The 52,987-nt window shown below is 72.7% G+C and carries 45 protein-coding genes, 1 tRNA gene and 1 pseudogene (1 of these 47 cut by a window edge); 22 read left to right on the plus strand and 25 right to left on the minus strand.

The window, feature by feature from the left end:
* Positions 1-315 carry the beginning of a lytic transglycosylase domain-containing protein gene (locus tag IH00_RS0112480; RefSeq protein WP_031072728.1) on the minus strand. 1,374 nt of this gene lie to the left of the window's left edge, so 315 of the gene's 1,689 nt are visible here — the first part of the coding sequence; it begins with the start codon at positions 313-315; its stop codon lies off the left edge, out of view.
* A gap of 175 nt (positions 316-490) precedes the next feature.
* On the opposite strand from IH00_RS0112480, the gene IH00_RS0112485 reads away from it, so the two are divergent.
* Positions 491-1,336 (plus strand): DUF4184 family protein, encoded by an 846-nt coding sequence (locus IH00_RS0112485; protein ID WP_420710870.1) that lies wholly within the window; start codon positions 491-493, stop codon positions 1,334-1,336.
* Between the two features lie 80 nt (positions 1,337-1,416).
* On the opposite strand, the gene polA is transcribed toward IH00_RS0112485, so the two are convergent.
* On the minus strand, positions 1,417-4,128 hold the full coding sequence (gene polA / locus IH00_RS0112490; RefSeq protein ID WP_031072732.1) for a DNA polymerase I: 2,712 nt from the start codon (positions 4,126-4,128) through the stop codon (positions 1,417-1,419).
* A 124-nt stretch (positions 4,129-4,252) separates the two neighbouring features.
* Between polA and IH00_RS0112495 the strand changes: the two genes are divergently transcribed.
* The gene (locus tag IH00_RS0112495; RefSeq protein ID WP_031072734.1) at positions 4,253-6,532 is read left to right on the plus strand and encodes an FdhF/YdeP family oxidoreductase; all 2,280 of its coding nucleotides are present in this window, start codon (positions 4,253-4,255) and stop codon (positions 6,530-6,532) included.
* A gap of 81 nt (positions 6,533-6,613) precedes the next feature.
* Entirely contained in the window at positions 6,614-7,102 is a 489-nt protein-coding gene (locus IH00_RS0112500) for a PaaI family thioesterase (protein ID WP_031072736.1), read from the plus strand.
* Between the two features lie 69 nt (positions 7,103-7,171).
* On the opposite strand, the gene IH00_RS0112505 is transcribed toward IH00_RS0112500, so the two are convergent.
* Positions 7,172-7,378, minus strand: a complete 207-nt coding sequence (locus IH00_RS0112505; RefSeq protein ID WP_107064451.1) for a hypothetical protein — start codon at positions 7,376-7,378, stop codon at positions 7,172-7,174.
* A 299-nt stretch (positions 7,379-7,677) separates the two neighbouring features.
* On the opposite strand from IH00_RS0112505, the gene IH00_RS0112510 reads away from it, so the two are divergent.
* Both IH00_RS0112510 and IH00_RS0112515 read left to right on the plus strand, forming a co-directional pair.
* Positions 7,678-8,130 (plus strand): S26 family signal peptidase, encoded by a 453-nt coding sequence (locus IH00_RS0112510; RefSeq protein WP_052411345.1) that lies wholly within the window; start codon positions 7,678-7,680, stop codon positions 8,128-8,130.
* A gap of 29 nt (positions 8,131-8,159) precedes the next feature.
* Positions 8,160-10,034: an AfsR/SARP family transcriptional regulator gene (locus IH00_RS0112515; protein WP_052411346.1), complete on the plus strand. Its 1,875-nt coding sequence runs from the start codon at positions 8,160-8,162 to the stop codon at positions 10,032-10,034.
* On the opposite strand, the gene IH00_RS0112520 is transcribed toward IH00_RS0112515, so the two are convergent.
* The 5 genes from IH00_RS0112520 to IH00_RS0112540 form a co-directional block, all read right to left on the minus strand.
* Entirely contained in the window at positions 10,015-11,973 is a 1,959-nt protein-coding gene (locus IH00_RS0112520) for an ABC transporter ATP-binding protein (RefSeq protein WP_078887706.1), read from the minus strand. The genes IH00_RS0112515 and IH00_RS0112520 overlap by 20 nt on opposite strands.
* Positions 11,970-12,473, minus strand: coding sequence for a thioredoxin domain-containing protein (locus tag IH00_RS38900; protein ID WP_052411347.1), 504 nt, complete (start codon positions 12,471-12,473; stop codon positions 11,970-11,972). The genes IH00_RS0112520 and IH00_RS38900 overlap by 4 nt, the downstream gene beginning before the upstream one ends.
* A 10-nt stretch (positions 12,474-12,483) precedes the next feature.
* Entirely contained in the window at positions 12,484-13,056 is a 573-nt protein-coding gene (locus tag IH00_RS0112530; protein ID WP_052411348.1) for a MauE/DoxX family redox-associated membrane protein, read from the minus strand.
* A gap of 79 nt (positions 13,057-13,135) precedes the next feature.
* Complete coding sequence (locus IH00_RS0112535; protein WP_031072750.1) at positions 13,136-13,333, minus strand: hypothetical protein; 198 nt, start codon at positions 13,331-13,333, stop codon at positions 13,136-13,138.
* A gap of 120 nt (positions 13,334-13,453) precedes the next feature.
* Positions 13,454-15,421, minus strand: a complete 1,968-nt coding sequence (locus tag IH00_RS0112540; protein WP_031072752.1) for a Xaa-Pro dipeptidyl-peptidase — start codon at positions 15,419-15,421, stop codon at positions 13,454-13,456.
* A gap of 332 nt (positions 15,422-15,753) precedes the next feature.
* On the opposite strand from IH00_RS0112540, the gene IH00_RS38905 reads away from it, so the two are divergent.
* The 6 genes from IH00_RS38905 (at position 15,754) to IH00_RS0112570 (ending at position 22,421) form a co-directional block, all read left to right on the plus strand.
* Positions 15,754-16,029: a hypothetical protein gene (locus tag IH00_RS38905; RefSeq protein ID WP_234334837.1), complete on the plus strand. Its 276-nt coding sequence runs from the start codon at positions 15,754-15,756 to the stop codon at positions 16,027-16,029.
* A 427-nt stretch (positions 16,030-16,456) separates the two neighbouring features.
* Positions 16,457-17,692, plus strand: coding sequence for a branched-chain amino acid ABC transporter substrate-binding protein (locus IH00_RS0112550; protein ID WP_031072756.1), 1,236 nt, complete (start codon positions 16,457-16,459; stop codon positions 17,690-17,692).
* Positions 17,693-17,792: 100 nt separating this feature from the next.
* Positions 17,793-18,725 (plus strand): branched-chain amino acid ABC transporter permease, encoded by a 933-nt coding sequence (locus IH00_RS0112555; protein ID WP_031072758.1) that lies wholly within the window; start codon positions 17,793-17,795, stop codon positions 18,723-18,725.
* A gap of 5 nt (positions 18,726-18,730) precedes the next feature.
* Positions 18,731-20,464 (plus strand): branched-chain amino acid ABC transporter permease, encoded by a 1,734-nt coding sequence (locus IH00_RS0112560; RefSeq protein WP_031072759.1) that lies wholly within the window; start codon positions 18,731-18,733, stop codon positions 20,462-20,464.
* Between the two features lie 5 nt (positions 20,465-20,469).
* Positions 20,470-21,708, plus strand: a complete 1,239-nt coding sequence (locus IH00_RS0112565) for an ABC transporter ATP-binding protein (RefSeq protein ID WP_078887716.1) — start codon at positions 20,470-20,472, stop codon at positions 21,706-21,708.
* Positions 21,705-22,421 (plus strand): ABC transporter ATP-binding protein, encoded by a 717-nt coding sequence (locus IH00_RS0112570; protein ID WP_031072763.1) that lies wholly within the window; start codon positions 21,705-21,707, stop codon positions 22,419-22,421. Before IH00_RS0112565 ends, IH00_RS0112570 begins: the two co-directional genes overlap by 4 nt.
* A gap of 90 nt (positions 22,422-22,511) precedes the next feature.
* On the opposite strand, the gene IH00_RS0112575 is transcribed toward IH00_RS0112570, so the two are convergent.
* Positions 22,512-23,165, minus strand: a complete 654-nt coding sequence (locus IH00_RS0112575) for an ANTAR domain-containing response regulator (RefSeq protein WP_031072765.1) — start codon at positions 23,163-23,165, stop codon at positions 22,512-22,514.
* 100 nt (positions 23,166-23,265) lie between these two features.
* Between IH00_RS0112575 and IH00_RS0112580 the strand changes: the two genes are divergently transcribed.
* Positions 23,266-23,340 (plus strand) — tRNA-Leu (locus IH00_RS0112580).
* Between the two features lie 109 nt (positions 23,341-23,449).
* Positions 23,450-24,223 (plus strand): hypothetical protein, encoded by a 774-nt coding sequence (locus tag IH00_RS0112585; protein WP_031072768.1) that lies wholly within the window; start codon positions 23,450-23,452, stop codon positions 24,221-24,223.
* A 7-nt stretch (positions 24,224-24,230) separates the two neighbouring features.
* Here the strand turns inward: IH00_RS0112585 and pyk are convergent, their stop codons facing one another.
* Positions 24,231-25,658 carry a pyruvate kinase gene (gene pyk, locus IH00_RS0112590; protein ID WP_031072770.1) on the minus strand — a complete coding sequence of 476 codons (1,428 nt, stop codon included), beginning with the start codon at positions 25,656-25,658 and terminating at the stop codon, positions 24,231-24,233.
* 138 nt (positions 25,659-25,796) lie between these two features.
* Positions 25,797-26,684, minus strand: a pseudogene (locus IH00_RS0112595) (RNA polymerase sigma factor); the annotation flags it as partial.
* Positions 26,685-26,785: 101 nt separating this feature from the next.
* Here IH00_RS0112595 and IH00_RS0112600 point away from each other — a divergent pair.
* A complete protein-coding gene (locus IH00_RS0112600) occupies positions 26,786-27,433 on the plus strand; it encodes a TetR/AcrR family transcriptional regulator (RefSeq protein ID WP_031072774.1) in 648 nt (215 codons plus the stop codon).
* 70 nt (positions 27,434-27,503) lie between these two features.
* Here the strand turns inward: IH00_RS0112600 and IH00_RS0112605 are convergent, their stop codons facing one another.
* Positions 27,504-28,202, minus strand: a complete 699-nt coding sequence (locus IH00_RS0112605) for an SIMPL domain-containing protein (protein ID WP_031072775.1) — start codon at positions 28,200-28,202, stop codon at positions 27,504-27,506.
* Positions 28,203-28,314: 112 nt separating this feature from the next.
* Between IH00_RS0112605 and IH00_RS0112610 the strand changes: the two genes are divergently transcribed.
* Positions 28,315-30,108, plus strand: coding sequence for a bifunctional metallophosphatase/5'-nucleotidase (locus IH00_RS0112610; RefSeq protein WP_031072777.1), 1,794 nt, complete (start codon positions 28,315-28,317; stop codon positions 30,106-30,108).
* 63 nt (positions 30,109-30,171) lie between these two features.
* On the opposite strand, the gene IH00_RS0112615 is transcribed toward IH00_RS0112610, so the two are convergent.
* The 5 genes from IH00_RS0112615 to IH00_RS0112635 form a co-directional block, all read right to left on the minus strand.
* Entirely contained in the window at positions 30,172-31,539 is a 1,368-nt protein-coding gene (locus tag IH00_RS0112615) for a lysine N(6)-hydroxylase/L-ornithine N(5)-oxygenase family protein (protein ID WP_031072779.1), read from the minus strand.
* On the minus strand, positions 31,536-32,969 hold the full coding sequence (locus IH00_RS0112620; RefSeq protein WP_031072780.1) for a pyridoxal phosphate-dependent decarboxylase family protein: 1,434 nt from the start codon (positions 32,967-32,969) through the stop codon (positions 31,536-31,538). Before IH00_RS0112620 ends, IH00_RS0112615 begins: the two co-directional genes overlap by 4 nt.
* Before the next feature lie 107 nt (positions 32,970-33,076).
* Positions 33,077-35,632: an aminopeptidase N gene (pepN, locus tag IH00_RS0112625; protein WP_078887707.1), complete on the minus strand. Its 2,556-nt coding sequence runs from the start codon at positions 35,630-35,632 to the stop codon at positions 33,077-33,079.
* 200 nt (positions 35,633-35,832) lie between these two features.
* Complete coding sequence (locus IH00_RS0112630; RefSeq protein ID WP_031072784.1) at positions 35,833-36,168, minus strand: chorismate mutase; 336 nt, start codon at positions 36,166-36,168, stop codon at positions 35,833-35,835.
* A gap of 11 nt (positions 36,169-36,179) precedes the next feature.
* Positions 36,180-37,067 (minus strand): helix-turn-helix domain-containing protein, encoded by an 888-nt coding sequence (locus IH00_RS0112635; RefSeq protein WP_031072786.1) that lies wholly within the window; start codon positions 37,065-37,067, stop codon positions 36,180-36,182.
* Between the two features lie 130 nt (positions 37,068-37,197).
* Here IH00_RS0112635 and IH00_RS0112640 point away from each other — a divergent pair, with 130 nt between their 5' ends.
* The gene (locus IH00_RS0112640; RefSeq protein ID WP_078887708.1) at positions 37,198-39,105 is read left to right on the plus strand and encodes a glycoside hydrolase family 35 protein; all 1,908 of its coding nucleotides are present in this window, start codon (positions 37,198-37,200) and stop codon (positions 39,103-39,105) included.
* On the opposite strand, the gene IH00_RS0112645 is transcribed toward IH00_RS0112640, so the two are convergent.
* Entirely contained in the window at positions 39,102-39,878 is a 777-nt protein-coding gene (locus tag IH00_RS0112645) for a S1 family peptidase (protein ID WP_031072790.1), read from the minus strand. The genes IH00_RS0112640 and IH00_RS0112645 overlap by 4 nt on opposite strands.
* 272 nt (positions 39,879-40,150) lie before the next feature.
* Here IH00_RS0112645 and IH00_RS0112650 point away from each other — a divergent pair, with 272 nt between their 5' ends.
* Positions 40,151-41,086 carry a hypothetical protein gene (locus tag IH00_RS0112650; protein ID WP_031072792.1) on the plus strand — a complete coding sequence of 312 codons (936 nt, stop codon included), beginning with the start codon at positions 40,151-40,153 and terminating at the stop codon, positions 41,084-41,086.
* A gap of 96 nt (positions 41,087-41,182) precedes the next feature.
* Here IH00_RS0112650 and IH00_RS0112655 read toward each other — a convergent pair whose 3' ends face one another.
* Positions 41,183-41,575 (minus strand): guanyl-specific ribonuclease, encoded by a 393-nt coding sequence (locus IH00_RS0112655; protein WP_031072794.1) that lies wholly within the window; start codon positions 41,573-41,575, stop codon positions 41,183-41,185.
* 84 nt (positions 41,576-41,659) lie between these two features.
* Complete coding sequence (locus tag IH00_RS0112660) at positions 41,660-42,763, minus strand: ArsR/SmtB family transcription factor (protein ID WP_063835365.1); 1,104 nt, start codon at positions 42,761-42,763, stop codon at positions 41,660-41,662.
* Between the two features lie 133 nt (positions 42,764-42,896).
* On the opposite strand from IH00_RS0112660, the gene IH00_RS0112665 reads away from it, so the two are divergent.
* Positions 42,897-44,183, plus strand: coding sequence for an alpha/beta hydrolase family protein (locus IH00_RS0112665; RefSeq protein WP_031072799.1), 1,287 nt, complete (start codon positions 42,897-42,899; stop codon positions 44,181-44,183).
* A gap of 53 nt (positions 44,184-44,236) precedes the next feature.
* On the opposite strand, the gene IH00_RS0112670 is transcribed toward IH00_RS0112665, so the two are convergent.
* The 3 genes from IH00_RS0112670 to IH00_RS0112680 form a co-directional block, all read right to left on the minus strand.
* Positions 44,237-45,379: a hypothetical protein gene (locus tag IH00_RS0112670; protein WP_158827793.1), complete on the minus strand. Its 1,143-nt coding sequence runs from the start codon at positions 45,377-45,379 to the stop codon at positions 44,237-44,239.
* Between the two features lie 151 nt (positions 45,380-45,530).
* A complete protein-coding gene (locus tag IH00_RS0112675) occupies positions 45,531-46,451 on the minus strand; it encodes an SDR family oxidoreductase (protein WP_031072804.1) in 921 nt (306 codons plus the stop codon).
* Positions 46,448-47,221 carry an SDR family oxidoreductase gene (locus IH00_RS0112680; RefSeq protein WP_031072807.1) on the minus strand — a complete coding sequence of 258 codons (774 nt, stop codon included), beginning with the start codon at positions 47,219-47,221 and terminating at the stop codon, positions 46,448-46,450. The genes IH00_RS0112675 and IH00_RS0112680 overlap by 4 nt, the downstream gene beginning before the upstream one ends.
* Before the next feature lie 54 nt (positions 47,222-47,275).
* Between IH00_RS0112680 and IH00_RS0112685 the strand changes: the two genes are divergently transcribed.
* The 4 genes from IH00_RS0112685 to IH00_RS0112700 all read left to right on the plus strand — a co-directional run bounded on the left by IH00_RS0112685 (position 47,276) and on the right by IH00_RS0112700 (position 50,848).
* A complete protein-coding gene (locus tag IH00_RS0112685; RefSeq protein WP_031072809.1) occupies positions 47,276-48,034 on the plus strand; it encodes an enoyl-CoA hydratase family protein in 759 nt (252 codons plus the stop codon).
* 200 nt (positions 48,035-48,234) lie between these two features.
* Positions 48,235-49,068 (plus strand): CoA transferase subunit A, encoded by an 834-nt coding sequence (locus tag IH00_RS0112690; protein ID WP_031072810.1) that lies wholly within the window; start codon positions 48,235-48,237, stop codon positions 49,066-49,068.
* Entirely contained in the window at positions 49,065-49,784 is a 720-nt protein-coding gene (locus IH00_RS0112695; RefSeq protein ID WP_031072812.1) for a CoA-transferase subunit beta, read from the plus strand. The genes IH00_RS0112690 and IH00_RS0112695 overlap by 4 nt, the downstream gene beginning before the upstream one ends.
* 2 nt (positions 49,785-49,786) lie before the next feature.
* Positions 49,787-50,848 carry an NAD(P)H-dependent flavin oxidoreductase gene (locus tag IH00_RS0112700; protein WP_031072814.1) on the plus strand — a complete coding sequence of 354 codons (1,062 nt, stop codon included), beginning with the start codon at positions 49,787-49,789 and terminating at the stop codon, positions 50,846-50,848.
* 378 nt (positions 50,849-51,226) lie between these two features.
* Here the strand turns inward: IH00_RS0112700 and IH00_RS0112705 are convergent, their stop codons facing one another.
* Both IH00_RS0112705 and IH00_RS0112710 read right to left on the minus strand, forming a co-directional pair.
* Positions 51,227-52,738, minus strand: a complete 1,512-nt coding sequence (locus IH00_RS0112705) for a DEAD/DEAH box helicase (protein ID WP_031072815.1) — start codon at positions 52,736-52,738, stop codon at positions 51,227-51,229.
* Between the two features lie 95 nt (positions 52,739-52,833).
* A complete protein-coding gene (locus tag IH00_RS0112710) occupies positions 52,834-52,986 on the minus strand; it encodes a cold-shock protein (protein ID WP_199819743.1) in 153 nt (50 codons plus the stop codon).
* Position 52,987 lies beyond the last annotated feature (1 nt).

Consider the following 52,987-nt stretch of genomic DNA (forward strand, 5'->3'; position numbering starts at 1 on the left):
GGCCTGCTTGTAGGCGGCGAGGACGGTGGCCGGTATGCCCGCTTCCGACGGCCCCACGGCCGGGAGGTTCACGGAAGTGCCGGATTTGTCCGGCGTGTTGAGCGGGGGCAGGTCCGTGTAATACGGGGAGTCGCCCGTGGCGGAGCCGCCGGGGGACGACGAGGTCGCGTCGGCGGCCTGCGGGTCGCCGTTGCCGGCGTCGGCGGGAGGGGTCGCACCGGGGGCCTGCGAGGCGGACAGGGCGGCCACCGCGGCCGCGGCGACGGCGGTGCTGGTCGCTCCCTTGCGCAGCCGGCGGCCGATGTGCGCTGCCATAGGTGCGGTCCTCCCCCTGGTGACGGCTGTGGTCCGTACTCCCCTGCACGGATGCTCAGCAGACCCTACGTCAATCGAGGGCACCGGCACACTGCCCTCTGACCGCTTTTCACGCTTTCGTCACCACTTGACGTACCGGAATCCGGAGGGCGAACGTCGCGCATACTGACCGTCATTGACCGACCGGATCCAGGGGGACGCACCCGTCATGCCGTTCACGCTCAGCCATGCGGCTGCCGTACTGCCGGGGATACGCAGGTCCGGGGCCGGGCGCGGGCCGCTCGTCGCCTCGGCGCTCGTCGCCGGGTCGTTCGCGCCCGACATGACGTACTTCGCGGACACCGCGCTTCCGGGCGCGATGCGCTTCGGCGACGTCACGCACGCGCCGGTGGGCGTGGTGACCGTCGACGTGGCCGTCACGGCGCTGCTGGTCGCGGTGTGGCTGATGGTGCGTGAGCCGTTGGTGGCGCTGGTACCGCGGCGGTGGCAGGGGCCGGTGCACGCGCTCGTACGGGGGCGGGCGTGGCACGGGCGGCCGCGGGCGGCGCTGGCGGCGTGGTTCTACGTCTCGGCGGTCATCGGGGCGGCGACGCACGTGGTGTGGGACTCGTTCACGCACCTGGACCGGTGGGGCACGCAGGCGGTGCCGGTGCTGAGCGAGGTGGTGGCCGGGTTCCCGGTGTATCTGTACGCGCAGTACGGCGGGTCGGCGGTGGCGCTGGTGGTGCTGGCGTGGTTCACCGGCAGTGCGCTGCGGCGGCAGCGGGCGGCGGCGCCTGCCGCTCTGCCGGTGCCGGTGCCGGTGCTCGGGCGGCGGGGGCGGTGGCTGGCGGCGGGCCTGCTCGGCGGGTGTGTGGCGGCCGGGGCCGTGCACCGGTGCCTGCGGTGGTACGCGTACTGGGGGCGGGCTCCCGAGACACCGCTGGACATCATCCCGACGATCTGCTTCGGCGCGGGCGCGGGGCTGGCGGCGGGGCTGCTGCTGTACGGCGCGGCGATGCGTCTGCGGCGGGCGGCTTGAGGGGACTTCCCCGGGCGCCCTCCGCCCGCGGCACCGTCGGGTGCCGCGGGCGGAGGGGTGGCAGGGTGGCGGGCTGGGCGTCAGTGGGCGGCGGAGTCCCAGTCCGGGCCCACGCCGACCGAGACGTCCAGCGGGGCGCGGAGGTCGACCGCCGACGACATCTCGTGCCGGACGATCTCCTCCACCCGCTCGCGCTCGCCCGGGGCGACCTCCAGGACGATTTCGTCGTGGACCTGGAGCAGCGGCCGGGTCCTCAGCTCCGCTTCCCGCAGCGCCCGGTCGACGCGCAGCATCGCGACCTTCACGATGTCGGCGGCCGTGCCCTGGATCGGGGCGTTGAGCGCCATGCGCTCCGCGGCCTCGCGGCGCTGGCGGTTGTCGCTGTTGAGGTCCGGCAGGTAGCGGCGGCGGCCGAGCATCGTCTCGGTGTACCCGGTCGCGCGGGCCTCGTCGACGACGCGGCGCAGATAGTCCCGCACCCCGCCGAACCGCTCGAAGTACGTGTCCATCAGGGCACGCGCCTCACCGGCCTCGATGTTGAGCTGCTGGGACAGGCCGAAGGCGGACAGTCCGTACGCCAGGCCGTACGACATGGCCTTGATCTTGCGGCGCATCTCCGCGTCGACCGCGGCCCGCTCCACGCCGAACACCTGGGAGGCGACGGTGGTGTGCAGGTCCTCGCCGGAGGTGAACGCCTCGATCAGGCCCTCGTCCTCGGAGAGGTGGGCCATGACCCGCAGCTCGATCTGGCTGTAGTCGGCGGTCATCAGCGACTCGAAGCCCTCGCCGACCACGAAGCCGTGCCGGATGGCGCGGCCCTCGTCGGTGCGGACCGGCACGTTCTGCAGGTTGGGGTCGGTCGAGGAGAGGCGCCCGGTCGCCGCCACGGTCTGGCTGAAGGTGGTGTGGATGCGGCCGTCGGCGGCGATCGTCTTGATCAGGCCCTCGACCGTGGAGCGCAGCCGCGCCTGCTCGCGGTGGCGCAGCATGATGACCGGCAGTTCGTGATCGGTCTGCGCGGCCAGCCAGGCCAGCGCGTCCGCGTCCGTGGTGTAACCGGTCTTGGTCTTCTTCGTCTTGGGCAGGTTCAGCTCACCGAAGAGGACCTCCTGGAGCTGCTTGGGGGAGCCGAGGTTGAACTCGTGGCCCACGGAGGCGTGCGCCTCCTTCACCGCCTGCTGCACGGCGCCCGCGAACTGCTGCTCCATCGCCTCCAGGTGGGCCCGGTCGGCGGAGATGCCGTACCGCTCCATCCGGGCCAGCAGCACCGACGTGGGCAGTTCCACGTCGTGGAGGAGCCCGGTGGCGCCGACCTCCTTCAGCTTCTCGCCGAACGCCTCGCCCAGGTCGAGGACCGCACGGGCCTGTGCCATGAGGGCGTCGGCCTCGGCCCGCTCGTCGGCGCCGAAGGCGAGCTGCCCGTCGGCCGCGGCGGGGGCCAGCTCCCGGTGGAGGTACTCGACGGACAGGGCGTCCAGCGCGAAGGAGCGGCGGCCCGGCTTGACCAGGTAGGCGGCGAGGGCGGTGTCCATGGTGATGCCCTCGACGTGCCAGCCGTGCTCGGGGAAGATCCGCAGCGCCTCCTTGGCACTGTGCAGGACCTTCGGGCGGGCGGGGTCGGCGAGCCAGGCGGCGAAGGCCTTGTCGTCGGCCTCGTCCAGCTGGGTCGTGTCGAACCAGGCCGCCTTGCCGTCGGCGCCCGCCAGCGCTACCTCGCTGACGTTGCCGACGCCCAGGGCCCAGGTGGCGACGGTGGCCATGCCCAGCGGCTGCGCGCCGTGCTGCTCCAGCCAGAAGGCCAGCTCGCCGGCGCCCAGCACCGTGCCGTCGAGTTCCACCCCGGCGTCCGGGACGGGGGCCGCTTCCTCCTCGGCGCCCGGGTCGACCGCGAGGAGCCGCTCGCGGAGGCTGGGGTTGCGGATCTCCAGGACCTCCAGGAAGCCCTTGAGCGCGGTCCGGTCGTACGGCCGGCGCTCCAGGTCCGTGACGGTCTTCGGCAGCTCCACGTCACGGACCAGCTCGGTCAGGTGGCGGTTGAGCTTCACGGACTCCAGGTGGTCGCGCAGCGCCTGCCCGACCTTGCCCTTGACCTCGTCGGCGCGCTCGACCAGCTCCGCGAAGGAGCCGAACTGGTTGATCCACTTGGTGGCGGTCTTCTCGCCGACACCGGGGATGCCCGGCAGGTTGTCGGAGGGGTCGCCGCGCAGGGCGGCGAAGTCGGGGTACTGCGACGGGGTCAGCCCGTACTTCTCCTGGACCTTCTCCGGGGTGAACCGGGTCAGCTCGGAGACGCCCTTGGTGGGGTAGAGCACGGTCACGTGGTCGGAGACCAGCTGGAAGGAGTCCCGGTCGCCGGTGACGATCAGCACCTCGAAGCCCGCGGCCTCGGCCTGCGTGGCGAGGGTCGCGATGACGTCGTCGGCCTCGAAGCCCTCGACCGCGAACCGCTCCGCGTTCATGGTGTCCAGGAGCTCGCCGATCAGCTCGACCTGGCCCTTGAACTCGTCGGGCGTCGAGGAGCGGTTCGCCTTGTACTCCGGGAAGTCCTGCGAGCGCCAGGTCTTGCGGGACACGTCGAACGCCACCGCGAAGTGGGTGGGCGCCTCGTCACGCAGCGTGTTCGCCAGCATCGACGCGAAGCCGTAGATGGCGTTGGTCGTCTGGCCGCTCGCGGTGGTGAAGTTCTCCGCGGGCAGCGCGAAGAACGCCCGGTACGCCAGGGAGTGCCCGTCCATGAGGAGCAGGCGCGGACGGTTGTCGTCTGGGGTCTTCTTCGATGCTGTCTCAGCCACGGGGACGATCCTGCCACGGACCACTGACAATCCGGCTCCCGGCCGAGGGGCGGTCCCGGCCGCCCCGCCGGGCGTGACAGGATCGGAGACGTACACCGGACGCAACCGCTCAAGGGAGAGCGCGATGGTCAGCAGGCCGCCGGCAGACGACCCGGTCCAGGACGCGCCGCAGGTCGGGGCGCCGAAGCATTCCGCGGTCGGCCTCCCCGCGATCGGGCACACCCTGAAGGTGGGCCGCGAGCAGATGGGGCTGCGGCGGGCGGCCCGGACGCTGCTCAAGGTCAACCAGAAGGACGGCTTCGACTGCCCGGGCTGCGCCTGGCCCGAGGAGGACAAGCGGCACGTCGCGGAGTTCTGCGAGAACGGCGCGAAGGCCGTCGCCGAGGAGGCGACGCTGCGCCGCGTGACTCCGGAGTTCTTCGCCGCCCACCCGGTCGCGGACCTCGCGGGCCGCAGCGGCTACTGGCTGGGCCAGCAGGGCAGGATCACGCACCCGATGCTCCTCGAGGAGGGCGCCGACCGCTACGACCCGGTGACCTGGGAGCGTGCCTTCGCGATCATCGCGGAGGAGCTGACGTCGCTCGGTTCCCCCGACGAGGCCGTCTTCTACACCTCCGGCCGCACCAGCAACGAGGCCGCGTTCCTGCTGCAGCTCTTCGCCCGCGAGTTCGGCACGAACAACCTGCCGGACTGCTCCAACATGTGCCACGAGTCGTCGGGCTCCGCGCTCACCGAGACCATCGGCATCGGCAAGGGCAGCGTCTCGCTGGAGGACATGCACCGGGCGGACCTGATCATCGTGGCGGGGCAGAACCCCGGCACCAACCATCCGCGGATGCTCGTCGCCCTGGAGAAGGCGAAGGCGGCGGGCGCAAAGATCATTTCGGTGAACCCGCTGCCCGAGGCGGGCCTGGAGCGGTTCAAGAACCCGCAGACCCCGCAGGGCATGCTCCGGGGTGCCGCCCTCACCGACCTGTTCCTGAAGATCCGCATCGGTGGTGACCAGGCCCTCTTCCGGCTCCTCAACAAGCTGATCCTCCGGACGGACGGAGCGGTGGACGAGGAGTTCGTACGGGAGCACACGCACGGGTTCGAGGAGTTCGCCGCCGCGGCCGGGGCCGCCGACTGGGACGAGACGCTCGCCGCGACCGGTCTGCGGCGCGACGAGATCGAGCGCGCGCTCGCCATGGTGCTGGCGTCGGAGCGGACCATCGTCTGCTGGGCCATGGGCCTCACCCAGCACAAGCACTCGGTGCCGACCATCCGTGAGGTGGTCAACTTCCTGCTGCTGCGCGGCAACATCGGCCGCCCGGGCGCGGGGGTCTGCCCCGTCCGCGGCCACTCCAACGTGCAGGGCGACCGCACCATGGGCATCTTCGAGCGCCCCTCGGCGGCCTTCCTCGACGCCCTGGACAAGGAATTCGGCATCTCCTCGCCCCGCCACCACGGCTTCGACGTGGTCCGCTCCATCCAGGCGCTGCGGGACGGCGAGGCGAAGGTGTTCTTCGCGATGGGCGGCAACTTCGTCGGGGCCACGCCCGACACGGAGGTCACCGAGGCGGCCGTGCGCCGCGCCCGGCTGACCGTGCACGTGTCGACGAAGCTGAACCGGTCGCACGTGGTCACGGGCGCGCGGGCGCTGATCCTCCCCACGCTGGGCCGCACCGACAAGGACGTGCAGGCGAGCGGCAAGCAGTTCGTCACCGTCGAGGACTCGATGGGCCTGGTCCACGCCTCGCGCGGGAACCTGCCGCCGGCCGGCCCCGAGCTGCTGTCCGAGCCGGCCATCGTGGCGCGCATGGCGCGGGCGGTGCTGGGCGGGGCGTCGGCCACGCCCTGGGAGGAGTTCGAGAAGGACTACGCCACGATCCGCGACCGCATCGCGCGCGTGGTCCCCGGGTTCGAGGACTTCAACACCCGGATCGCCCACCCCGGCGGATTCGCCCTGCCACACGCCCCGCGCGACGAGCGCCGCTTCCCGACCAGCACCGGCAAGGCCAACTTCACCGCCGCGCCCGTGGAGTACCCGAAGGTCCCCGAGGGCCGGCTGCTGCTGCAGACGCTGCGCTCGCACGACCAGTACAACACCACGATCTACGGCCTCGACGACCGCTACCGGGGCATCAAGGGCGGCCGGCGCGTGGTGATGATCCATCCGGACGACGCCCGCGCGCTGGGCCTGGCGGACGGTTCGTACGTTGATCTGGTCAGCGAGTGGCGGGACGGCAGCGAGCGCCGCGCGCCCGGCTTCCGGGTGGTGCATTACCCGACCGCGCGGGGCTGCGCCGCCGCGTACTACCCGGAGACCAACGTCCTGGTGCCGCTGGAGTCGACCGCGGACGTCAGCAACACCCCCGCCAGCAAGTCCGTGATCGTACGTCTGGAACAATCACCGACCGTCTGAGCGTTCGCTTAGGCAGCCGGCGCCCCTGGCCGGCGGCCACACATCAGGGACATGACCGTACGACGATCGGAGCCGGGCCCCATGGGCGAGCAGACCACCGTGAAGTTCCCGCAAGAGGTCATCGACGAGTACAGCGCACTCGGTGTCGACCTGCCCGCCCTCTTCTCCGCCGGGCACCTGGGCAACCGCATGGGCGTGCAGATAGTGGAGGCCTCGGCGGAGCGGGTGGTGGGCACCATGCCCGTCGAGGGCAACACCCAGCCCTACGGGCTGCTGCACGGCGGCGCGTCCGCCGTGCTCGCCGAGACCCTCGGCTCGGTCGGTTCGATGCTGCACGGCGGTGTGTCGAAGATCGCTGTCGGCGTGGACCTGAACTGCACCCACCACCGCGGCGTCCGCAGCGGCGTGGTGACCGGCGTCGCCACCCCCGTGCACCGTGGGCGCTCCACCGCCACGTACGAGATCGTCATCACCGACGAGCAGGACAAGCGGGTGTGCACGGCGCGGCTCACCTGCCTGCTCCGCGAGGTGACCGCCTCCGACGAGCAGCGGGTGCGCGGCACGGACTGACCGCTCGTCAGGAACAGCCGGACGACCGGGCCGCGGACACGATGTCCGCGGCCCGGTCGCATGTCACCGTCAGGCCGACGGCGGACAGGGCGAGCTGATGTAGCAGGTGCCGCAGGAGGTGTAGCCACCGACCACATGGCAGATCTGCCGGAAGTAGAAGCGGTTGCGCTGGTTGCAGTAGCAGATCTTCTCGAAGGTGGTGTCCGCCTGGGCCACGGCCTTGGGCACGAGCCTGCCCAGAATCCTGTCGCCCATCGTCCCCATGAATCCCGTCACTGCCGTTTCCTTTCGAGTACTTACTGCCGGAAAGAAGCAGATTCGACCGTAGCAACGGCAGATACGGCGCTCCGTACAGCTCGTATACACCCGGCGGAAGAGACCGGTCCGGCGACCGTATCCACCGAACCGCCCGATACGCCCATAGGCACTCAACTTCCACGCCCATTGCAAACGGGGCGAACGGGGCGCGACGCACACATGGGTTTCCCCTGCCTCCGGGCAGAAAAAATACATTGACAGGCATTGCGGCGGACGTGCACGATCACACCGACCGGGGGAACCCATGGAGGGTGTCTGTGCCTGTTCTGTTGATTATCGGCGGGCTCCTCCTGGCCCTCATCGGATCCGCCTTGACCGCGTTTCGCATACGCAGCCGGTACACCGTCGTCACCGTGGAAGGCACCAGCATGGCGCCCACGCTTTCCCCCGGGGACCAGGTGGTGGTGGAACGCCGCACCATCGACCAGGTGCGGCCCGGGGACATCGTCGTGCTGCAGCCCCCGCGGAGGACGGGTGACTACGAGCCGGTGAGCGACCGCGCATGGAATATCAAGCGCGCCGCCGCCCTCCCGGGAGACCGCATTCCGGAGGGAATACCCGGCAGCGAGGACCTCCCCGAAGTGCCCGACGGGATGCTGGTGGTGCTCGGCGACAATCCGGACAGCATCGATTCCCGTCACCGGGGATTCTTCGAGGCCGACCGGATCATGGGTGTCGCGGTACGCCGACTGGGCGGCAGCGCCTTGTAAAAAATCACATACCGGGGGACAGCCACAGCATGACCGTCGCATTCCGGGCCCTCGGCCCGCTGGAAATCGTGGACGGTGACCGGACCGTCCGCATAGCCGCCGACAAACAGCGCACCATTCTCGCGATGCTGATCGCCCACCGGGGCAGCGTCGTTTCCGTTCCCGCCCTCCTCGAAGAACTCTGGGGCGGCACACCACCCCGCTCCGCGGTGCCCAATCTGCGCACCTATGTGATGCAGTTGCGCCGGCTCCTGCCGCCCGCCGACGGCGGCACGCACCCCCGGCTGATCACGTCCCGGTCCGGCTACATGCTCCGGGCGGACGACGACGAGACCGACATCGCCCGCTTCGAGGACCTCGTCGAGCGGGCACGGCAGGCGGCGGCCGGGCAGGACCTGGCCCGGGCCGCCCGCTCACTGAGCAGCGCCCTGGCGCTCTGGCACGGGGAACCACTGGAGAACGTCGCCAAAGGACCTGTTCTCGAGGGCATCGCCGCGGCACTCACCGAGCAGTACCTGGGCGCGATCGAGGCACAGGCGGACGTGGCGCTCGCGCGCGGCGCGGGGGCGGCCATGGTCGACACCCTGCGCCGGGCCGTACGCCGGCATCCCCTGCGGGAACGGCTGCGCACCCGCCTGATGCTCGCCCTTTACCACAGCGGTGACACGGCCGGCGCGCTCGCCGCCTTCACCGACGCCCGGGAGACGCTGCGCAATGAACTCGGGCTGGACCCGGGACCGGAGCTGTGCCGCACCCACCAGGCCGTACTGCGCCGGGAACCGGACCTGAGTGCCGTCCCGGAGGCCCCCACCCGGACGACGGCCCCGCCCGCGCACCCCCTCACCGGCACGGTGCCCCGCCAACTCCCCCGCATCCCGGGACCGTTCGCCGGACGGGCGCAGGACACGGCCCGGGTGCGCGACGTCCTGCGCACCCGGGACGGAACGGCCGCCGGGGCCCCGGTCGTGGTGCTGCACGGGCCGGCCGGACGGGGAAAGTCGGCACTGGCCCTGCACGTCGCCCACGCGGCCGCCGCGGACTTCCCCGACGGCCAGCTCTACGTCGACCTCGACAGCCCGCAGGCCGGCGCGGATCCCGTGGACCCGGTCACCGTGCTGCGCCACTTCCTCCGCTCGTTCGGCATGCCCCGGGCCGACGTGCCGGCCGCCCTCTCCGAGGCCTCGGCGTACTACCAGTCCATGGTCGCGGGCCGGCGCGTCCTCGTGGTCGTCGACAACGCCTTCCACCGCGGCCAGGTCCTTCCGCTGCTGCCCGCCGCCCCTGGGTGCGCGGTGCTGGTCACGAGCCGGAGCGTCCTGCCCGCGCTGGACGCGGTGCACGTGCCGGTGCACCCCCTGGACGAAACGGACTCCGTCCGCCTGCTGTCCCTGCTGGTCGGCGACGCCCGCGTCACCGCGGAGCCCCGGGCGGCCCGGGAGATCGCGCGGCTCTGCCACGGCAACCCCCTCGCCCTCAGCATCGCCGGTGCCCGTTGCGCCGGCCGCCCCCAGGGCACCCTCGCCGGTCTCGCCGCCCGGCTGCGCGACCCGGCACGCACGCTCGACGAATTACGGGTCGCCGACCTGGCGATGCGCTCGTCGTACGCCAGGAGCTACCGGCAGCTGTCGGCCCACGATCCCGAGCACCGCGCCGCGGCCCGGGCCTTCCGGCGGCTGTGCACCCTCGGGTCGCCCTTCAGCGCGACGCGCGCCGCCGAGGCCATCGGCGCCGCGCTGCCGGCCACCGAGCGGGCCCTGGACTGCCTGGTGACGGTCGGGCTGCTCACTCCGGTCGCACACGAAGGGTTCCGGATGCCGGACCTCGCGGGCCTGTACGCCCGGGAGCTCGCCGCCCGCGACCGGGCGCGCTGCGGCGAGCTGGTGCTCAGCCGACCGGCGAACTGACCGCGGGCGGCAGCTCCGCCGCCGGCGCCTCCGGCCGGTCCGGTGCCTCCCCGGGAGCCGGTGCGTCCCCGGCGTCCGGTGCGTCCTGGTCGCGATAGCCCTCGGCCTGGATGGCGAACAGGCGGGCGTACTCGCCCTCCCGGGCCATGAGCTGCTCGTGCGTGCCCCGTTCCACGATCCGGCCGCCCTCCAGGACCACGATCGCATCCGCCTCGCGGACCGCGCCGAGCCGGTGGGAGACGAGCAGGCTGGTGCGCCCCGCCCGGTGTTCCCGCAGCCGGGCGTGGATCTCCGCCTCCGCCTGGGCGTCCAGTCCGGCACTCGGCTCGTCCAGGACGAGCAGGTCCCGGTCGTCGCGCAGCAGCGTGCGGGCCAGCGCCAGACGCTGCCACTGGCCGCCGGAGAGCACGACCCCGGACTGCGGGTCACCCTCGGCGTGGTCGGCGAAGATGCGGCTGAGCAGCGTGTCGTAACCGCGGGGAAGCCCTTCCACGGTGGTGTCGACATCGGCGCGCCGGGCGGCCTTCCGCAGCCTCGGCCGGTCGTCGAGCGCCTCCAGTTCCCCCACGCCGATGTTCTCCGCCGCCGTCAGGTCGTAACACATGTAGTCCTGGAACAGCACGCCCATACGACGGCGCAGTTCGGCGGGCGGCACCTCGCGGATGTCCACGCCGTCCCAGAGGATCGCCCCTTCCGTCGGATCGTAGAAACGGCAGAGCAGCTTGATCAGGGTGCTTTTCCCCGCGCCGTTGAGCCCGACGAGGGCGACCGCGCTTCCGTGCGGAATGGTCAGGTCGACGCCCCGCAGAATCCACGAATGGCCCTCGGCATAACGGAACCAGACCCCCCGCAATTCGATGCCCCGGCGCAATGCCGGCAGTCGCCCCGCCGGGTCCGCCGACGGCAGGTCGTCGGGGAGCGACATCACCTTGTCGTGGTATCCGAAGAGGAGAAGCGCCTCGTGCGCCATGGCGACGTTGTCCACCAGCCCCGTCAACGCAACCTGCGTACCGGCCACGGCGGCGACGAACGCGGTCACGTCGCCCACGCTCAGGGCGCCGGTCGTCGCGGCCCGTACCGCCCACACGAGTCCGAGCCCCGCGACCACCGTGGACAGCAGCGCGAGGAGGGACTGCGTCCGGGCCTCCTGCTGGTCCAGCCGCTGTTCGCCCTCCTGCCGGGTCGCGAGCTCGGTGAGCATCCGCCCCTTGAGGAAGTCGCCCAGTCCGAACAGCCGGGTCTCCTTCGCGCTGCGGACATCGGTGAGCAGCAGCGAGTAGAAGACCTGGCGCCGGACCGCCGGGGAGACCCCGGCGAGCATGCCGACCCTGCGCCGGGACAGGGACAGCCGTGCGAGGAGCGCGGGCACGGCGGCCACGGTGACCAGTGCGGCCATCGGCGGGCTCAGCAGCGACAGCGTCCCGAGCAGGCTCACGAGTGTGATGATGTTGCGCGCGGTGTCGAAGAGGCCCGTGGTGACGGGGCCGAGCCCTCCACCGGTCGCCTGCATGGCCATGCTGAGGTCGTTGCGGAATTCCGGGTTCTCGAACCGCGACAGCCCTTGGAGCCGGTTGACGGCGCCGTACAGCCGGTCCTGCATCAGGCGTTCGAGGCGGCGGCCCAGTTCGTTCTGCACGTAGCCGCTCAGGTGCGGCAGCACCCCGGCCGCGAGCCCCACGGCGGCCAGGCCCGCGGCCCGGTCCAGCACCTGGTCGGGCCGTCCGCCGGCGAGGTCGTCCACGACGAGCTTCGTGAGCCACGCCGTGGCCGTGGGCAGCAGGCCGAGGACGACGGTGATCAGCGAGTACGCCAGCGCGTGCCACCGTCCCGCCCGCCAGCACAGCAGCCAGGCGACCCCGAGGTACCGCAGGGTCCGGCGCGGCCCGGCCGTGCCCGACCGCCCGGCGGGCCCGGCCTGCGGTCCGGTCCCCGCGCTCACGCCGCGGGCGCCGGCTCGGGCAGCTCGGCCAGCTCGGTGGTCGCCTGCACCACGGAGCCGTCCGGGTCGACCAGGACGAAGGTGGGGAATGCCTGGATGCCGAGGTCGTCGGCGACGGCGTGGGCGTCGTCACCGCGCATCACCACCGCGTCCGGGCCCACCGCGCCGATCAGCTCGTCGGCACGCGCCCCGTCGCCGGACACCACCGCCAGGGCGCTGTGCCGGCGGGCCCGGGCGGCGAACTTCGGCGCGTGGTCGTGGCAGGTGTCGCACTGCGCGTCGAAGAAGGCCACGAGGGTGGCACCGTACGCCCGGGCGGCCTCGGGAAGCCGGTGGCCCACCAGCATGCCCGGGTCGTACGAGGAGAAGCCGGGCCGGCCCGCCAGCCGTTCGAGTTCCGCGGTGTGCTCGCGCAGTCGGCGCAGCACCGCGAAGGTGAGCAGCAGGTCGAACAGGCACAGCACACCGACCAGGACGACGGCTGCGATCAGGAAGGGCATGAAGGAGACCTCACTTGTGGACGGCGCGTGGACGGGCGGCGGCCGGGGCCGGCCGGCCGGAGCGGAACAGGGCGGCCAGGTCGTCGAGCCGGGCGACCAGCAGCGCCGCGACGGCCGCCGCGACCGCCGCGACCGCGCCGCCGCCGGCATGAGCCGGCCATCCGGCGGCGGGCACGGCGGTCACGACCGCGAAGCCGGCCGCGCCCGTGCCGGCCAGGATCAGGTTGCGGACCACGTGGAGCGGCCCCAGCGGAGTGGCCGAAGCCCCGAAGCAGCGGCACGGGGCGCGGCGTCCGTTGCGCAGCGCCACCACGATCCCCGCGGTGAACGCGAGCAGCAGGAGCACCGCGGCGGCCAGCCCGAGGGCCGCCGTCCGCGCGGGCACGAGCAGCAGGAGCACCGCGATCTCCCCGGCGATCACCGCCGCGGCGGCCGCCGACGACACCTTCCGCGGGAGGAGCCGCAGGTCCGTGATCGACCGGGCGAAGGAGTCGAACGCGGTTCTGCTGCGTACTTTTCCGGCGAGCGCCAGCAGGAAGACACCGAACAGGAGAATCCGGCATGCGAAGGCGACATAGGTCATGCGCGAAGTCCTCGAATGTGATGCGCGAGGACGGACGGCCCGGACCGTGCCGGTGCCGCCCGCCCGCACTTCTGTTCTGTCAGCAGCCGATGTAGCGGACGTTCTCGCACTTGCCGCACGAGGTCCTTCCGCCCACCACGTGACACAGGCGGTAGATCTTGCGCCAGTCGGCGGTGCAGTAGCAGTACTCCCACCAGCTGGTGTCCGCGGATGCGGTCGCCTTCGGCACGAAATGCTCGAGCACCCGGTCCGCGACCTTGCTCAATGACGGCATCATGAACTCCCCTCCTCCTTTCGGCCGACGGTACTCACGCGCCATAGACCGGCCCGTACAGCGGACATACAGCGGCCGCCGGCGCCGCGCCCGCACCGGTGCGGGGAGCCGCGGACCGCCGCCTCACCCCCCGGCCGGGGGCGCCACCGGAAGCGTCACGCTGCTGAGCCCGGCCCGTACCGTCATCCGCGTGCCCGCCGGGTGGCGCAGCGTGTAGTCGTGGTCGGTGGAGATCAGCACCACGCCCAGCCGGTGCCCCTTCTCGACGACGTGGTCCTGGGGCTGCATGGCCCACCGCAGCCGGTACTCGCGGCCTTCGACGACCGGCGACTGCCGGGCGTCCGACTCGCGGTTGCGGATGTCGAGCCAGCCCCGGGTCACGATCTTGAAGTCGGCCGTCTCGGTGCGGTGCTTCGTCCGGTACGTGCAGCCGGTGTCGCCGGGAATGCCCTCGCCGTAGCAGACGAGCCGGGAGGTGTCCTGGACGGTGCCGGCGACCGCCCGGGTGGCGGTCCCGTAGTCGACGAGCAGCGCCGTCGTGTAAGGGGAGGTGCCGTCCAGCGAGGCCCGCACCGACACCTCGGGCGCACCGTTGAGGCGCAGGTCGCGCTGGAGGGGTGCCGTCGTCCAGGCGAGGCGGTTGGGGTGGGCGGTGCCGGGATCGGCGACGAGCTGCTCGGCGCGCAGGGTGCGGCCGGCGTCGTACAGCGTCCGCAGGGCCGGACGGCCGGGGAGCGGTGACAGGCCGCCGTCGGCGTTCAGCCGCAGCGTCACCCGCCGGGTGCCGGGCGCCGGCCAGGCCGGCTGCTGCCGCCAGCTGAAGTCGGCCTGCTCGACGTCGACCGCGGGTTCGTCGAGGGCACCGTTGTCCAGGCCGTACAGCCAGAAGTCGAACCACTGGTGCAGCTGCCGCAGCCATTCCTCCATGCGCAGGGGCATGGGGTTGTTGTGCCCGGCCTGGTGCAGCCACAGTTTGCGCGGGACGCCGTGCCGGCCGAGGGCCTCCCACAGCCGCGCGGTGTGCCGGGTCTTGACGTTCCAGTCGTTGAGGCCGTGGACGAGGAAGACCCCGGCCTTGATCTTCCGTGCATCGGGCAGGTAGTCCCGCTCGCGCCAGAAGGGGCTGTAGTCGCCGGTGATCCGGTCCTGCCCGGCGGTGAGGCGGTCCAGGACGGGCTTGCAGATCTCGCGGTCGGCGCGGCTGTAGACGGCCTTGGCCAGGACGTCGGTGTCCTCGCCCTGGAAGCCGCCGGGTGCGACGACGCCGCCGCCGGCCCGGTAGTAGTCGTACCAGGAGGAGATCCCGGCGATCGGGACGACGGCCTTCAGGCCCTCGACGCCGGTGGCGGCCACGGCGGTGGGCAGAGTGCCGTTGTACGAGATCCCCATCATCGCCGCGTTGCCGGTGGACCAGTCGGCCCGTACCGGCCGGCCGTCGGGGTCCCAGCCGCGGGCCCGTCCGTTCAGCCAGTCGACCGCCGCCTTGGCGCCGAGTGTCTCCTCGCGGCCGCCGGAGGTGGGGCAGCCGGTCGAGTCGCCCGTTCCGACGCTGTCGACCTGGGCCACGGCGTACCCGCGGGGCAGGAAATAGTTGTCGGTGTAGCCCGGGAAGACGACCGAGGAGGCGGAGACGGCGGCGCCGGTGGGCAGCTCGGTGCCCTGCAGAAGCCCCGGAAGGCCCTTGTGCCCCTTACCGCCGGGCAGGCCGTCCTCCTCCAGGTCGACCTCGTGGAAGGGGACGTCGTTGCCGCCGCCCCAGTAGGGACTCGCTTCGATGATCGTGGCGACCCGGAGTCCGGTGTCCGTTTCGCGGGGTCGCAGGATCCTCATCCGGACGGTGTCCCGCTTGCCGTCCTCGTCACTGTCCGTCTCCGTTTCGACGTCGACCAGCTGGTGGACGGCGTCCGCGCGGGAGAAGACCGGGCGGGTCTGCCCGTCGGTGATGCGCAGTGCCGGAGCCTCGGCCGCGCCGGCCTGCGCGGCCGGTGCGGGCAGCGCCGCGACCAGTAATCCGGCCAGGGCCGTGAGGCCGATCCGGCGGTGGGTGCGGTAGGGGCGTACGTCGTCGCGTACGCGCTGGGGTCTCGCCATCGTGCCTGCCTCCAGGGGGCCGCGGGGGTGACGATCACGCGGTGGGCGCGGGTGACATTCCATCGCTTCCACCTCAGCGGCACCAGACCCAACACCCGGACAAGCAAAGGCCATTGCGTGACCCATGGTGACCGCCTAGCGTGCGCGGCATGAGGTTCAGGGACACGCGCGGAGCCGGTTCACGACGCGCCGCGACCGGCTTCGCGGTCCCGGCCGTTCTGCTCATCCTCCTTTCAGCAGGCGGGTGTTCGGATTCCGGATCCCCCGCACCGCACAGCAGCACACCGGCCGACATCTGCACCGGTCTCGTCTCCTATTGGGCCAAGGAGGCATTGAAAGGCAGCACTTGGGCAGGGCTGGACTGGGAACAGAAGGGCCTGTCCAACGAGCAGCTGGAGATCCATGACGACGTGCTCTCCGAAGCCCGCGCGACCGACCGGCGCGAGGGGCGGGAGGCGGCCGAACGCCTCGTCGACCGGGAGACCCGGCGCCGCTGCGAGGCGGCCCGGGGAGCGACCGGCAGCTCCGAGAACTGGCGCCCTCCGGCCACCCCCGGGACCGGCCCCGGCACCGGATCACAGCGGCCGAAAAGACACGCACCGATGTAACACTGCGTAACAGTGGCGCAATGAGGAACCGGGGCCGCCGCACCGGCCGCACCGGCACCCCGAACGGGCCCGCGACCCCCCGCCAGGCCCGTCCGGGCCCACACCCCTGTCAGGACCAAGATCCGCTCAAGCCCCTTAGCGGAACTGGGCGTTCTCACTATGTGGGCAACCTGGGGCGACCGGAAAGCCCGGATGTGTCCACACCACCAGCACCGACTCTCCCCTCCGGCATAACAAGACAGTCACATCCTGACGTTCCCTGGTCCCGTACTCCCCCACCTGCGCCTAGAGTCACCGCCAGTCACCGCGCCGCCGGGCGCGTCTGCTGCACGGACCCGTACCAACCCAGTGCGTACCAACCCAGTGCGGCCCGGCGACCACACGGCACCTCAACTCCGAGGAGGCCGCGCCAGGGAAAGGATTCAACGTGCGACAGCGTTCCTTGCTCATACTCACCACCGTGATCACCACGGGGGCACTCACCCTCACCGCCTGTGGGTCCCGCGACGACAGCAAGGGCGGTAAGGACAGCAGCGGCGGCAAGACGACCGTGGTCATCGGCGTCGACGCCCCGCTCACCGGATCGCTTTCCGCGCTCGGCCAGGGCATCAAGAACTCCGTGGACCTGGCGGTCAAGACCGCCAACAAGAACAACGAGGTCCCGGGCGTCGAGTTCAAGATCGAGGCCCTCGACGACCAGGCCGTCCCGGCCTCCGGACAGGCCAACGCCACCAAGCTCGTCGGCAACAAGGACGTCATCGGCGTCGTCGGCCCGCTGAACTCCGGCGTCGCCCAGTCCATGCAGGGCGTGTTCGAGAAGGCCGGCGTCACGCAGGTCTCCCCCGCCAACACCAACCCGGCCCTCAGCCAGGGCGACAACTGGGGCAAGGGCGAGTTCAAGCGCCCCTTCAAGACCTACTTCCGCACCGCCGCCACCGACGTCGTCCAGGGCAAATTCGCCGCCCAGTACCTCTTCAACGACGCCAAGAAGCGCAAGGTCTACGTCGTCGACGACAAGCAGACCTACGGCGCCGGCCTCGCCGCGATCTTCTCCAAGGAGTTCGAGCGCCTCGGCGGCAAGGTCGTCGGCACCGACCACGTGACGGTCAAGGAGACCGACTTCTCCAGCACCGCCGACAAGGTCAAGAGCTCCGGCGCCGACTCCGTCTACTTCGGCGGCCAGTACCCCGAGGGCGGCCTGCTCTCCGACCAGATCAAGAAGACGGGCGCCAAGATCCCCACCATGGGTGGCGACGGCATCTACGACCCCGCCTTCATCAGCGCCTCCGGCGTCGCGAACGACGGTGACCTCGCGACCTCCATCGGCTACCCGGTCGAGAAGCTCCCGACGGCCAAGAAGTTCATCGACGACTACAAGGCCGCCGGCTACAAGGACCCGTACGCGGCGTACGGCGGCTACTCCTACGACGCCGGCTGGGCCATCATCCAGGCCGTCAAGGCCGTCGTCGCCGCCAACGACGGCAAGCTCCCCACCGACGCCCGCGAGAAGGTCGTCGAGGCCATGGCCAAGGTCTCCTTCGACGGCGTGACCGGCAAGGTCGCCTTCGACGAGTACGGCGACACCACGAACAAGCAGCTCACCGTCTACAAGGTGGAAGGGACCACCTGGAAGGACGTCAAGAGCGCCACGTTCGAGGACTGATCCGCCGCACCGCCCCGCTCCACCTGATCCAAGCCGCGCGAGGGCGCAAACAGCGCCCTCGCGCGGTGTCATATCCGACAAGCTCATCGGAGGCCCTGCGGTGAACGAACTGCCGCAACAGCTGGCCAACGGCCTTGCCCTCGGCGCCCTTTATGGCCTCATAGCCATCGGGTACACGATGGTGTACGGCATCGTCCAGCTCATCAACTTCGCCCACGGCGAGATCTTCATGATCGGGGGCTTCGGCGCCCTCACTGCATACCTCGTACTCCCCAGCGGGACATCCCTCCTGGTGGCCATCCCGCTCATGATCGTCGGCGGCGCCCTCGCCTCCGTCGCCGTGGCCACCGCCGCCGAACGCTTCGCCTACCGCCCCCTGCGCAGCGCACCCCGGCTGGCCCCGCTGATCACGGCGATCGGCCTCTCGATCGTCCTCCAGCAGCTCGTCTGGGGCTTCTACCCCGACGCGAAGAAGCCGCGCAGCTTCCCCGAGTTCCAGGGCGAGTCGTTCAAGCTCCTCGACAACCTGTACATCCAGCGCGCCGACCTCTTCGTCCTCGTCCTCGCCCCCCTGTGCATGCTCGCCCTCGGCCTCTTCGTCTCCAAGAGCCGCAGCGGCCGCGCCATGCAGGCCACGGCACAGGACCCGGACACCGCGAAGCTGATGGGCATCAACACCGACCGCATCATCGTGATGGCCTTCGCCATCGGCGCCGCCTTCGCCGCGGTCGCCGCGGTCGCCTACGGACTCGACAAGGGCCAGATCAACTTCGAGATGGGCTTCATCCTCGGACTCAAGGCCTTCACCGCCGCCGTCCTCGGCGGCATCGGCAACATCTACGGCGCGATGGTCGGCGGAGTCGTCCTCGGCCTCGCCGAGTCCCTCTCGATCGCCTACATCGAAGAGATCCCCGGCATGCAGCAGCTCGGCGGCGGCGCCTGGGCCAACGTCTGGGCATTCGTACTTCTCATCGTCGTGCTCCTCGTCAGGCCGCAGGGCCTGCTCGGCGAGCGCGTCGCGGATCGGGCGTGAGAGCCATGACAACCGACACCCTCAAGGTCACCGACGCCACCCCGGCCGACGACACCTCCCGTGTCACCACGCTGCGCTGGACCATCGCCGCCGGCGGCCTGGCCACCATCGCCAGCACCTTCCTCGCCTGGACCTACACCGACGCCTTCCCCGGCGACCTCACCGTCTACGGGTACCCCGGCGGTCTCCAGGTCCTCACCCTGGTCGCCGGCCTCCTCACCGTCGTGTACGCCCTCGCCGCACTCGATGTCCGGGGCCTGCGCTGGCTCGCGCCCACCGGCACCACCAAGGCCCTGCAACTGCTGGCCCTCGGCGCCTTCGGCACCACCTGGTTCACCGTGATCGCCATCGCGGTCGAACTCGGCGGGCTCGCGCACCTCGACCCCGGCGCCTACGTGGCAGCGGTCGCCTCCGCCATCCCCGCCGTCGCCTTCCTCCTCCCCGACGACACCCGCAAGGCCCAGCGGCCCAAGGCACTGCCCTCCTGGGCCGAGATCCTCGTGATCGTCGCCGCCTTCGGCCTCGGCCTGTACGTCGTCACCTACGGCATCGACACCGAGTACGCCGAACTCTTCACCGGCTACCTCATCACCACCGGCTTCGCCATCGCCGCCATCTTCAAGGCCGGCCTCATGGCACGGCTCTCGGCCCTCACCGCGAAGTACCGGTCCATCACGGTGGCCGCCGCGTTCGTCGCCGCCGCGGCCTTCCCCTTCACCCAGACCACCGACCAGTTCACCCTGATCGCGGTCAACATCCTCATCTTCGCCACCGTCGCCCTCGGCCTGAACATCGTCGTCGGCCTCGCCGGCCTGCTCGACCTCGGATACGTCGCATTCCTCGGCGTCGGCGCGTACACCGCGGCCCTGGTCTCCGGCACCACCGCCTCCGCCTTCGACATCCAGTTCCCGTTCTGGGCCGCCGTCCTCACCGGCGCCGTCGTGTCCCTCGTCTTCGGTGTCGTCATCGGCGCCCCGACCCTGCGGCTGCGCGGCGACTACCTCGCCATCGTCACCCTCGGCTTCGGCGAGATCTTCCGCATCGCCGTCGGCAACCTGGACGGCGTCTCCGGCCCCCAGGTCACCAACGGCCCCAACGGCATCCCCAACATCCCCGACCTCGTCTTCTTCGGGTACGACTTCGGCGAGTCCCACACCATCCTCGGCTTCGAGCTCGGCTCGTACGCCAACTACTACCTGCTGATGCTGCTCGCGATGATCCTCGTGGTCCTCGTCTTCAGCCGCGCCGGCAACTCCCGCATCGGCCGGGCCTGGGTCGCCATCCGCGAGGACGAGACCGCCGCCACCGCCATGGGCATCAACGGCTTCCGGGTCAAGCTCATCGCCTTCGCCCTGGGCGCCACCCTCGCCGGCGTGGCCGGCACCGTCCAGGCACACGTCCAGAGCACCGTGGTCCCGGAGATGTACGTCTTCGCCGGCCCCGTACCGCCCAACTCGGCGTTCCTCCTGGCCGCCGTCATCCTCGGCGGCATGGGCACCATCAGCGGACCGCTCATCGGCGCCGCCCTGCTCTACATGATCCCGGCGAAGCTCCAGTTCCTCCAGGACTACCAGCTCCTCGGCTTCGGCATCGCGCTCATCATCCTGATGCGCTTCCGCCCCGAGGGCCTCATCGCCAACCGCCGCGCCCAGCTCGAATACCACGAGACCGGCCAACTCGACGTACCCGACGACAAGCTGCCCGACTCCGCCGTCGGCACCACGAAGGCGGGGGCGTGAACGACATGACGACCACCACCACGACCAAGACCGCAGAGGCCGCCCCGGTCCTCGAAGCCAGCGGCGTCACCATGCGCTTCGGCGGCCTCACCGCCGTGCGCTCGGTCGACCTCACCGTCCGCGAGGGCGAGATCGTCGGTCTCATCGGCCCCAACGGCGCCGGCAAGACCACCTTCTTCAACTGCCTCACCGGCCTCTACATCCCCACCGAGGGCAAGGTCTCCTACAAGGGCACCGTGCTGCCGCCCAAGCCCCACCTCGTCACCCAGGCAGGCATCGCCCGCACCTTCCAGAACATCCGGCTCTTCGCCAACATGACGGTCCTGGAGAACGTCCTCGTCGGACGCCACACCCGGACCAAGGAAGGGCTCTGGTCCGCACTGCTGCGCGGCCCCGGCTTCAAGAAGGCCGAAGCCGCCTCGCACGCCCGGGCCATGGAACTGCTGGAGTTCATCGGCCTGGAGCACAAGGCCGACCACCTCGCCCGCAACCTCCCCTACGGCGAGCAGCGCAAGCTGGAGATCGCCCGCGCCCTCGCGAGCGAGCCCGGCCTGATCCTGCTCGACGAGCCCACGGCCGGCATGAACCCGCAGGAGACGCGGGCCGCGGAGGAACTCATCTTCGCGATCCGCGACAAGGGCATCGCCGTGCTCGTCATCGAGCACGACATGCGCTTCATCTTCAACCTCTGCGACCGGGTGGCCTGCCTCGTCCAGGGCCAGAAGCTCATCGAGGGCACGCCGTCCGTCGTCCAGGGCGACGAGCGCGTCGTCGCCGCGTACCTCGGCACCCCCTTCGAGGGCGAACCGGGCGCGGAGGAGGCGGCGGAGGTCGCCGCGGCGGAGACGGCGGCAGGCACGGACGCCCCGGAGGCGGCTGCCGCCGCCGAGGCCCCGGAGGGCCCGAAGGCTGCGGACACCGACGCGACGGACACCCCGGAGACCGACGCGTCCGGTGACACCGACGCACCGGCGGAGGCCGCGGCCGCCGCCGGCACCGCGTCCGGAGCCGCCGCCACCGCCGCCGAGGCGGCCGCGGTGGCCCAGCAGGCCGAGGAAGCCGAGGAGGCCGAGGAGGCCGAGCAGGCCGAGCAGGCCGAAGCCGCGACCGAGGCCGAGGCCGCCGACGGCGAAGCTGCCGACGGCGACGGCGAAGCAGCCCGCCCCGAGGCGGCGGACAGCGACGCCACCGCGGACCCCGACACCTCCGCGGACAGCACCACCACCGAAGGAGACACCAAGTGACCGCACTCCTCGAAGTCGAGGACCTCAGGGTCGCCTACGGCAAGATCGAAGCCGTCAAGGGCATCTCCTTCTCGGTCCAGGCCGGCCAGGTCGTCACCCTCATCGGCACCAACGGCGCCGGCAAGACCACCACGCTGCGCACCCTCTCCGGGCTCCTCAAGCCCTCCGGCGGCAAGATCCACTTCGACGGGCAGGTGCTCAACGGCATCCCCGCCCACAAGATCGTCGCCCTGGGCATGGCCCACTCCCCCGAAGGCAGGCACATCTTCCCCCGCCTGTCCATCGCCGAGAACCTCCAGCTCGGCGCCTTCCTGCGCAGCGACAAGGCCGGCATCGAAAAGGACATCCAGCGCGCCTACGACCTCTTCCCCATCCTCGGGGAACGCCGGAAGCAGGCCGCGGGCACCCTGTCCGGCGGTGAGCAGCAGATGCTCGCCATGGGCCGGGCGCTCATGTCCCAGCCCAAGCTGCTCATGCTCGACGAGCCCTCCATGGGCCTCTCCCCGATCATGATGCAGAAGATCATGGAAACGATCAGCGCGCTCAAGGCCCAGGGCACCACCATCCTGCTCGTCGAGCAGAACGCCCAGGCCGCGCTCTCCCTCGCGGACCAGGCGTACGTGATGGAGACCGGCACGATCAAGCTGTCGGGCACCGGTCAGGACCTGCTCCACGACGAGTCCGTCCGCAAGACGTACCTCGGCGAGGACTGAGCCCCACGACCACGAAAGGGCCCGCCCCGCGCGCATCACTGCCGCGGGGCGGGCCCCTTCGTACGTCCGGGCGCGTACGTCCGGGCGGGCCTACTGGCCCTTCGCCGCCTTCTTCTCCTCGGCGTCCTCGATGACCGCCTCCGCCACCTGCTGCATCGACATGCGCCGGTCCATCGACGTCTTCTGGATCCAGCGGAACGCGGCGGGCTCCGACAAGCCGTACTGCGTCTGCAGGATGCTCTTCGCCCGGTCCACCAGCTTCCGCGTCTCCAGCCGCTGCGCGAGGTCGGCGACCTCCTTCTCCAGCGCCTTCAGCTCCGCGAACCGCGACACCGCCATCTCGATGGCCGGTACGACGTCGCTCTTGCTGAACGGCTTGACCAGGTACGCCATGGCCCCGGCGTCCCGCGCCCGCTCCACGAGCTCGCGCTGCGAGAAGGCGGTGAGCATCAGCACCGGCGCGATGGACTCGCCCGCGATCTTCTCGGCGGCGGAGATCCCGTCGAGGACGGGCATCTTCACGTCCAGGATCACCAGATCGGGCCGGTGCTCGCGGGCCAGCTCGACGGCGCGGGCGCCGTCACCGGCCTCGCCGACGACGGAGTAGCCCTCCTCCTCGAGCATCTCTTTCAGGTCGAGGCGGATGAGGGCCTCGTCCTCGGCGATGACCACGCGGGTCGTCATCGGCGGGACGTGCGACATGTCGTCGTCGGCGATGGGCTGGGGCGACTCGGGGGCGGTCACGTAGGCTCCTCGTTCCAAGGCTGGTACAGCTCCCCATGAGCCTACCTAGCTACGGTATGGTGGACACGCAGCGGGTCGAGGTTAACCTTCGATTCTGCGAGCCCCGGTAGCCCAATTGGCAGCAGGCAATGGATTCAAAACCCATACAGTGTCGGTTCGAGTCCGACCCGGGGCACTTTTCCTTCGATTCCATGGTCGCGATCTGAGCGCCTGGCCCCACTCGAACGCGGTAACTTCGCCCGGTTCCCCCCGCACCCGGCAACGGGGCCGCAATTCTCGACCGCATGTACGACGTGCGCACCCGCAGACACGCCCTCGCGCTGGTCGAGCAGGGCCGGAGCCTCAATTCCGTCAGCAAGGAGACCGGCATTTCGCGGGCCGCCCTCCGCGCCTGGCGGACGCGGATCGAGCCGCTGGTCCCCAACGGCGAGCCCTGCCCCAGATGCCGGGACGCGCCGGGCGAGCCCGAGGACCCGGCCGCGTACGCCTATCTCCTGGGCCTCTACCTGGGTGACGGCTGCCTGAGCGCGCACCGCAGGGGCGTCCACTACCTGCGCATCGCCTGCGCGAACAGCTGGCCCGGCCTGATCGATGCCTGCGAAGAAGCGATGCGGTCCGTCCGCCCGTACAACAGCGTCCACCGCGTGCAGCACGACGGGTACGTCTCCGTCGCGTGTGCCAGCAAGCACTGGACGTGCCTCTTCCCCCAGCACGGCCCCGGCAGGAAGCACGAGCGCCGCATCGCGCTGGAGGGGTGGCAGCAGGACATCGTCGACACGCATCCGTGGGGGTTCGTCCGGGGGCTCATCCACTCCGACGGGTGCCGGATCACCAACTGGACCACGCGCAGGGTCGGCGGCGCGGTGAAGCGCTACGAATATCCGCGGTACTTCTTCACCAACGTGTCCGACGACATCCGGCGGCTCTGCACCGACACCCTCGACCGGCTCGGGGTCGAGTGGACGCGCTGCTCACGGGGCGGGAACCCGTACAACATCTCCGTCGCCCGACGGGCGTCCGTCGCGTTGATGGACGCCCACGTCGGGCCGAAGCACTGAGGTCGCGTCACGTGACCCGGTCGCCGATGCGGTGGACGCGGACCAGGTTCGTGGAGCCGGGGACGCCGGGCGGGGAGCCGGCGGTGATGACGACGAGGTCGCCCTCGCGGCAGCGGCCGATCCGGGTGAGCTGTTCGTCGACCTGCGCGACCATCGCGTCGGTCGAGTCCACGTGCGGGCCGAGGAAGGTCTCCACGCCCCAGGTGAGGGTGAGCTGGGAGCGGGTGGCCGGGTCCGGGGTGAAGGCGAGCAGGGGGATCGGGGAGCGGTAGCGGGAGAGGCGCTTGACCGTGTCGCCGGACTGGGTGAAGGCGACGAGGTACTTGGCGCCGAGGAAGTCGCCCATCTCGGCGGCGGCGCGGGCGACGGCGCCGCCCTGGGTGCGGGGCTTGTTGCGTTCGGTCAGGGGGGTGAGGCCCTTGGCGAGGATGTCCTCCTCGGCGGCTTCGACGATGCGGCCCATGGTGCGGACCGTTTCGATGGGGTACCTGCCGACGCTGGTCTCGCCGGAGAGCATGACGGCGTCGGTGCCGTCGATGACGGCGTTGGCGACGTCGCTGGCCTCGGCGCGGGTGGGGCGGGAGTTGTCGATCATCGAGTCGAGCATCTGGGTGGCGACGATGACCGGTTTGGCGTTGCGCTTGGCGAGTTTGACGGCGCGCTTCTGGACGATCGGTACCTGTTCGAGGGGCATTTCGACGCCGAGGTCGCCGCGGGCGACCATGATGCCGTCGAAGGCGGCGACGATGTCGTCGATGTTGTCGACGGCCTGCGGCTTTTCGATCTTGGCGATGACGGGGACGCGGCGGCCCTCTTCGTCCATGACCCGGTGGACGTCCTCGATGTCGCGTCCGCTGCGGACGAAGGAGAGGGCGATGACGTCGGCGCCGGTGCGCAGGGCCCAGCGGAGGTCGTCGATGTCCTTTTCGGAGAGGGCGGGGACGGAGACGGCGACGCCGGGAAGGTTGAGGCCCTTGTTGTCGGAGACCATGCCGCCTTCGACGACGGTGGTGTGGACGCGGGGGCCGTCGACGGAGGTGACTTCGAGGGCGACGCGGCCGTCGTCGACGAGGATGCGTTCGCCGGGGGTGACGTCGCCGGCGAGGCCGTCGTAGGTGGTGCCGCAGAGGTGGCGGTCGCCTTCGACGGCTTCGACGGTGATGGTGAACGTGTCGCCGCGTTCGAGGAGTACGGGGCCTTCGCGGAAGCGTCCGAGGCGAATCTTCGGGCCTTGAAGGTCGGCGAGTACGCCGACGCTGCGGCCGGTTTCGTCGGAGGCTTTGCGTACGTGCTGGTAACGCTCCTCGTGCTCGGCGTAGGAGCCGTGGCTGAGGTTGAGGCGGGCGACGTCCATTCCGGCCTCGACCAGTGCCTTGATCTGGTCGTATGTGTCGGTGGCGGGCCCCAGGGTACAGACGATTTTTGCTCGGCGCATGGTTCGACCCTAGGGCTTACCGGCGGGTAGAGAATTGGCCGCGCATGACGACTCAACAACCTTTCCGTGAAAGGTTATTGACAAGTGTTGAATTGTGCGGGGGCCCGCTCCGATGAGCGTCGTTCAGGGGGTGTCGTCTCATGAGACGAGATAGCCGCGCAGCCCCTTGGAGCGGCTGGGGTGGCGGAGTTTCGACATGGTCTTGGCTTCGATCTGCCGGATGCGTTCCCGGGTGACGCCGTAGACCTTGCCTATGTCTTCGAGGGTGCGCGGCTCGCCGCCGTCGAGGCCGTACCGGAGGGTGATGACGCCGGCTTCGCGTTCGGTGAACTTGCCGAGGAGGGCGCGGAGGTGGGCGCGCAGGAGGTCGGCGCCGACGACGTCCTCGGCGGTGGGGGTGGTGGTGTCCTCGATGACGTCGCCCAGTTCGCCGTCACCGGCGGCGTCACCGAGGGGGGTGTGGAGGGAGACGGGGGTGCGGTCGTAGCGCTGGAGCCGGGTGACGCGTTCGGCGGTGATGTCGAGGGCGGTGGCGAGTTCGCGGGGTGTGGGTTCGCGGTCGAGGGTGGCGGTCAGGTCGTGCCGGACGCGGGCGAGCCGGTTGATCTCCTCGACCATGTGGACGGGGATGCGGATGGTGCGGGACTGGTCGGCGAGGGCGCGGCCGATGGCCTGTTTGATCCACCAGGTGGCGTAGGTGGAGAGCTTGAAGCCCTTGGTCGGGTCGAACTTCTCGATGGCGCGGAGGAGGCCGAGGTTGCCTTCCTGGACGAGGTCGGCGAAGGGGAGGCCGCGGTTCGTGTGGCGTTTGGCGACGGAGACGACGAGGCGGAGGTTGGCCTCCAGCATGTGGTTCTTGGCGCGGCGCCCGTCGCGGACGAGGTGTTCGAGTTCGGGGGTGGGGGTGCCGGTGGCGGCGATGCGTTCTTCGGCGCGGAGGCCGGCCTGGACGCGGTGGCCCAGTTCGACTTCCTGGGCGGCGGTGAGGAGGGGGGTGCGGCCGATGGAGCGGAGGTAGTCGTTCAAGCGGGTGCCCTTCCCTGTCTTTTGGTGCGACATAAAGTTATGCTCGACCTATCCTCTAGGTCAAGCATAAATTTGGGTTCGACCTATGAGAGGGTGGTTCCATGAACACGGCACAGGGCCTGCGGGAGCAGAAGAAGCAGCAGACCAGGCAGGCGATCTCGGACGCGGCGACGGGCCTGTTCATCGAGCGGGGCTTCGACCGGGTGACGATCGCGGACGTGGCCGCGGCGGCGGGCGTGGCGAAGATGACGGTCACGAACTACTTCCCGCGCAAGGAGGACCTGGTCCTCGATCTGAGCGAGGACTTCGTGGCCGGGCCGGCTCGGGTGGTGGCCGGGCGGGCGCCGGATACGTCACCGGTGGCGGCGCTGCGGGACGACTACCTGGCGGCGGTGGCGCGGCGCGACCCGGTCATCGGCTTCGCTCCGGAACCGTTCGCGCGGATGCTGGCCGGCAGTCCGGTCCTGCTCGCGCGGCTGCGGGAGTTCCACGACCAGCGCGAGGCGGCGCTGGCGGAGGTCCTGGTGGCGGAGTGGCACCGGGCAGGGGCGGTTGCCGGGGACGAGGCCGCGGCCGCGGCCGCCGCGGAGGACATCGCACCGCGCGCCGAGGCGGCTCAACTGGGCGCGGCGCTGCGGCTGTTGTTCACCCGGCTGCTGGACCGCGTGCTGTCCGGCGCCGGTGTGGACGCGGTGGCGCAGGCGCACGAGGCGGAGGCGCGCCGGGTCTTCGCGCTGCTGGAGCGGTGAATCCCCCGCGCGGGTGAGGTCACCCGTGGGCCGGCGGGGCCTGCCGGGTGCGGCGCCCGCGAAGGGGCGGCTACAGCTGAGGGGGGTGCATGGTGAAGCGTGCGTTCACCTGGGCCGTGACGGTCTGGCGCTGCGGTTCGAGGTCGAGGGAGGGGGCCGCTTCGGTGGCTTCGGCGGCGAAGGCCATGCGGGGCGCGCCGGCCCGGGTGCCGGGGACGGCGGGGTAGGGGGAGGTGTTCTCGGCGCCGAGGTCGGCGAGTTCGACGAGGGCCGCGAGGCGGGTGCCGAGGGCGTCGGCGTACTCGCGGGCGCGCTGGACCGCTTCCCTGACGGCCTGGCGGCGGGCCTCGCCGTGGGCGGGTGAGTCGGGGCGCAGTGCCCACCAGGGGCCGTCCACGCGGGTGAGTTCCATGTCGGCGAGGCGGGTCGTCAGTTCGCCGAGGGCCGTGAAGTCGGTGAGTTCGGCGGTGAGGTGGACGCGGCCGTGGTAGGCGCGGACGCGTTCGCCCTTGCCGTGTCCGGTCAGTTCGGGGCTGATGGAGAAGGCGCCGGTCTCGAGCTTCTCGACGGCGTCGCCGTAGGTCTTGACGAGGTCGGCCACGGCGGTGTTGCGGCGGGTCAGGTCCTCGAGGGCGCTGCGCCGGTCCTTCCCGCGTGCGCCGACCGTGATGGCGATGCGGGCGACTTCGGGGTCGACCTCCAGGTGGGCTTCGCCGCGCACGGCGACGCGCGGGGCCTCGGCGGTTCCGTACGGCAGGTCACTGGTCATGGCGGGTCCCTTTCCTCGTGGTCATCAGATCGAAACCTGGCACACCTATCCGGCGGGAGCGCCGCTGCGTCAGAATCTACGCGCGTTGTGCGACGGAACGAAGGAGATGCTCATGCCGCTGGACCGTAGGACCTTCCTGGAGCGGTCGGTCGCCGCAGGTGCTGGTGCGGCCCTGGCCGGGGCCGTCGCGGAACCCGCCGCGGCCGCTCCGGAGAAGGGCGGGGAGAAGCGGTACTCCTTCACCGTCATGGGCACCACCGACCTCCACGGCAACGTGTTCAACTGGGACTACTTCACGGACAAGGAGTTCGACGACAAGGCGCACAACGACGTCGGCCTCGCGAAGATCTCGACGCTCGTGGAGCAGGTGCGGGCGGCGAAGGGCCGCCGCAACACGCTCCTCATCGACGCGGGTGACACCATCCAGGGCACCCAGCTGTCGTACTACTACGCGAAGGTCGACCCGATCACGGCGCGCCGCGGTCCGGTGCATCCCATGGCGCAGGCCATGAACGCCATCGGGTACGACGCCGCCGCGCTGGGCAACCACGAGTTCAACTACGGCATACCGGTGCTGCGGAAGTTCCAGGAGCAGTGCGACTTCCCGCTGCTGGGCGCCAACGCGCTGGACGCGAAGACGCTGCGGCCGGCGTTCCCGCCGTACAGCATGCACCGGCTGCGTACGCCGTGCGGGCGGGATGTGCGGGTGGCGGTGCTCGGTCTCACCAATCCCGGTATCGCGATCTGGGACAAGGCGAACGTCAGCGGCCGGATGGTGTTCCCGGGGCTGGAGGAGCAGGCCGCGAAGTGGGTGCCGAAGCTGCGGTCGATGGGCGCGGACGTGGTGATCGTGTCGGCTCACTCGGGGTCGAGCGGGACGTCGTCGTACGGGGACCAGCTGCCGTACATCGAGAACGCCGCGGCGCTCGTGGCGGAGCAGGTGCCGGGCATCGACGCGATCCTGGTGGGGCACGCGCACACCGAGATCCCGGAGTACCGGGTGAAGAACAAGGAGTCGGGCCGGGACGTCGTCCTGTCCGAGCCGCTCAAGTGGGGGCAGCGGCTGACCCTCTTCGACTTCGGTCTGGTGTGGCGGAAGGGCCGCTGGGTGGTGGAGACGGTCGGCGCGCAGGTGCTGAACTCCAACACCGTCGAGGAGGACCCGGAGATCGTCAAGCTGCTCGGTGACGAGCACGAGAAGGTCGTGGCGTACGTCAACCAGGTCATCGGCACCTCCACCGCCACCATGTCCACGGCCGACGCGCCGTGGAAGGACGAGCCGATCATCGACCTGATCAACCATGTGCAGGCGGAGACGGTGAAGGCGGCGCTGGCGGGCGGCGCGTACGCGGGGCTGCCGGTGCTGTCGCAGGCGTCCTGCTTCTCCCGTACGGCGAAGATCCCGGCCGGCCGGGTGACCATCCGCGACGCGGCGGGGCTGTACCCGTTCGAGAACACGCTGGAGGCCCGGCTGATGACGGGTGCCCAGCTGAAGGACTACCTGGAGTACTCGGCGCGGTACTACGTCCAGACGCCGGCCGGCGCGCCGGTCGACACGGCGAAGCTGACCAACGCGGGCGGCACGCCGGACTACAACTACGACGCCGTGTACGGGCTGACGTACGAGATCGACATCGCCCGGCCGGCCGGTTCGCGGATCGTGAACCTGTCGTTCGAGGGCGAGCCGCTCGACCCGGCGGCGCGGTTCGTGCTGGCGGTGAACAACTACCGGGCGAGCGGCGGGGGCGCGTTCCCGCACGTCGCCGCGGCGCAGCAGCTGTGGGCGAACTCGGACGAGATCCGCAACACGATCATCCAGTGGGTGCAGGCGAAGGGGACGGTGGACCCGGCCGCGTTCGCGTCGGTGGGCTGGAAGCTGACCCGGGACGGGGTCCCGGTCTTCTAGACGCCCCCTGCGTCGTGTCCGCACGGTCCCGCCCGCCGGGCGGACGGGACTGTGCGGCACCCTCTAGCGTCGCTGCTCCGGCAGGAGCCCGAACCTGGTGAACGCCGTGCGGCGGGGCAGCGGGTAGGGCTCCTTGCCGGTGAGGGAGTTGAGGATGGTGGCGGCGCGCCAGGCCGCGAGGCCGAGGTCGGGTGTGCCGACGCCGTGGGTGTGCGTCTCGGCGTTCTGCACGTGGACGGCGCCGGTGACGGACGGGTCGAGGACGAGCCGGTACTGGTCGTCGATGCGCGGCCGGCCTGCGGCGTCGCGGCGCAGGTAGGGGTCGAGGCCGGCGAGGATGCCGTCCAGGGGGCGCTCGCGGTAGCCGGTGGCGAGGACGACGGCGTCGGTGACGATGCGGTCGCGGGTGCCCTGCTGGACGTGCTCGACGTGCAGTTCGACCTTGGTGGTGGCGAGGCGGCCGGCGGTGCGGACGTGGACGCCGGGGGTGAGGACGGCGTCGGGCCAGCCGCCGTCGAGGCTGCGGCGGTAGAGCTCGTCGTGGATGGCGGCGATGGTGTCGGCGTCGATGCCCTTGTGGAGCTGCCACTGGCGGGGGACGAGCTCGTTGCGGACGTGCTCGGGCAGGGCGTGGAAGTAGCGGGTGTAGTCCGGGGTGAAGTGTTCCAGGCCGAGCTTGGAGTACTCCATGGGGGCGAAGGCTTCGGTGCGGGCGAGCCAGTGGATGCGTTCGGCGCCGGCGGGGCGGGCGCGCAGGAGGTCGAGGAAGACCTCGGCGCCGGACTGGCCGGAGCCGATGACGGTGACGTGGTCGGCGGCGGCGAGCCGGTTGCGGTGGTGCAGGTAGTCGGAGGAGTGGAAGACGGGGACGGTGGGGGCGGCGGCGAGGGGCCGGAGGGGTTCGGGGATGTACGGCTCGGTGCCGACGCCGAGGACGAGGTGGCGGGCGTGGGTGCGGCCGAGGGCTTCGGCTTCGCCGCCCGCGTCGAGCTGGGTGTAGTCGACCTCGAAGACATCGCGTTCGTTGTTCCAGCGGACGGCGTCGACCTGGTGGCCGAAGTGCAGTCCGGGCAGGTGGTCGCTGACCCAGCGGCAGTAGGCGTCGTACTCGGCGCGCTGGATGTGGAACTTCTCGGCGAAGTAGAAGGGGAAGAGGCGCTCGCGGCCGCGCAGGTAGTTGAGGAACGACCAGGGGCTGGTGGGGTCGGCGAGCGTGACGAGGTCGGCGAGGAAGGGCACTTGGAGGGTGGTGCCCTCGATGAGGAGCCCGGGGTGCCAGCGGAAGGTGGGGCGCTGCTCGTAGAAGGCGGTGGCGAGGCCGCCGGGGACGCCGTGGGCCAGGGCGGCGAGGGAGAGGTTGAACGGGCCGATGCCGACGCCCACCAGGTCGTGGGGCTGGTCGAGGTTGCTCTGGGGTCCGGGTGCGGTCATCGGGTGGTGCTGCCTTCCACGAGGTTGAGGATCTGTGCCAGGTCGTCGGGGGTGGTGTGGGGGTTGAGCAGGGTGGCCTTCAGCCAGAGGCGTCCGTCGGTGCCGCGGGCGCGGCCGAGGACGGCGCGGCCTTCGGTGAGGAGGGTGCGGCGGATCGCGGCGACGCCGGTGTCGTCGGCGCGGGCCGGGCGGAAGAGCACGGTGGAGAGGGCGGGGCGTTCGTGGAGTTCCAGGCCGGGGCGCTTCTCGACGAGGTCGGCGAGGTGCTGGGCGAGGTCGCAGACCCGGTCGACGAGTGCGCCCATTCCGGTGCGGCCCAGGGCCCGCAGGGTGACGGCGATCTTGAAGATGTCGGGGCGGCGGCTGGTGCGCAGGGAGCGGCCGAGGAGGTCGGGCAGGCCGGCTTCGGTGTCGTCGTCGGCGTTGAGGTAGTCGGCGGTGTGGCCGAGGGGGCGCAGGAGGGCGCGGTCGGGTACGGCGAGGAGTCCGGCGGCGAGCGGTTGCCAGCCGAGCTTGTGCAGGTCGAGGGTGACGGTGCGGGCGCGGTCGAGGCCGGTGAGGAGGTGGCGGCGGGTCTCGCTGAACAGCAGCGGGCCGCCGTACGCGGCGTCGACGTGGAGTTCGGCGCCGTGGGCGTCGCACAGGTCGGCGATCTCGGTGAGCGGGTCGATGCGTCCGGTGTCGGTGGTGCCGGCGGTGGCGGTGACGAGGAGGGGGCCGCGCAGGCCGGAGAGGACGGCGTCGAGGGCGGTGAGGTCGAGGGTGCCGTCGGGGGCGGGGACGGTGACGGGTTCGGGCAGGCCGAGGAGCCAGGCGGCGCGGTGGACGGAGTGGTGGGTGCCGGCGCCGCACACCGTCTGGACGGTGGCGCCGAGGCGGCCGTGGCGTTCGCGGGCGAGGAGCAGGGCGAGCTGGTTGGCCTCGGTGCCGCCGGTGGTGACCAGGGCGTCGGGGTCGGGGCCGGTGGGGTGCACCTCGGTGGCCAGGGCGCGGGTGACGGCCTCCTCGAGCGCGGCGGCGGCGGGGGCCTGGTCCCATGAGTCGAGGGACGGGTTGAGCGCGGCGGCGGCGAGGTCGGCGGCGGCGGCCAGGGCGAGCGGCGGGGTGTGCAGGTGGGCGGCGCAGTGGGGGTGTGCGGGGTCGGCGGCGCCGTGGGCGAGGAGGCGGGTGAGGGTGCGGAGGGCTTCGTGTTCCCCGGTGCCGGTGTGCGGGATCGCGCCGGCGTCCGGGGGCGTGGTGCCGTGTCCGGTGGGTGCGGGCGGGGCGGCGAGGGTCCGGCGGACGTGGGCGGTGACGGTCGCGGGGCCGCCGGGGGGCAGGGGGCCGACGCGGGCGGCGGCGCCCTCGTGCAGGGCGTCGAGCACGGTGTCGACGAGGGGGCGCAGCGCGTCGGGGCCTGCGGGACCTCCGGCGAGGGACGGGGTGCTCATGGGCCCAGCGTGGACCGGGCCCGCGCCGGGTGGTTCCGGTGAGGGGCGATCACAACCCGAAAGGAGGACGGCCGCGGCGAGAGGTACGCCGCGGCCGTCCGGGCCTGCTATGCGTCCTGCGGCTGTGCCAGTGGTGCGGCCTGCGCCGGTGTGTGCGGCGGTGACGCGGTCCGTGCCTGTGCCGCGGTCCGGACGCGCAGCGCGCGGCGGAGGTCGTCGAGCTGGTCGACGATCTTGCGGCGCAGCGCCGGGATGAGGTCGTCGGAGGCCAGGTGCTGTTCGCCCAGGCTGAGGGATTCGGCGTCGACGGCGTGGGCGGGGAAGGCGTGGCGTCCGGCGGCTTCGGCGATGGCGGGTCCGCGGCGCCGGGCGAGGGCGGCCGCGTCGGGGTAGAAGCGCGGCACGTACTGCCGTACGAGGTCGGCCTGCTCGGGCTGCCAGAAGCCCTGTGCGGTGGCGGTGAACAGGTAGTTGGACAGGGAGTCGTCGGTGAACATGCGCTCCCAGGCGGCGGCCTTGGCCTCCGCCGCCGGCAGGGCGGCGCGGCAGCGGGCGGCGCCTTCCTGGCCGGTGGCGCTGGGGTCGCGGTCGAGTTCGGCGGCGATGGCGGCCTCGTCGGTGGCGCCGAGGACGGCGAGGCGGCCGAGGATCCGCCAGCGCAGCTCGGGGTCGAGGTCGGGTCCGCCCGGTACGGCGCCTTCGGCGAGCCAGCCCTGGAGGGTGCCGGGCCGTCCGGCGGCGTCGATGCAGTGGCGTACGGCGGTGAGGCGCAGGCCGGGGTCCTTGCCGTCCTCGGTACGGCGGATGAGGTCGCGGGTGAGGTCGGTGAGCAGGGCGAGCGCGTCGGGCCGGTCCTCGGGGGCGAGGTAGCGGTCGGTGATGTGGGTGGACGCGAAGCCGAGGACGCCCTGGACGATCGCGAGGTCCTTCTCGTGCGGCAGGTGCGCGCGGGCGGCGGTCAGGTAGGCGGCGGGGGCCAGTTCGCCGTCGCGGACCATGTCGCGGGCGGCGTTCCAGACGACGGCGCGGGTGATCGGGTCGGGGATGCCGGAGAGGGACCGTACGGCGGTGTCCCACGAGGCGGCGTCCAGGCGGACCTTGGCGTAGGTGTGGTCGCCGTCGTTGAGGACGATCAGGGCGGGACGGGGCCCGGGGACGGCGGCGGGTGCGGTCTGCGGCACGTCGACCTCGATGCGGTCGCGGAGCACGAGCCGGGCGTCGTCGGCGAGGTCGTGGTCGTAGAGCCCGACGGCGATGCGGTGGGGGCGGCTGCCGGTGCGGTGCACGTCGAGGGTGCCCGCGGCGGGGTCGTACGCGGGGGTGAGGGTGTCGATGCCGGTGGTGCGCAGCCAGGTCTCGGCCCAGCCGTGGACGTCGCGGTCGGTGGCGGAGGCGAGGTTGTCGATGAAGTCGGCGAGGGTGGCGTTGCCGAACTTGTGCCGGGCGAAGTGGGCGTTGATGCCGGCGAGGAACTCCTTCTCGCCCAGCCAGGCCACGAGCTGGCGGAGGGCGGAGGCGCCCTTCGCGTACGAGATGCCGTCGAAGTTGAGCATCGCGGAGGCGGTGTCGGGGACGGCCTCGGGGTCGGGCGCGACGGGGTGGGTGGAGGGCCGCTGGTCGGCGTCGTACCCCCAGGGCTTGCGGACGACACCGAAGTCGACCCAGGTGTCGGGGAAGCGGCTGGTGGCCTCGTTGACGGTCTGGTAGCCCATGTACTCGGCGAAGGACTCGTTGAGCCAGATGTCGTCCCACCACTTGAGGGTGACGAGGTCGCCGAACCACATGTGGGCCATCTCGTGGGCGATGACCATGGCGCGGGTCTGCCGCTCGGTGACGGTGACGGCGGAGCGATAGACGAACTCGTCGCGGAAGGTGACCAGGCCGGGGTTCTCCATGGCGCCCGCGTTGAACTCGGGCACGAAGGCCTGGTCGTACGAGTCGAAGGGGTACGGCTCCTCGAACTTCTCGTGGTAGCGGTCGAAGCACCGGCGGGTGACGTCGAGGATCTCGTCGGCGTCGGCGTCCAGGTGGGGCGCGAGGGAGCGGCGGCAGTGGATGCCGAAGGGCAGGCCGGCGTGCTCGGTGCGGATGGAGTGCCAGGGGCCGGCGGCGACCGCGACGAGGTAGGTGGAGATGCGGGGCGTGGGGGCGGCCTGCCAGCGGCCGTCGGCGCCGCGGGTGGTGATGCCGTTGGCGAGGACGGTCCAGGCGTCCGGTGCCGTGACGGTCAGCTCGAAGACGGCCTTCAGGTCGGGCTGGTCGAAGGCGGCGAAGACCTGCTGGACGTCCTCCATGAACAGCTGGGTGTAGGTGTACGTCTCGCCGTCGCTGGGATCGGTGAACCGGTGCATGCCCTCGCCGGTGCGCGAGTAGCGCATCGCGGCGTCGACGCGCAGCTCGTGGGCGCCCTCGGTGAGGGTGAGGGGGAAGCGGTTGCCGGCGAGCGCTTCGGGGTCGAGGGGCTGCCCGTCGAGCGTCACGGAGCGGAGGGTGGCGGGCCTGAGCTCGACGAAGGTGTCCCCGGCCGTGCGGGCGGTGAAGCGGATGAGACTGGTGGAGTCGAAGGTCTCGTCACCGGTGGTCAGGTCGAGGTCGACGGTGTACCGCTGGACGTCGAGGAGCTGGGCTCGGGTCTGCGCTTCGTCGCGCGTCAGTACGGGCATGGCCCCATGCTGCCCGATGCCCGAACGCCGGACACGCCAGTTCTTCTCACGGCTGAGCGCACGGGGGCGGCGGCGGTACGCGGGGGCCCGGGCGGGCGCGGGCCCCGGCCGGGCGCGGGCGCTCCGTACGCCCGGCTCCGGCGGGAGCGCGGCGGAGGTGCGCGGGAGCGCGGCGCGGCCGTCCCCGGGGGCGGCGGGACTCAGGCTTCCCGCGGGCGGCGGGGGGCGTCCGCGATCTGTTCGTGGTGCCTGATCACTTCGGCGATGATGAAGTTCAGCAGCTTCTCGGCGAACGTCGGGTCGAGCTTCGCGCTCTCCGCGAGCCGGCGCAGCCGGGCGATCTGGCGGGCCTCGCGGGCCGGGTCGGCCGGGGGCAGGTGGTGCCGGGCCTTGAGGTGGCCCACGCGCTGGGTGCACTTGAAACGCTCGGCCAGCATGTGGACGACCGCGGCGTCGATGTTGTCGATGCTTTCGCGCAGCTCGTTCAGTTCCGCCTGGACGGCATCGTCGACGCCGTCGATCTCGCTGGTGCTCATGAGGGGCGAGCTTAGACGGGTCCGGTGCCGATCGTCGGTGGGTGTTCGGGATCTGGGACCCGGGTGCTCCACCCGCCGGGCACCGTACGTCCCTGCTGCTCGCGGAAGCGGACCGGGGCGGTGCCCACGCGGCGGGTGAACAGCCGCGAGAAGTACGCCGGGTCGTCGTAGCCGACGCGGCGCGCCACCGCGGCGACGGGCAGCTCGGTGCCGGTGAGGAGCTCCTTGGCGCGCCCGAGGCGGACGGAGAGGAGGTAGTCCTTGGGGCTGCACCCGGCGCCGCGGCGTACCGCCGTGCGCAGCTCGGCGGGGGTCATGCCGTGCCGGGCGGCGTGCTCGGCGACCGACAGGGGCCGGCAGGCGTCGCGGGCGAGTGCCTCGAGGACGGGGTCGCCGTCGGCGTCGGTGCCGACGCGGGCGCGGCGCAGGGCGACGAGGAGTTCGTGGACGGCGGCGGACGTCTCCACCTCGAGGAGCGGGTTGCCGGGCCGGGCCGCCCGGGCGATGCGGCCGATGACGGAGCGGGCGGGGCCGGCGTCGGCGAGCGGGACGAGGGGGCGGTCGGGCTCGATGTAGCCGAGTTCGGTGTACGTGGCGGTGACGGGGCCGGTGAAGTCGACGAAGCCCTCGTCCCAGCCGGTGACCGGGTGGGGTGCGTAGTGGTGCGGGACGCCGGGGGTGAGCCAGAGCAGTGCGGGCGCGGTGACGGTCAGGCGCCGCCCGTCGGGGCAGCGGTACCAGCCGCCGCCCGCGTTGATCACGACGGCGACGTGGTGGTCGAGGGTGCGGGGGCCGACCGCGGGCAGGGTGCCGTGCTGGAGGCCGACGCCGAGGCAGACCAGGCCCAGGCGGTGGTGCTGGGGGCCGGGCGTGAAGAAGCGCATCCAGGTGTGGTACATCCCTCGGCCTCCCCGCCCCCGTGCCCGCCTCGTCCTTGCGTCCACACAGCGCTGATCCTCGTCCATGGACCGGTCCGCCGCCAGAGGGCGAGAGTGGGTCGCGGAACGTGACCGGAAGAGGGGTGGCGCTGTGGCCGGTTTCACGGTGGGTGACGAGGATTTCCTGCTGGACGGGCGGCCCGTGCGGCTGCTGTCGGGTGCGCTGCACTACTTCCGGGTGCACGAGGAGCAGTGGGGTCACCGGCTGGCGATGCTCCGCGCGATGGGCCTGAACTGCGTGGAGACGTACGTCCCGTGGAACCTGCACGAGCCGGAGCCCGGCCGGTACCGGGACGTGGGGGCCCTGGGCCGCTTTTTGGACGCGGTGCGGGAGGCCGGTCTGTGGGCGATCGTGCGGCCGGGCCCGTACATCTGTGCCGAGTGGGAGAACGGGGGGCTGCCGCACTGGCTGACGGGCCGGCTGGGGCGGCGGGTGCGGACGGAGGACGCCGAGTACCTGGTGCATGTGACGCGCTGGTTCCGGACGCTGCTGCCCCAGGTGGTGGCGCGGCAGATCGGCCGCGGCGGCCCGGTGATCATGGTGCAGGCGGAGAACGAGTACGGCAGTTGGGGATCGGACCGGGGCTACCTGCGGTACGTCGCGGATCTGATGCAGGCGTGCGGGGTGACCGTGCCGCTGTTCACGTCGGACGGGCCCGAGGACCACATGCTCACCGGCGGGTCGGTCCCGGGTGTCCTCGCCACGGTGAACTTCGGGTCAAGGGCGTGTGAGGCGTTCGGGGTGCTGCGGCGCCACCGGCCGCGGGGGCCGCTGATGTGCATGGAGTTCTGGTGCGGCTGGTTCGACCACTGGGGCGACGGGCATGCCGTGCGGGACGCGGAGGACGCGGCGGCGGTACTGCGGGAGATCCTGGAGTGCGGGGCGTCGGTCAACGTGTACATGGCGCACGGCGGGTCGAACTTCGGCGGCTGGGCGGGGGCGAACCGGTCGGGTCCGCTGCACGACGGTCCGCTGGAGCCGACGGTGACGTCGTACGACTACGACGCGCCGGTCGACGAGGCGGGGCTGCCGACGGCGAAGTTCTGGGCGTTCCGGTCGGTGCTGGAGGAGTACGCGGCGGGTCCGCTGCCGGACGTGCCGCCGCCGCCCGCGCGGCTGGCCGCGCCGGTGCGGGCCACGGTGGTGGAGTGGGCGCCCCTGGACCGCGTACTGGAGACGCTGGGCGACGAGGAGCGGGAGGGTCCGGTGCCCCCGGACTTCGAGGAGCTCGGTGTGGACCGCGGGCTGGTGCGCTACCGGCTGCGGCTACCGGGGCCGCGGCGGGCGTATCCGCTGTCGGTGGCGGGGCTCCGCGACCGGGCGGTGGTGTACGTGGACGGGGTGCGCGCGGGTGTGCTGGATGCGGAGGAGGCGGTGCTCCCGGAGCCGGTGGCGGGGCCGGCGACGGTGGAGCTGTGGGTGGAGTCGCTGGGCCGGGTGAACTACGGACCGCGGCTCGGGGAGAGCAAAGGCATCACGGGCGGGGTGCGGCACGAGCGCCAGTACGTGCACGGGGTGCTGGCGCGGGGGCTGCGGCTCGACGCGTTCACGGCGGAGGCGGTGGCGAAGGTGCCGTTCACGCCGGTTGCGGGCGGTGGCGGGGCGGGGGGTCCGGGAGGGCCGGTGGAGCCGCCCGGTCCGGGAGGTGGGCCGGGTCTGTACCGGGCGGTCGCGGAGGTGTCCGGGCCCGGGGACGCGGCGCTGGAACTGCCGGGGTGGACCCGGGGCTTCGTGTGGGTGAACGGCTTCTGCCCGGGACGGTACTGGAACGCGGGCCCGCAGGAGTCGCTGTTCGTGCCGGGCCCCGTGCTGCGGGAGGGCGCGAACGAGGTGTGGGTGCTGGAGGTGGAGGGCGCCGCGGGGGGCTCCGTGCGGCTGGCGCAGCGGTGCGCGCAGGAGGGGCCGCTCCTGGTGGAGCGGCCCCTCCCCCGGTCGGCCGGAGCCTGTCGTCCGGATCCTGCCGGGCTCACGCGGCCCGATCCGGCGGACGAGCCCTAGAGCGTGGCGGCCGCGGACCTGATGGCGGCGGCGAAGGTGGACACCTCGGTGTAGACGCCCGGGTAGCCGGGCCGTGCGCAGCCCTCACCCCAGCTGACGATGCCTACCTGGATCCACGCCCCGGTGTTGTCCTTGCGGAACATGGGGCCTCCGGAGTCGCCCTGGCAGGTGTCGACACCGCCCTGGGCGTAGCCGGCGCAGATCTCCTCGCCCGGCACGAGGTCGTTGCCGTACGACTGCTGGCAACTGGCGTCGGAGACGAACGGAACCTGCGCCTTGAGCAGGTAGCGCTGCTGGCTGCCGCCCTCGCGGGCCGCACCCCAGCCGGCGACGGTGAACGTGCCGCTGTTGTACGCCGCGGTGGTGGCGATCGGCAGCGTGGGCAGGTTGATCGGCCGGGCGAGCTTGATCAGCGCCCAGTCCTTGCCCTTGCCGTTGTAGCCGGGGGCCTGGAGGACCTTGGTGGACTTGACCTTGATGGCGCTGGTGCTCTGCAGGTCCACGACACCGGCGGTGGCGGTGATGCTCGTGTTGTTCCCGGAGCCGCTGACGCAGTGGGCGGCGGTCAGGACGATCTGCTGGGTGTAGAGCGCGCCGCCGCAGCCCATGGAGAGCCGGACCATCCACGGGAACTCGCCCTGGGCGGCGCGGGTGCCGCCGACGACGGGCTGGGGTGCGGCCTGGGCGGAGGAGAGGGGCTGGAGGCTGATCGCGGCGAGTATGACGGCGCCTGCCGCCGCACATCTCTTGAAGGTGCGAAGAAGCTTGTTCAAGTGTCTGCCTTTCGTGGGGGGTTGAGCCGTGCGCACGAGACGGGTCCGGTGCCACCCGGCAGTTCGGTGACATGGGCTCGTCAAGGCTTGGCTCCGATTGTCCGGAGGTGATCTCGGGCGCCACAAGAGCGTCTTTTCGGCCACCCAGCCCCTCGCCCGCCTCCCGCCCGCCCCTCCCCCGTCCGCCGCGCGTGCCGCCTCAGGGGCCGCCCGTAGGGGCCGCCGTACAGTTGAAGCAGGTCGGGTCGGCGTCGTGCTTGGGGGTACGGGACGTGGCGAACGGCAGTGTGGGCGGCGAGGTCGTGCACGGCTACCCGCACCTCGCCACCGTGCGGGAGGCGATCACGGCGGTGTACCGGCGGCTGAGCGCCGAGGGCCTGTACGCGTACGGCACGAGCGTCGCCCCCGCGGACGTGGCCTTCGCGGACGTCGACGACCTGCACCTGGGGGCGCAGCGGGTGGCGCGCGCGCTGGTGCAGCAGCTGCGGCTGCCGGAGGCGCGGATGATCGTGAGCTTCCGGGAGATGGAGCACGCGGCGAGCGTCGAACTGGCGGCCGGGCCGGAGTACTTCATCGAGCTGAACGACCGCTTCCGTACCCACCGGCGGGACATCGGGGCCGCGCTGGCCCACGAGATCACGCACGTGCTGCTGCACCGGCTGGACCTGAGCTTCCCGGGGACGCGGGACAACGAGATCCTCACGGACACGGCGACGACCTATCTGGGCGCCGGGTGGCTGCTGCTGGACGCCTACCGGGAGGACGGCGTGTCGAGCCAGAAGCTGGGCTACCTCACGCCGGAGGAGTTCGGGTACGTCCTCGCCAAGCGCGCGCTGGCGTTCGGCGAGGACCCGTCGCCGTGGTTCACCAGCCCGCAGGCGTACACCGCGTACACCCGGGGCCGGGACGAGGCGCTGCGCGACGGCCGCCGGCCCCCGCTGACGGCCGCGGGCCGGGCGGGCCGCCACCGGTACGCCAGGGACCGGCGTGCCGCGCAGGACCGCCCGCATGTCCGGCCCGCCGCGTCCGCGGCGTCCGCCGCCTCCGAGGTGCCGTACGCCTTCGAGGGCGGCGGCGGGCCCGGCGGGCCCGGGCTGCGCGTCTCCTTCCCGTGTCCCACCTGCCATCAGCGCATCCGCGTCCCGGTCCGGGGCCGGGTGCGCGCCCGGTGCGGGCTGTGCCGGACGGTGCTGGAGTGCGACACCTGAGACGGCGCGGCCGTCCGGCGGCCGTGGTCGCCGGCGGCCCCGGCCGCGCCGGCAGCCGTGGCCGTCAACAGCGCTGGTCGTGAGCGGCCGTGGCCGTCAGCAGCCGTGGTCGACCAGGTCGAAGGAGGCGTAATGGTCGGCCGTGTAGTAGTCCTCCTCCGGTGCGCCCGTGACGACGCGGCGCGCGCCGCGGTCGGGGGAGCCGGGGGTGACGACGGTGTACTCGCGGTAGTAGCCGGGGTCGTGGCGCGGCAGGATCCCCTCGCGGTTCTCGAAGACGTCGCCGTCCTCGGGGTGGGGGTAGGGGCCGCCGGAGTCGATCAGGTCGAGGGTGTCGTGGGCCTGCGCGGGCAGGGCGGTCAGGCAGATGTGGCCGACGTCCTGCCGGTCGGGCCGTACGGGTGCGCTCGCGGCGGCCGGGCCCGCGAGCAGTGCGGGCAGCAGGGCGGTGGCGGCGGCGAGCATGCTGATACGTGGGGGGATGCGCATGGGCTCATCCTGGCGGTCAACGCCCGTGCTCCGGCGCCATGTTGACGCGATCCGCACGTTTCGGGGAGGTGGTGAAGGCGGCCTTCACCGGCCGCCGCGGGTTCCGCCGCGGGTTCCGCCGCGGATGCCGCCGCCCCGGACGCGACCGCCCCGGACGCCGCTGTCCGCGGGCGGCACGACCTCCGCGGCCGGCAGGGTCTCCCGGACCGGCACGCCGTCGCGCGTCAGCAGGCCGCCCAGGGCGGTGCGTTCGTGCAGGACGGACTTGCCGGCGCGGACGGTGGTGATCAGGCCCGCGGCGCGCAGGGCGGCGGTGTGGGCGGAGACGGTGGCGTCGCTGACCCGCAGCCGCCGGGCGAGCCCGCCGGTGGTGTGCTGCTCCGCGAGCAGCAGCAGGATGTCCAGGCGGGTCCGGCCGAGCACCCCGGCCAGCGCTTCGTGCGGGCCGCCGGGGCCGTACGGCGTGGGCGGCAGGCCCGTACCGGCGGGGTAGGTCACACCGAGGGGGCCGCCGGGCAGGTCGGCGAGGAGCGGGTGGCCGGTCCAGTGGAAGGTCGGCAGCAGGAGGAGGCCGCGGCCGTTCAGTTCGATGTCCCGCTCCCCCGGCGCGTCCTGCCCCGCCGCCTCCCACTCCCACACCCCGCCGCGCAGCCGGCTGCCGGGGACGAGCCCGGTGAGCGCGGCGCCGACGCCGTGCTCGGCCACGGCCACGGCGTGGCGCGTGAACTCCGCCCGGTGCAGGTCCCGCACGACGTCCCACACCGGCCCCAGGACCGTGCCGAAGGCCGCGCTCTGCGCCGCGCGCAACCGCTGCCAGGCGTCGGCGTCGCCCCGGTGCAGGCCCCGGATCCACGGCGGGACGGGCGCGGTGTGATGGGCGTACGCCCGCTCCAGCTCGGAGCGTACGAAGGCGGGCCGGGCCGCCCGTACGCCGTCCAGCGCGTCCTCCAGGCCGTCGCCGAACACATCGAGGAAGCGCGGCGCCACGGCCGCGGGTACCAGGTCGGCCAGCGGTGCGGCGGCGGGCGGCAGGGAGCGGAGCAGTCGCTGCCGCCAGCGGCCGATGAGCAGGTCGCCGCCGGGGCGGAACAGCCGCAGGAAGGCCGTGTTCAGCTCCTGCAGGGGGGCGGGGCGGGCGGGGAACCGCACGCGTGCGAAGTCGTCGGCCGTGAAGTGGATCCGGATCACCTGCTGCGCTCCCCCGGCGGCTGTGCGCCATCTTTTCGGGCAGGGCCTCAATGATCGCCCCTGCTCCGCGTCGCCCGTCAGCATGCACGCACACGACACCGGCGCACGACGTACGACGCACGAGGAGAACATCATGTCCGGAGGCACCATGGACCGGCGGACCGTGACCAGGTCGGCCGCCGTACTGGCCGCCGCGCTGCTGAGCGGCGGGGCCGGCGGTACCGCGCAGGCGCGGCCGGGGGCGCAGCACGCGGCACGGGCCCGGGCCCGGACGCACGCCGGGGAGGACGTCGTCCTGACGCTGCCGGCGCCGACCGGCCGCCACCGGGTCGGGGTGACCACCCTGTACCTGGTCGACCACGACCGGCGCGACCCGTGGAACCCGGAGGTTCCCGTACGGGAGGTCATGGCCACCGTCCTCTACCCGGCCCGTACCGTCCGGGGCTACCCGCGGGCGCCGCAGATGACGCGGAAGGCCGCGGAGTCCTTCGCGGGGTTCGTCCCCGTCTACCAGCACCCGGAGCTGCCGGATGCGGGGGTGGACTGGGCGGCCACCCTGACCCATGCGCACGCGGGCGCCCCCGCGCAGCCCGTGCGGCGTCCGGTGGTGCTGTACAGCCCCGGCGGCGGCCATGCCCGCACCCTCGGCACCGTGGTCGCCGAGGAACTGGCGAGCCACGGGTACGTGGTGGTGACCATCGATCACCCCGGGGACGCCAGCGAGGTCGAGTTCCCCGGCACGACGGCGTACCGGGACGACCCCCTGCGCACCACCGTCTTCGTCGGTGATCCGCGGACGGACCCCTCGCTCTTCCGCACCGCGATCGCTACCCGGGTCGCGGATGTCCGGTTCGTCCTGGACCGGCTGGCGGTCCTGGCGGCCGGGGGCAACCCGGATGCCGCCGGGCGTCCCCTGCCGGAGCATCTCGGCAGGGCGCTGGACCTGCGCCGGGTGGGCGTCTACGGCCACTCGGCGGGCGGCACCACCGCCGCCCAGGCGCTGTACGAGGACCGCCGCATCGCCGCGGCGATCAACCTCGAGGGCTACCTGGACCATCCGGCCCAGGTGCCCGGCGGGACGGGAGAGCTGTTCCCGGTCGCGCGGGACGGGGTGGACCGGCCGCTTCTGCTGGTGCGGACGGACGGTTTCCGCCACGGGCAGGCGCTGGAGCCCTCGTGGTCGGCCGTGGCCGCCCGCTCGGGGGGCCTCGTCCGGCGCTGCCGCGTCGACCACGCCGACCACGCGGTGTTCACCGACTACGCCGCTCTGGTACCGCAGTTGCAGGCCGCCGGGCTGATGACCTCCGAGGACCGGGTCAGGCTGGTCGGCGCACTCGACCCGGCCGTGTCGGTGCCCCTGGTGCGGGACCGGGTGCGCGCGTTCCTCGCCCGGCACCTGGCGGGCCCGGGACACCGCTAGGCCCGGTCGGGCCGGGGGTCCGCGCCCGGTTCCGGAGCCGCCGCCGGGTCAGGTCAGGGTCGCGGACCTGGGCCGGGGCCCGGGTCACGGGACCGGCCGCGGGCCTGGTCGGGGGCCGGGGCGGCGGCGGGGCGGGGCTGCGGCCAGAGGAAGCCGAAGCCGGTGCCCCGCACCGAGAGGCGGCGCACGGCACCGCACGGGGCGTCAGGACCGTACGCCCCGCCCCTCGGCGGTACGGCACGCAGGCTCAGGCCCCGGCGCCGCAGGCCGCGCAGGAAGAACGGCAGGCCCGCGGCCCACATCAGCGCCGCCGTCACGAGGCCGCCCAGCAGGAAGGTGCCGAAGCCCGAGACGTGGAGGGTGGGCCGCAGTGCCGTGCTGAACCAGGAGACCAGCCACAGCATCAGCGCGCTGCCGGCGACGGAGCCCACGGCGAGGAAGGGCAGCACCCGGAGCACGATCTGCCGCAGGGCGGGCCACCCCAGGTCGTGCGAGACCGTGAACCCGGTGCCGAGAAGGGAGAACAGGACGGCGAGCGCCGCCATGGCGAGAAGGGTCCGCCACCACGCGTCGGTGTCCGGCCGGATGCCGTCGAGCGCCACCGTCAGGAGCCACAGCACCCCGAAGGACACGGCCAGGCGGCCGAGCCGGCCCGCCGCGCCCTGCGCCCTGCCCTCCGCCGTGAGCGGGCCGCGCAGTGCGGTGAGGGCCATGCCGAGCAACAGGTCGGCCAGGGCGACGACCACGAGGGGCCGGGCGCCGGAGATGTGCAGGGGGAGGTCCAGCAGTCCGCACACGGCCTCCGCCAGCCACCACAGGAGGGGTGCCGCCACCAGAACGCCGCCCACCATGGCGGCGGTGACCGTGCAGCCCACGGCCGCTTCGTGGCGGCGTACGGCGCCCACGCGCCCCAGCCGGGGCAGTCCGTGCTTCAGCGCCAGGACCGGCAGGTGGGCCAGCCTCGCCAGCGCGAGGACGATCAGCACGACCGCCGCCTGCCGGGCGGCCGGGCCGTCCAGTTCCACCCCGCGGGTGACCTGTGCGGCGCCCCATGTGGAGGCGCTGCCCGCGACCAGCCCCCACGCCGCTTTCCCCGCCCGTTCCCGCATCAGCATCCGCGCCCCCTCGTACCTCGTACGGGATGTGCTCGTACGGGCCCCCGCGTACGGGCTGCCCCACCCATGCGCTTCCCCCATGCTGATGGCCCCGCCCGGCCCTGTGAAGACGCCGTGCGAAGACGCGCCGCGGGGAGGCCTCGTGACGGCGCATCGCGACGGCGCACCGTGAGGACGCGGCGTGACGACGCACCGCGGGGCGCATCGAGACGGCGCACCGTGACGACGCCCGCTACGTCGTGCCGTACACCGGGAGCGGTGCCTGCGCCGCGGCCAGGAGGGAGCGGGCGGCCTGTCCGGCGGCGGCGGGGGTCCAGCGGCCGGGCCGGTCGGTGGTGGGGCCGCGGCGCCAGCCGTCCATGACGGTGATGCGGCCCGCCTCCGCCTCGAAGACGCGTCCGGTGACCCCCTCGCAGGCCGGGGAGCCGAGCCAGACGACGAGCGGCGAGACGTTCCCGGGGGCCATGGCGTCGAAGCCGCCGTCGCGCGGGGCGGCCATGGTGGCGGCGAAGGTGCGCTCGGTCATGCGGGTACGGGCGGCGGGGGCGACGGCGTTGACCTGGACGCCGTAGCGGGCGAGTTCGGCGGCCGCGACGAGGGTGAGGGCGAGGATGCCCGCCTTGGCGGCCGCGTAGTTGGCCTGTCCGACGCTGCCGAGGAGACCGGCTCCGGAACCGGTGTTGACCACGCGGGCCCGGGGTTCGCGGCCCGCCTTCGTCTCGGAGCGCCAGTGCGCGGCGGCGTGCTTGAGGGGCAGGAAGTGGCCCGTGAGGTGGACGCGTACGACGGCGTCCCAGTCGTCCTCGTCCAGGTTGACGAGCATGCGGTCGCGCAGGAAGCCCGCGTTGTTCACGAGGGTGTCGAGCCCGCCGAAGACGTCCAGCGCGGTGGCGACGAGCGAGGCGGCGCCGTCCGTGGTGGCGATGTCGCCGCCGTGTGCGACGGCTTCGCCGCCCGCGGCACGGATCTCCGCGGCCACCCGCCGGGCGGGGCTGTCGGCGGCCGGGGTGCCGTCGAGTCCGACGCCCAGGTCGTTGACGACCACGCGGGCGCCCTCGGCGGCGAAGGCGAGGGCGTGGGCGCGTCCGAGACCGCGGCCGGCGCCGGTGACGGCGACGACGCGGCCCGCGCAGAGTCCGGCCGTGGGGTTCATGTCGGGTCTCCTTGGGGGCGGGCGGTCGCGGCGTCCAGGAACGCGGGGCGTTCACCGCCGCCGTGGACGAGGAGCGAGGCGCCGGTGATGTACGCGGCGCGGTCGGAGGCGAGGAAGACCGCCGCGTCGCCGGCGTCGGACGGCTCGGCGAGCCGCCCCAGGGGGACGGTGCGGGCGACGGCGGCGACGCCCTCCTCGTCGCCGTAGTGCAGACGGGCGAGTTCGGTGCGGACCATGCCGAGGAGCAGGGTGTTGACCCGTACGCCGGGCGCCCACTCGACGGCCATCGAGCGGGCCAGGTGGTCCAGGCCGGCCTTGGCCGCGCCGTACGCCGCCGAGCCGGGCGACGGGCGGGTCCCGCTCACGCTGCCGACCATCACGATCGAGCCCCGGGCGGCGCGCAGGTGCTCGTACGCGGCGAGGGAGGCGGTCAGCGGCGCGAGGAGGTTCAGCTCCACGACCCGCCGGTGCTGCTCGGCGCTCCCGCCGGCGAGCGTCCGGTACGGCGTGCCGCCCGCGTTGTTGACCAGGACGTCGAGGCGGCCGTGCGTGGCCGCCACGTCCGCGAAGAAGTCCCGTACGGCGGCCGGTTCGCGCAGGTCGAGGGGGCGGAACTCGGCCCGCCGGCCGGCCGCCCGCACCGGCCGCGGCGGTGGCCGCCGGGCGCAGACCACCACCTGGGCGCCCGCCGCCAGGCAGGCCCGCGCGATGCCGGCGCCGACGCCGCGCGTGCCGCCGGTGACGACCGCGACCCTCCCGTCCAGCTCCATCCGCTGCTACCTTCCGCCTAACAAACGTTTGGTGGAAAGGTAGCTGATCGGCTCATGGGTGTCTCCACCACGAACCCCGGCGAAGGGGTAGCGGTCGTCGAGGTCGACGTCCCGCCCGTCAACGCCCTTCCCGTACGCGGCTGGTACGGGCTCGCCGACGCCGTGCGCACCGCCGGGCGCGACCCGGACACGCGCTGCGTGGTCCTCGCGGCGTCCGGCCGGGGCTTCAACGCGGGCGTCGACCTCAAGGAGTTGCAGCGGGACGACACCGGACGCACCGCGCTGCTCGGCGTCAACCGCGCCTGCGCGGAGGCGTTCGCGGCGGTGTACGAGTGCGAGGTGCCGGTGGTGGCGGCGGTGCACGGCTTCTGCCTCGGCGGCGGCATCGGGCTGGTCGGCAACGCCGACGCGGTCGTGGCCTCCGACGACGCCGTGTTCGGGCTGCCCGAGCTCGACCGGGGCGCGCTGGGCGCGGCCACCCATCTGGCCCGCCTGGTCCCCCAGCACCTGATGCGGGCCCTGTACTTCACCTCGCGGACCGCCACCGCCGCCGAGCTGCACGCCCACGGATCGGTCTGGCGGGTCGTGCCGCGCGAGGGGCTGCGGGAGGCGGCACTGGAGCTGGCGCGGGAGATCGCACGCAAGGACGGGTACCTGCTGCGGCTCGCCAAGGCCGCGATCAACGGGGTCGACCCGGTCGACGTGCGCCGCAGCTACCGCTTCGAGCAGGGCTTCACCTTCGAGGCGGCCCTGAGCGGGGTCGCCGACCGCGTTCGCGGCACCTTCGGGGCCGCCGGGACGGGAGAGGACTAGCCGGCCGTGACGGACAGGGCGACGAACCACCGGACCACGACGGACGGACCATGGCGGACGGAGCCACGAGGGGCAGGGGCATGACCGAGAGGACCGGGACCGACCGGGGCGCGAGCGACCGGGGCAGGACGGACCCCGGCGGGACCGACCCGGGCGGGAGGGACCGAGGCGCGAGCGACCGGGGCGGGACGGACAAGGTCATGACGGCGGACGAGGTCGTGGCGCGACTGCGCAGCGGCATGACCATCGGCATCGGCGGCTGGGGCTCCCGCCGCAAACCCATGACCCTCGTGAGAGCACTGCTCCGATCGGAGATCACCGATCTCACCGTGATCTCGTGCGGCGGTCCGGACGTCGGCCTCCTCGCCGCCGCCGGCCGGATCCGCCGGCTCGTCGCCGCCTTCGTCACCCTCGACTCCCTCCCCCTGGAGCCGCACTTCCGGGCGGCCCGCGAGCGCGGCGCCCTCGCCCTCACCGAGCTCGACGAGGCGATGTTCCTGTGGGGCCTGCACGCCGCCGCGAACCGCCTGCCCTTCCTCCCCGCCCGCGCCGGCCTCGGCTCGGACGTCATGCGGGCCGTCCCCGGCCTGCGCACGGTCCGCTCCCCGTACGACGACGGCGAGGAGTTCGTCGCCGTCCCGGCCCTGCGCATGGACGCCGCCCTCGTCCACGTCAACCGCGCCGACCGGCTCGGCAACGGCCAGTACCTCGGCCCCGACCCGTACTTCGACGACCTGTTCTGCCGCGCCGCCGACACCGCGTACGTCTCCTGCGAGCAGTGCGTCGCGACCGCCGCGCTCACCGAGGACGCGGCACCGCAGACCCTGCTGATCCAGCGGCAGTACGTCACCGGCGTCGTCGAGGCGCCGAACGGCGCGCACTTCACCTCCTGCGCGCCCGACTACGCGCGCGACGAGGCGTTCCAGCGGCTGTACGCGACCACGCCCTGGCCCGCGTTCGCCGGCCGGTTCCTGGCGGGCGGCGAGGGCGCCTACCGGGCGGCCGTCCGGGCCTGGCACGAGGAGGAGAAGTGACCGTGTCCCGCGCCGAGTACTGCGTCATCGCCTGCGCCGACGCCTGGCGCGGCGACGGCGAGGTACTCGCCAGCCCCATGGGGCTGATCCCGTCCCTGGGCGCCCGTCTCGCCCGCCTCACCTTCTCCCCCGACCTGCTGCTCACCGACGGCGAGGCGCTGCTCGTCCGGCCCGACGGCACGGTCGAGGGCTGGTTGCCGTACCGCGACCACCTCGCGCTCGTCGCCGGCGGGCGGCGGCACGTGATGATGGGCGCGAGCCAGCTCGACCGGTACGGAAACCAGAACATCTCGTGCATCGGTGACCGGTCCCGGCCCGCCCGCCAGCTCCTCGGCGTGCGCGGCGCACCGGTCAACACCCTGAACCACCCGACGAGTTACTGGGTCCCGCGCCACTCCCCGCGCGTCTTCGTGGAGCGCGTCGACATGGTCTGCGGTGTCGGGTACGACCGTGTCCCGCCGGGCTCCGCGCCCTTCCACCGCATCCCGCGCGTGGTCACCGACCTCGCCGTGCTGGACTTCGCCACGCCCGACCGCTCTATGCGGCTGGCCTCGCTCCATCCGGGCGTCACGGTCGAGCGGGTGCGGGCGGCGACCGGTTTCCCGCTCGCCGGCGGCGACGACGTCCCGCACACCCGCGAGCCGACCGCCGAGGAGCTGCGGATCGTCCGGGAGGTCCTCGACCCGGACGGCGCGCGCGAGCGTGAGGTGCGGTGACCGTGCGGACGGCACTGACGGAGCTGACCGGCGTGACGTACCCCATCGTCCAGACCGGCATGGGGTGGGTCGCCGGGCCCCGCCTGGTCACCGCCACCGCCCGGGCCGGCGCCCTCGGGATCCTCGCCTCGGCGACCATGACGGCCGAGGGGCTGCGCGCGGCGGTGCGGGAGGTGAAGTCCCGCACGGACGCGCCGTTCGGGGTGAACCTGCGGGCGGACGCGGCCGACGCCCGCGAGCGGGTCCGGATCGTCGTCGACGAGGGCGTCCGGGTGGCGTCGTTCGCCCTCGCGCCGTCGCGGGACCTGATCGCCGAGCTGAAGGACGCGGGTGTGGTCGTGATCCCGTCCGTGGGCGCCCGCCGCCATGCCGAGAAGGTGGCGGCCTGGGGTGCGGACGCGGTGCTCGTGCAGGGCTCCGAGGGCGGCGGTCACACGGGCGGTGTGGCCACCTCCGTCCTGCTCCCGCAGGTCGTGGACGCCGTCGGCATCCCGGTGGTGGCGGCGGGCGGCTTCCACGACGGGCGGGGGCTGGTCGCGGCGCTGGCCTACGGCGCGGCGGGCATCGCCATGGGTACCCGCTTCCTGCTCACGTCGGACTCGCCCGTGCCCGGTCCGGTGAAGGCCGCCTATCTGGCGGCGACGGTCGACGACATCACGGTGACGCGGGCCGTCGACGGGCTGCCGCACCGCATGCTCCGCACCGATTTCGTCGCCTCGCTGGAACGGGCGGGCCGAGTGCGGGCCCTCGCGGCGGCGGTGCGGCGGGCGGCCCGCTTCCGTGGCCTGTCGGGCCTGTCGTGGCCGCGGATGGTGCGCGACGGGCTGGCGCTGAAACGGGGCAAGGACCTGGCCTGGAGCCAGGTCCTGCTCGCCGCGAACACCCCCGTGCTGCTGCGGGCCGCGATGGTCGAGGGCCGCACCGACCTGGGCGTCATGGCCTCGGGTCAGGTGGCGGGGCTGATCGACGACCTGCCGAGCTGCGAGGAGCTCGTGCGGCGCGTCATGTCCGAGGCGCGGCAGGTGCTGGGCTCCCTGCCGGAGCCCGGCGGGGGCGGGCCGTGACGTGACCGCCGCGGCGGCGACGCCCCGACGCCCCCTGCCCAGAGCCCCGCACGCCTCCCGCTGGCGAACGCCACACCCGGCGGACGCCACACCCGGTGCACGTCACACCCGGCGGACGCCACACCCGGTGCACGTCACACCCGGTGGACGCCACGCCTGGTGCACGTCACACCCGGCGGGGGCCGCGCCCTGGCGAACGCCCCAGCGGGTGGCGCCTCGGGCAGCGCGGCCCCGTAGCACCAACGCCGAGCGCCGGCCCGCGTGGCACGAGCCCCCGAGCGCCGCCCGCCGAGCAACGGTCCCCGGGCACCGACTCCCGTGGCACGAGCCCCCGAGCGCCGCCCGCTCCGGTGCCGCCCACCCGGGAGCGGTCCTCCGTCAGGCGGCCGTGCGGCGTCCCCCGCGGGCCGAGCCGCCGGACCCGCCGGCGCGGTGGCGCCTGGGGCTCGCCTGCGTGCTCGCGCCCGCACTGGTGCCCTGGCCGCTGCGGCGGGGCCGGCGCCGGCGGGCGGGCTTGTCGCCCCCTTGCGCGGACCTGGCCGCCGGGGCCGGCTGCGGCACCTCGATGGTGACCGGGACCCCGGACGGCTCGCGGGCGCCGGTCAGCCGGGCCAGTTCCTCGTCGGACGACTTCACCCGGGCGGCGCTCGGCGTGATGCCCGCGTGGGACATCAACCGGGTCATGTCGCGCTTTTGCTCGGGCAGGACGAGCGTGACGACACTGCCGGACTCGCCCGCGCGGGCGGTGCGGCCGCCGCGGTGCAGGTAGTCCTTGTGGTCGGTGGGCGGGTCGACGTTCACGACGAGGTCGAGGTCGTCGACGTGGATGCCGCGGGCCGCGACGTTGGTCGCGACGAGCGCGGTGACCCGGCCGTCCTTGAACTGCTCCAGGGTGCGGTTGCGCTGAGGCTGCGAGCGGCCGCCGTGCAGGCCCGCCGCGCGCACGCCGCTGGCGAGGAGCCGCTTGACCAGCCGGTCCACGGAGCGCTTGGTGTCCAGGAAGAGGATCACCCGGCCGTCGCGGGCCGCGATGCGCACGGTCACGGCCTTCTTGTCGGTCTCGTCGGCGACGTACAGGACGTGGTGCTCCATCGTGGAGACCGCGCCGGCGGAGGGGTCGACCGAGTGCACGACCGGGTCGGTGAGGAACATCCGCACCAGCCGGTCGATGTTCTTGTCGAGCGTCGCGGAGAACAGCATGCGCTGCCCGTCCGGCTCGACCTGCTTCAGCAGCGCGGTGACCTGCGGCAGGAAGCCCATGTCGGCCATCTGGTCGGCTTCGTCCAGGACGGTGACGGCGACCTGGTCGAGGCGGCAGTCGCCCCGTTCGATGAGGTCCTTCAGACGGCCGGGCGTGGCCACGAGGATCTCGGCGCCGCGCCGCAGCGCGCCCGCCTGCCGGCTGATCGACATGCCGCCGACGACGGTGGCGATGCGCAGCTGCACGGAGGTCGCGTACGGGGTGAGCGCGTCGGTCACCTGCTGGGCGAGCTCGCGCGTGGGCACGAGGACCATCCCGAGCGGGGCCTTGCTCTCGGCGCGGCGGCCCGCCGTGCGGGCGAGCAGCGCCAGCCCGAAGGCGAGGGTCTTGCCCGAGCCGGTGCGCCCGCGGCCGAGGATGTCGCGGCCGGCGAGGGAGTTCGGCAGGGTGGCGGCCTGGATCGGGAACGGCTCGGTGACGCCCTGCGCGGTGAGCGTCTTCAGGAGCGCGGCCGGCATGTCGAGGTCGTCGAAGCCCGCGACCGGGGGCAGCGCGGGGGTGAGGGTCTTCGGCGGTGCGAACTCCCGCGGCGGGGGCGGGGACGCCGGTGCCGTGCTCTTCGCGCCGCGGCGCGACGTCGCCGCGCGGGCGGGGCGGTTGCGGGTGGTCGTGCGGTCGGGTCGGGTCATGCAGCAGCCTTTCTGGGCCTGAGGACAGCGCAAGCCGGGACCCGCACCTGCGACTGCATGGTGCGGGTCCCGGCTGCGTGAGTCGCGTCCGGCGATCAGGCGGGGAGGATGTTCTCCGCCTGCGGGCCCTTCTGGCCCTGCGTGACGTCGAAGGTCACCTTCTGGCCTTCCTGGAGCTCACGGAAGCCCGAGGTGGCGATGTTCGAGTAGTGGGCGAAGACGTCGGCACCGCCGCCGTCCTGCTCGATG

The sequence above is a fragment of the Streptomyces sp. NRRL S-118 genome (genome assembly GCF_000716335.1).
Taxonomy (GTDB): Bacteria; Actinomycetota; Actinomycetes; order Streptomycetales; family Streptomycetaceae; genus Streptomyces.

Coding starts and splice junctions, on each gene's coding strand:
- IH00_RS0112495 (WP_031072734.1), top strand. CDS start 4,253: ATGGTCAGCAGGCCGCCGGCAGACGACCCGGTCCAGGACGCGCCGCAG.
- IH00_RS0112500 (WP_031072736.1), top strand. CDS start 6,614: ATGGGCGAGCAGACCACCGTGAAGTTCCCGCAAGAGGTCATCGACGAG.
- IH00_RS0112515 (WP_052411346.1), top strand. CDS start 8,160: ATGACCGTCGCATTCCGGGCCCTCGGCCCGCTGGAAATCGTGGACGGT.
- IH00_RS38900 (WP_052411347.1), bottom strand. CDS start 12,473: ATGCCCTTCCTGATCGCAGCCGTCGTCCTGGTCGGTGTGCTGTGCCTG.
- IH00_RS0112530 (WP_052411348.1), bottom strand. CDS start 13,056: ATGACCTATGTCGCCTTCGCATGCCGGATTCTCCTGTTCGGTGTCTTC.
- IH00_RS0112535 (WP_031072750.1), bottom strand. CDS start 13,333: ATGATGCCGTCATTGAGCAAGGTCGCGGACCGGGTGCTCGAGCATTTC.
- IH00_RS0112540 (WP_031072752.1), bottom strand. CDS start 15,421: ATGGCGAGACCCCAGCGCGTACGCGACGACGTACGCCCCTACCGCACC.
- IH00_RS0112560 (WP_031072759.1), top strand. CDS start 18,731: ATGACAACCGACACCCTCAAGGTCACCGACGCCACCCCGGCCGACGAC.
- IH00_RS0112565 (WP_078887716.1), top strand. CDS start 20,470: ATGACGACCACCACCACGACCAAGACCGCAGAGGCCGCCCCGGTCCTC.
- IH00_RS0112585 (WP_031072768.1), top strand. CDS start 23,450: ATGTACGACGTGCGCACCCGCAGACACGCCCTCGCGCTGGTCGAGCAG.
- pyk (WP_031072770.1), bottom strand. CDS start 25,658: ATGCGCCGAGCAAAAATCGTCTGTACCCTGGGGCCCGCCACCGACACA.
- IH00_RS0112600 (WP_031072774.1), top strand. CDS start 26,786: ATGAACACGGCACAGGGCCTGCGGGAGCAGAAGAAGCAGCAGACCAGG.
- IH00_RS0112605 (WP_031072775.1), bottom strand. CDS start 28,202: ATGACCAGTGACCTGCCGTACGGAACCGCCGAGGCCCCGCGCGTCGCC.
- IH00_RS0112610 (WP_031072777.1), top strand. CDS start 28,315: ATGCCGCTGGACCGTAGGACCTTCCTGGAGCGGTCGGTCGCCGCAGGT.
- IH00_RS0112615 (WP_031072779.1), bottom strand. CDS start 31,539: ATGACCGCACCCGGACCCCAGAGCAACCTCGACCAGCCCCACGACCTG.
- IH00_RS0112620 (WP_031072780.1), bottom strand. CDS start 32,969: ATGAGCACCCCGTCCCTCGCCGGAGGTCCCGCAGGCCCCGACGCGCTG.
- pepN (WP_078887707.1), bottom strand. CDS start 35,632: ATGCCCGTACTGACGCGCGACGAAGCGCAGACCCGAGCCCAGCTCCTC.
- IH00_RS0112630 (WP_031072784.1), bottom strand. CDS start 36,168: ATGAGCACCAGCGAGATCGACGGCGTCGACGATGCCGTCCAGGCGGAA.
- IH00_RS0112635 (WP_031072786.1), bottom strand. CDS start 37,067: ATGTACCACACCTGGATGCGCTTCTTCACGCCCGGCCCCCAGCACCAC.
- IH00_RS0112655 (WP_031072794.1), bottom strand. CDS start 41,575: ATGCGCATCCCCCCACGTATCAGCATGCTCGCCGCCGCCACCGCCCTG.
- IH00_RS0112665 (WP_031072799.1), top strand. CDS start 42,897: ATGTCCGGAGGCACCATGGACCGGCGGACCGTGACCAGGTCGGCCGCC.
- IH00_RS0112670 (WP_158827793.1), bottom strand. CDS start 45,379: ATGGGGGAAGCGCATGGGTGGGGCAGCCCGTACGCGGGGGCCCGTACG.
- IH00_RS0112675 (WP_031072804.1), bottom strand. CDS start 46,451: ATGAACCCCACGGCCGGACTCTGCGCGGGCCGCGTCGTCGCCGTCACC.
- IH00_RS0112680 (WP_031072807.1), bottom strand. CDS start 47,221: ATGGAGCTGGACGGGAGGGTCGCGGTCGTCACCGGCGGCACGCGCGGC.
- IH00_RS0112685 (WP_031072809.1), top strand. CDS start 47,276: ATGGGTGTCTCCACCACGAACCCCGGCGAAGGGGTAGCGGTCGTCGAG.
- IH00_RS0112690 (WP_031072810.1), top strand. CDS start 48,235: ATGACGGCGGACGAGGTCGTGGCGCGACTGCGCAGCGGCATGACCATC.
- IH00_RS0112705 (WP_031072815.1), bottom strand. CDS start 52,738: ATGACCCGACCCGACCGCACGACCACCCGCAACCGCCCCGCCCGCGCG.